The 42,942-nt window shown below is 59.7% G+C and carries 48 protein-coding genes and 4 pseudogenes (1 of these 52 running past the window's edge); 31 read left to right on the top strand and 21 right to left on the bottom strand.

Annotated features, from left to right (window positions below):
* The 7 genes from SJY36_RS17825 to SJY36_RS17855 form a co-directional block, all read right to left on the bottom strand.
* Positions 1-70 carry the 5' end (the start) of a multicopper oxidase family protein gene (locus SJY36_RS17825; RefSeq protein ID WP_235183690.1) on the bottom strand. Its footprint begins 1,277 nt before the window's first position, so only the first 70 of its 1,347 coding nucleotides appear in the window; it begins with the start codon at positions 68-70; its stop codon lies beyond the left edge, outside the window.
* Between the two features lie 183 nt (positions 71-253).
* Positions 254-607 (bottom strand): hypothetical protein, encoded by a 354-nt coding sequence (locus SJY36_RS17830; protein ID WP_037941746.1) that lies wholly within the window; start codon positions 605-607, stop codon positions 254-256.
* Between the two features lie 221 nt (positions 608-828).
* The gene (locus SJY36_RS17835) at positions 829-1,191 is read right to left on the bottom strand and encodes an STAS/SEC14 domain-containing protein (protein WP_037941747.1); all 363 of its coding nucleotides are present in this window, start codon (positions 1,189-1,191) and stop codon (positions 829-831) included.
* The gene (locus SJY36_RS17840; RefSeq protein ID WP_037941750.1) at positions 1,163-2,128 is read right to left on the bottom strand and encodes a cation diffusion facilitator family transporter; all 966 of its coding nucleotides are present in this window, start codon (positions 2,126-2,128) and stop codon (positions 1,163-1,165) included. Before SJY36_RS17840 ends, SJY36_RS17835 begins: the two co-directional genes overlap by 29 nt.
* Positions 2,118-2,873, bottom strand: a complete 756-nt coding sequence (locus SJY36_RS17845) for a transglutaminase family protein (protein ID WP_037941861.1) — start codon at positions 2,871-2,873, stop codon at positions 2,118-2,120. Before SJY36_RS17845 ends, SJY36_RS17840 begins: the two co-directional genes overlap by 11 nt.
* A 95-nt stretch (positions 2,874-2,968) precedes the next feature.
* Positions 2,969-3,547, bottom strand: a complete 579-nt coding sequence (locus SJY36_RS17850; RefSeq protein ID WP_386176764.1) for a cation transporter — start codon at positions 3,545-3,547, stop codon at positions 2,969-2,971.
* Between the two features lie 103 nt (positions 3,548-3,650).
* Positions 3,651-4,079, bottom strand: a complete 429-nt coding sequence (locus SJY36_RS17855) for a helix-turn-helix domain-containing protein (RefSeq protein ID WP_037941862.1) — start codon at positions 4,077-4,079, stop codon at positions 3,651-3,653.
* A gap of 207 nt (positions 4,080-4,286) precedes the next feature.
* Here SJY36_RS17855 and SJY36_RS17860 point away from each other — a divergent pair, with 207 nt between their 5' ends.
* From SJY36_RS17860 to SJY36_RS17915, 12 genes are read left to right on the top strand one after another with little or no spacing between them, the layout of a single operon-like run.
* Positions 4,287-4,853, top strand: a complete 567-nt coding sequence (locus tag SJY36_RS17860) for an SCO family protein (RefSeq protein ID WP_386176774.1) — start codon at positions 4,287-4,289, stop codon at positions 4,851-4,853.
* Positions 4,854-4,858: 5 nt separating this feature from the next.
* Entirely contained in the window at positions 4,859-5,281 is a 423-nt protein-coding gene (locus tag SJY36_RS17865; protein ID WP_037941754.1) for a disulfide bond formation protein B, read from the top strand.
* A complete protein-coding gene (locus tag SJY36_RS17870; RefSeq protein WP_037941756.1) occupies positions 5,278-5,937 on the top strand; it encodes a thioredoxin domain-containing protein in 660 nt (219 codons plus the stop codon). The genes SJY36_RS17865 and SJY36_RS17870 overlap by 4 nt, the downstream gene beginning before the upstream one ends.
* Positions 5,938-5,960: 23 nt before the next feature.
* A complete protein-coding gene (locus tag SJY36_RS17875) occupies positions 5,961-6,428 on the top strand; it encodes a copper chaperone PCu(A)C (RefSeq protein WP_037941757.1) in 468 nt (155 codons plus the stop codon).
* Positions 6,428-7,045 carry an SCO family protein gene (locus SJY36_RS17880; RefSeq protein ID WP_037941758.1) on the top strand — a complete coding sequence of 206 codons (618 nt, stop codon included), beginning with the start codon at positions 6,428-6,430 and terminating at the stop codon, positions 7,043-7,045. Before SJY36_RS17875 ends, SJY36_RS17880 begins: the two co-directional genes overlap by 1 nt.
* Positions 7,042-8,415, top strand: a complete 1,374-nt coding sequence (locus tag SJY36_RS17885) for a M23 family metallopeptidase (protein WP_037941759.1) — start codon at positions 7,042-7,044, stop codon at positions 8,413-8,415. Before SJY36_RS17880 ends, SJY36_RS17885 begins: the two co-directional genes overlap by 4 nt.
* Positions 8,416-8,418: 3 nt before the next feature.
* Positions 8,419-8,874: a DUF411 domain-containing protein gene (locus SJY36_RS17890; RefSeq protein WP_037941765.1), complete on the top strand. Its 456-nt coding sequence runs from the start codon at positions 8,419-8,421 to the stop codon at positions 8,872-8,874.
* Positions 8,875-8,886: 12 nt separating this feature from the next.
* Positions 8,887-9,669 carry a ZIP family metal transporter gene (locus SJY36_RS17895; RefSeq protein ID WP_037941766.1) on the top strand — a complete coding sequence of 261 codons (783 nt, stop codon included), beginning with the start codon at positions 8,887-8,889 and terminating at the stop codon, positions 9,667-9,669.
* A 28-nt stretch (positions 9,670-9,697) separates the two neighbouring features.
* On the top strand, positions 9,698-10,156 hold the full coding sequence (lspA, locus tag SJY36_RS17900) for a signal peptidase II (RefSeq protein WP_037941767.1): 459 nt from the start codon (positions 9,698-9,700) through the stop codon (positions 10,154-10,156).
* Positions 10,123-11,736, top strand: a complete 1,614-nt coding sequence (lnt, locus tag SJY36_RS17905; protein ID WP_340246776.1) for an apolipoprotein N-acyltransferase — start codon at positions 10,123-10,125, stop codon at positions 11,734-11,736. Before lspA ends, lnt begins: the two co-directional genes overlap by 34 nt.
* Positions 11,727-11,894, top strand: coding sequence for a hypothetical protein (locus SJY36_RS17910; RefSeq protein WP_037941770.1), 168 nt, complete (start codon positions 11,727-11,729; stop codon positions 11,892-11,894). The genes lnt and SJY36_RS17910 overlap by 10 nt, the downstream gene beginning before the upstream one ends.
* Before the next feature lie 24 nt (positions 11,895-11,918).
* On the top strand, positions 11,919-13,817 hold the full coding sequence (locus tag SJY36_RS17915; RefSeq protein ID WP_386176765.1) for a penicillin acylase family protein: 1,899 nt from the start codon (positions 11,919-11,921) through the stop codon (positions 13,815-13,817).
* Here the strand turns inward: SJY36_RS17915 and SJY36_RS17920 are convergent.
* From SJY36_RS17920 to SJY36_RS17935, 4 genes and pseudogenes are all read right to left on the bottom strand, one after another.
* A pseudogene (locus SJY36_RS17920) lies at positions 13,778-14,338 on the bottom strand (plasmid pRiA4b ORF-3 family protein); the annotation flags it as partial. The gene SJY36_RS17915 and the pseudogene SJY36_RS17920 sit on opposite strands and share 40 nt — an antisense overlap.
* Complete coding sequence (locus tag SJY36_RS17925; RefSeq protein ID WP_386173297.1) at positions 14,227-15,867, bottom strand: IS66 family transposase; 1,641 nt, start codon at positions 15,865-15,867, stop codon at positions 14,227-14,229. The gene SJY36_RS17925 and the pseudogene SJY36_RS17920, both read right to left, overlap by 112 nt.
* 59 nt (positions 15,868-15,926) lie before the next feature.
* On the bottom strand, positions 15,927-16,277 hold the full coding sequence (gene tnpB / locus SJY36_RS17930) for an IS66 family insertion sequence element accessory protein TnpB (RefSeq protein WP_009827084.1): 351 nt from the start codon (positions 16,275-16,277) through the stop codon (positions 15,927-15,929).
* Positions 16,274-16,669: an IS66-like element accessory protein TnpA gene (locus SJY36_RS17935; protein ID WP_009827085.1), complete on the bottom strand. Its 396-nt coding sequence runs from the start codon at positions 16,667-16,669 to the stop codon at positions 16,274-16,276. Before SJY36_RS17935 ends, tnpB begins: the two co-directional genes overlap by 4 nt.
* An 18-nt stretch (positions 16,670-16,687) precedes the next feature.
* Here SJY36_RS17935 and SJY36_RS17940 point away from each other — a divergent pair, with 18 nt between their 5' ends.
* Positions 16,688-17,005 (top strand): penicillin acylase family protein, encoded by a 318-nt coding sequence (locus SJY36_RS17940; RefSeq protein ID WP_386176775.1) that lies wholly within the window; start codon positions 16,688-16,690, stop codon positions 17,003-17,005.
* Positions 17,002-18,003: a cytochrome c oxidase assembly protein gene (locus SJY36_RS17945; RefSeq protein ID WP_386176766.1), complete on the top strand. Its 1,002-nt coding sequence runs from the start codon at positions 17,002-17,004 to the stop codon at positions 18,001-18,003. Before SJY36_RS17940 ends, SJY36_RS17945 begins: the two co-directional genes overlap by 4 nt.
* Before the next feature lie 219 nt (positions 18,004-18,222).
* Here the strand turns inward: SJY36_RS17945 and SJY36_RS17950 are convergent, their stop codons facing one another.
* The 3 genes from SJY36_RS17950 to SJY36_RS17960 all read right to left on the bottom strand — a co-directional run bounded on the left by SJY36_RS17950 (position 18,223) and on the right by SJY36_RS17960 (position 21,593).
* Positions 18,223-18,735 (bottom strand): murein L,D-transpeptidase family protein, encoded by a 513-nt coding sequence (locus SJY36_RS17950; protein WP_035367119.1) that lies wholly within the window; start codon positions 18,733-18,735, stop codon positions 18,223-18,225.
* Positions 18,736-18,916: 181 nt separating this feature from the next.
* Complete coding sequence (locus tag SJY36_RS17955; RefSeq protein ID WP_037941812.1) at positions 18,917-19,204, bottom strand: zf-TFIIB domain-containing protein; 288 nt, start codon at positions 19,202-19,204, stop codon at positions 18,917-18,919.
* Positions 19,205-19,238: 34 nt separating this feature from the next.
* Positions 19,239-21,593 (bottom strand): heavy metal translocating P-type ATPase, encoded by a 2,355-nt coding sequence (locus SJY36_RS17960; RefSeq protein ID WP_340246773.1) that lies wholly within the window; start codon positions 21,591-21,593, stop codon positions 19,239-19,241.
* 182 nt (positions 21,594-21,775) lie between these two features.
* Here SJY36_RS17960 and SJY36_RS17965 point away from each other — a divergent pair, with 182 nt between their 5' ends.
* Positions 21,776-22,060 (top strand): hypothetical protein, encoded by a 285-nt coding sequence (locus SJY36_RS17965; RefSeq protein ID WP_037941814.1) that lies wholly within the window; start codon positions 21,776-21,778, stop codon positions 22,058-22,060.
* 25 nt (positions 22,061-22,085) lie between these two features.
* Here SJY36_RS17965 and SJY36_RS17970 read toward each other — a convergent pair whose 3' ends face one another.
* A complete protein-coding gene (locus SJY36_RS17970; RefSeq protein ID WP_037941815.1) occupies positions 22,086-22,751 on the bottom strand; it encodes a L,D-transpeptidase in 666 nt (221 codons plus the stop codon).
* 248 nt (positions 22,752-22,999) lie between these two features.
* Between SJY36_RS17970 and SJY36_RS17975 the strand changes: the two are divergent.
* Positions 23,000-23,370: pseudogene (locus tag SJY36_RS17975) on the top strand (IS5/IS1182 family transposase); the annotation flags it as partial.
* Between the two features lie 122 nt (positions 23,371-23,492).
* Here SJY36_RS17975 and mntR read toward each other — a convergent pair.
* Positions 23,493-23,945: a manganese-binding transcriptional regulator MntR gene (mntR, locus tag SJY36_RS17980; protein ID WP_037941817.1), complete on the bottom strand. Its 453-nt coding sequence runs from the start codon at positions 23,943-23,945 to the stop codon at positions 23,493-23,495.
* Between the two features lie 116 nt (positions 23,946-24,061).
* Between mntR and SJY36_RS17985 the strand changes: the two genes are divergently transcribed.
* On the top strand, positions 24,062-25,270 hold the full coding sequence (locus SJY36_RS17985) for a multicopper oxidase domain-containing protein (protein ID WP_235183691.1): 1,209 nt from the start codon (positions 24,062-24,064) through the stop codon (positions 25,268-25,270).
* Entirely contained in the window at positions 25,267-26,448 is a 1,182-nt protein-coding gene (locus SJY36_RS17990; RefSeq protein ID WP_037941822.1) for a metal transporter, read from the top strand. Before SJY36_RS17985 ends, SJY36_RS17990 begins: the two co-directional genes overlap by 4 nt.
* Before the next feature lie 337 nt (positions 26,449-26,785).
* Here the strand turns inward: SJY36_RS17990 and SJY36_RS17995 are convergent.
* From SJY36_RS17995 to SJY36_RS18015, 5 genes and pseudogenes are all read right to left on the bottom strand, one after another.
* Positions 26,786-27,064 (bottom strand): annotated as a pseudogene (locus SJY36_RS17995) (hypothetical protein); the annotation flags it as partial.
* A 442-nt stretch (positions 27,065-27,506) separates the two neighbouring features.
* The gene (locus tag SJY36_RS18000; protein ID WP_348110599.1) at positions 27,507-28,169 is read right to left on the bottom strand and encodes a DsbA family protein; all 663 of its coding nucleotides are present in this window, start codon (positions 28,167-28,169) and stop codon (positions 27,507-27,509) included.
* An 84-nt stretch (positions 28,170-28,253) separates the two neighbouring features.
* Positions 28,254-28,787: a L,D-transpeptidase gene (locus SJY36_RS18005; RefSeq protein WP_386176767.1), complete on the bottom strand. Its 534-nt coding sequence runs from the start codon at positions 28,785-28,787 to the stop codon at positions 28,254-28,256.
* A 128-nt stretch (positions 28,788-28,915) separates the two neighbouring features.
* Positions 28,916-29,524 carry a L,D-transpeptidase gene (locus SJY36_RS18010; protein ID WP_386176768.1) on the bottom strand — a complete coding sequence of 203 codons (609 nt, stop codon included), beginning with the start codon at positions 29,522-29,524 and terminating at the stop codon, positions 28,916-28,918.
* Positions 29,525-29,721: 197 nt separating this feature from the next.
* Positions 29,722-30,721, bottom strand: a pseudogene (locus SJY36_RS18015) (hypothetical protein).
* A 227-nt stretch (positions 30,722-30,948) separates the two neighbouring features.
* On the opposite strand from SJY36_RS18015, the gene SJY36_RS18020 reads away from it, so the two are divergent.
* The 13 genes from SJY36_RS18020 (at position 30,949) to SJY36_RS18080 (ending at position 42,882) form a co-directional block, all read left to right on the top strand.
* On the top strand, positions 30,949-31,833 hold the full coding sequence (locus SJY36_RS18020; RefSeq protein WP_188479600.1) for a recombinase family protein: 885 nt from the start codon (positions 30,949-30,951) through the stop codon (positions 31,831-31,833).
* A 143-nt stretch (positions 31,834-31,976) separates the two neighbouring features.
* Positions 31,977-33,170 carry a plasmid partitioning protein RepA gene (repA, locus tag SJY36_RS18025; protein ID WP_132998387.1) on the top strand — a complete coding sequence of 398 codons (1,194 nt, stop codon included), beginning with the start codon at positions 31,977-31,979 and terminating at the stop codon, positions 33,168-33,170.
* The gene (gene repB, locus SJY36_RS18030) at positions 33,154-34,086 is read left to right on the top strand and encodes a plasmid partitioning protein RepB (protein ID WP_188479601.1); all 933 of its coding nucleotides are present in this window, start codon (positions 33,154-33,156) and stop codon (positions 34,084-34,086) included. Before repA ends, repB begins: the two co-directional genes overlap by 17 nt.
* Positions 34,087-34,300: 214 nt before the next feature.
* Positions 34,301-35,512, top strand: a complete 1,212-nt coding sequence (repC, locus tag SJY36_RS18035) for a plasmid replication protein RepC (protein ID WP_220800826.1) — start codon at positions 34,301-34,303, stop codon at positions 35,510-35,512.
* 1,077 nt (positions 35,513-36,589) lie between these two features.
* On the top strand, positions 36,590-37,060 hold the full coding sequence (locus SJY36_RS18040) for a hypothetical protein (RefSeq protein ID WP_386176769.1): 471 nt from the start codon (positions 36,590-36,592) through the stop codon (positions 37,058-37,060).
* A 41-nt stretch (positions 37,061-37,101) separates the two neighbouring features.
* Positions 37,102-38,043 carry an ArdC family protein gene (locus tag SJY36_RS18045; RefSeq protein WP_386176770.1) on the top strand — a complete coding sequence of 314 codons (942 nt, stop codon included), beginning with the start codon at positions 37,102-37,104 and terminating at the stop codon, positions 38,041-38,043.
* 23 nt (positions 38,044-38,066) lie between these two features.
* Positions 38,067-38,276, top strand: coding sequence for a DUF6330 family protein (locus SJY36_RS18050; RefSeq protein WP_188479537.1), 210 nt, complete (start codon positions 38,067-38,069; stop codon positions 38,274-38,276).
* An 87-nt stretch (positions 38,277-38,363) separates the two neighbouring features.
* Entirely contained in the window at positions 38,364-38,753 is a 390-nt protein-coding gene (locus tag SJY36_RS18055; RefSeq protein ID WP_386176771.1) for a DUF3768 domain-containing protein, read from the top strand.
* 158 nt (positions 38,754-38,911) lie between these two features.
* Positions 38,912-40,894, top strand: coding sequence for a ParB/RepB/Spo0J family partition protein (locus tag SJY36_RS18060; protein WP_386176772.1), 1,983 nt, complete (start codon positions 38,912-38,914; stop codon positions 40,892-40,894).
* Positions 40,895-40,966: 72 nt separating this feature from the next.
* On the top strand, positions 40,967-41,560 hold the full coding sequence (locus SJY36_RS18065; protein ID WP_090525080.1) for a regulator: 594 nt from the start codon (positions 40,967-40,969) through the stop codon (positions 41,558-41,560).
* The gene (locus tag SJY36_RS18070) at positions 41,560-42,216 is read left to right on the top strand and encodes a DUF6927 domain-containing protein (RefSeq protein WP_348110686.1); all 657 of its coding nucleotides are present in this window, start codon (positions 41,560-41,562) and stop codon (positions 42,214-42,216) included. Before SJY36_RS18065 ends, SJY36_RS18070 begins: the two co-directional genes overlap by 1 nt.
* Before the next feature lie 104 nt (positions 42,217-42,320).
* A complete protein-coding gene (locus tag SJY36_RS18075; RefSeq protein WP_044353023.1) occupies positions 42,321-42,620 on the top strand; it encodes a type II toxin-antitoxin system RelB/DinJ family antitoxin in 300 nt (99 codons plus the stop codon).
* Positions 42,607-42,882 carry a type II toxin-antitoxin system RelE/ParE family toxin gene (locus SJY36_RS18080; RefSeq protein WP_348110689.1) on the top strand — a complete coding sequence of 92 codons (276 nt, stop codon included), beginning with the start codon at positions 42,607-42,609 and terminating at the stop codon, positions 42,880-42,882. The genes SJY36_RS18075 and SJY36_RS18080 overlap by 14 nt, the downstream gene beginning before the upstream one ends.
* Positions 42,883-42,942 lie beyond the last annotated feature (60 nt).

Genomic DNA, 42,942 nt, shown 5'->3' on the forward strand with positions numbered 1-42,942 from the left:
GCAACGGTCGCAGGGCGGCCTGTCCGGATGCCGCGCGTAGGACGAATGGGTCCCCAGTTGGATCGGCCATCGCCATTCGTGCAGGTGACAGAGCGGATAGGGCTGTTAATGCGGCACCTGTGCGAAGCACGTGCCTTCGTGAAATCGGTCTGTGGAGGATCATCGCATTTGCCTTGATCTGAAAGGGCCGCACTCAGCCAGCTTCGGCCAAGGCAACAATCAGGCCTCGCAGCAGGCGAGGCCGGTATCAGGTTCAAACAGGCAGTTTGGGAGGGAACGGATCAAGCGACGGATTTGCGCCGACTGGGATCAAAGGTTCGGCACCCCGGATGGCAGTACCAAAGGGCATCGCGAGCCGCTCTGACGGCATCTTGGCAAGGAGGTCAGAAGTACCGCTGGAGCCGCAAGGAACAGGACACCCACCTTCACAGGCAGTACCGTCAGCAAATCCAGCGGGATCGCAACCATTGCAGAGGCCATCGGCGCTTTCGGCAGTTTCCATCTGCGCCATCGCCGTGTCCGACATACTTGCCGACGACGCATCCGGCGCAGTCACGGCGCCGAAAGTCAGCATGAGAATCAAAACAAGGCGAAAAACGCGGATCATGTGGCGCTTATGCCACCTTCCAGTAAGGGGAGGTCAAGCGATATTCTGTAACTTAGACGTGATGCCCCTGTAGCCTCACGATCTTGAGGCGGATCTCATTTCACTCGAATCGCACATTGGCACACAGTACCCGGTTAAAGTCGCTACGTAGTAGGTCCGGATCCGCCAGAAGCATTATTCCATATCCAATTCAGTTAGTCCTTTTCTTGCAGAATTGTTGGCTACCCGTCACGCGCCCACGCAAGTGCGGACTCGGTATCGCTGGATTCGAACCACTGCATCTCGGAGCCCGTCAGTAGGTTGACCACCCGTGCGCCCCATTCCATCCATCTACGTTCTCCGAAAACCGCTATGCGACGGAAATCGTTCACGTGGGCGGTGTCGATCTTCAGATCTTCCAAGATCGCCGAAGGCTCTTCGTAGCCCTCGAAACTTGTAAGGTCGAGAACCAGACCCGGATTATCGGTTGTTCCAAGACGTTCATGAAGCAGCGCGTGCATTTTCTTGAAGTCTGCCTCTGTCAACTTGCCTTCGCAGACGAGCCCGATGACATCATCATGCTCGGTCAGCGTTTCCTTGAACATTGGTCTTCTCCTTTTCACTTGCGTTGCCGTGACCGTAGAGATCGGCGTTCTGATGAGCGCGATCCTCGTGCTCAAATTCGAGACTGGAATGGCTGATGCCGAACTCTTCCTTCAGCCGCTTCTTGATCGCGCTCTTGATCTCTTCGATCTTCGACCACCCCTCGGCTGCCACGACGACATGACAATCGAGCGCAGCCTCGTGCTCTTGCATTTGCCAGAGATGGACGTGGTGGACGTCGGCGACGCCTTCGACTTTTCGCACCGCTTCGACGACGGCCTCGTTGTCGATGTCCGGCGGGCTCCCGAGCATCAGGGTTCGGATTGGGCCGCCTATTTCAGTGAAAGACAGATACAGGATGTAGAGCGCGATGCCGATGGTGATGGCAGGATCAACCCAACGCATGTCGTAAAGGATGATCAGTGATCCACCGACGATAACCGCGACCGAAGCAAGCGCGTCCGACAGGTTATGCAGAAAAAGCGCGCGGATGTTCACGCTGCCCTTCTGCATCGAATAGGTCAGCATTGCGGTCAGCGTGTCGACCACAAGCGCAATTCCACCGAGAATGACGACGGTCCAACCCATGACTTCGGGTGGATCAATCATGCGCATGCCGCCTTCGTAGATCAGATAGAAGCCGATCACGATGAGGGTGGTGTAGTTGATTAGGGCCGCGACGATTTCGACCCGGCCATAGCCGAAGGTCATGCGCTCATCGGCTGGGCGGCGCGCGATCTTGCGTGCGGCGAAGGCAATGACAAGCGAGGCCATATCGGAAAAGTTGTGCAGCGCATCGGCGATCAGTGCCAGACTGCCCGAGAATATGCCCCCAACGACTTGCGCAATGGTAAGTAGCCCGTTTGCCCAGATGGCGATGGCAACCCGCCGATCGCCAGAATCCGGATCGATATGCGCGTGCCCATGGTCATGCGGCATTGGCAGGCTCCTCATGCGCGTGTGTCGCGCGTCGGTCAGTCTTGAGGCGGCCGCTGCGGAAACCACGTACGCGCGCATTCATCCAGTGGCGTATGATATGACGGTAAAGGGCACCACGCAGCCATCCAAAGGATTGCTCATGGGACAAATAGAAGGCGTCCGGCGTATCAAACACGCCGAAATCTTGCAGGATGCCGGTTTTCTGAATGTAGGTATCTTCTCCGTTCCAGGCAACGGGAGGCGCGCCAAGGCAATCCGTGCCCGCGCCATAACCGCAGAGACTTTCTGTGTCCGAGAATGACGTTTGCAGGACATTGAGGAAAGCGTCATCCAAGATGAAGCCTTCAAGGTTGATCCAGGCACCTTGATATTCGATCTCTACCCATGAGTGGAGAATTTCCTGCGGAGCAAGCGGATACACCAGCTCAGGGACAACACCGCGCTGCAAGCCTTTGTGGATCTTAAACCCATGCAACCGGCAACGAATGCCGACACCACGCAGCAGCGCCATCAAGAGCGTGCCTTTGGTATTGCACTGCCCGTAGCCGTCGGAAAGCACTTCGGATGCGGGGATGTCGTCAGCTCGATTGTATCCGAACGCGATTTCATTCCGAACGAAATCATAGGCAGCTCCGATCTGATCGTATTCGGATAAGCCGCGCCAGCTGCGGTTCTCAATTAGATGCGCAAGAGGCGCGGCATCAAAATTCAGTAGTTTGGTGGGTACAAGTAGGGGGTCGGTCATCTGCAACGGGTCGCTCCTCGAATCGTCTTGGAATAAGACTAATTGCTATAGTCACTGTAGCTTCAATCCTTTCTTTCAGAAAGAATCTCCCGCATTTACTTTCCCGTATGAACTGCTTTGTGGTGTTCGCCGTGTGCGTCGCGCAGAATGTCGATACCTCCCCAGGCCGCGATCCCGGCGACAATCACGCCGACGACGAGGTCCGGCCAGTTGGTTCCTAGCCAGGCGACGAGGCCGCCAGCCACGACGATTCCGAGGTTCGCGGCGAAATCGTTGTAACTGAAGGTGTTGGCCGCGCGGATGTTGACGTCCGGATCCTTGAGCTTAGCGAGCAGCCAGACGCAGACTGCGTTGATGGCCGCAGCAATCAGGGCCATGGCGATCATGATCGTCCCGAGCGGATCTGACCCGCCGATGTAGCGGCGCCACGCATCGTAGAGGATGCCTGCAGCGAACAGGATCAGCAGCCCACCGGAAACATTCGCCGCCCCGCGTTTCCATTTGTCGGATCGGGACAAAGCGAAAAGGCTGATCGCGTAGACGAAGCTGTCGGAGAGGTTATCGAGCCCGTTGGCGATCAGGGCACTTGAGTTGCCGAAGGCGCCTGTTGCGAAAAAGGCCACGGCCAAACCGATATTGAGCGCCAGAACGATCCAAAGCGTCCGTCTCTCCATTGAATCTTGTCTAGCGGCCATTTTGTGGTTCCAGCTTGTGTTGTACGACACATTAACTTCTGCGGCTGATCTGCGTTCCAGCCGGAATGTTGGCTGAATTCCTTCAGGCCCCGATTTCCTCGTGCTCGGTCAGGCATTCCGAATGGTCCCGCAACACCTCAAGCACCTTGCAATCTCCCATCCGCCCGCCGCTGCATTCGTGAACCATGCGTTTCAGTTCCGTGCGCAGCGCCTTCAGGCGGGCCATGCGCTGCTCCACCTGTTTGAGCTGCCGGCGCGCGATCGCATCGGCTTCGTCACAGGGTCGGTTGGGATGGTCGCTGAGGTCGAGCAGCTCGCGGATCGCATCGAGCGAGAAACCGAGTTGTCGCGAATGGCGGATGAAGGATAGTCGGTCGAGCTGTGCATTGTCGTAGCGCCTCTGTCCGCCTTCGGTCCTGCCAGGTTCGGGCATGAGCCCAATCTGTTCGTAGTACCGGATGGTCTGCACCTTTGTGCCGGTCTTCTTTGACAGCGTACCGATCGTGAGCATTTTCGCCTCCATGAAAAAGATATAGTTTGTGTAGGTTTTGCCGTCGGAATAAACAAGTGCCGGATTCACAGACGCGTGAGTTCAAGCTATACCATGATTTCGTGCTTGAACCTCTAGCGGCTAGAGGATGTATCCGCACATGCAATAAGAATCACAAACAGGCGCACAGGATTGTCCCTTACATCGGCACAGAAATTTCTTTGGGTTTTGGCAGGCGTGGCAGCGCTTGCCTTCGTATGGCTTTTGCTCTGGTCTGACTATCGTGTCGACAGCGCCCGAACTGACGCCGAGCCGCTTTTTTTCGCTGAATTCGAACTGACAGATCACCGGGGTATGGTTCAAACCGAGGAGGACTTTGCGGGGCGCTGGATGCTGGTGTTTTTCGGCTTTACCAACTGCCCCGATGTCTGCCCGACGACCCTATCTGAGGTCGCGGCGGTGATGGACGGTCTGGGCGACGATGCCGCCGAGGTCCAGCCGATTTTCATAACAATCGACCCTGAACGAGACACGCCCCCAGCACTCGCCAAATACGTCCCGCTGTTCGATGCGGGCATCATTGGGCTGACGGGCACGCCGGAACAGATCGCCGCCACGTCCGAGACGTTTCCAATCTTCTTTGAGCGCGTCGAAGAGGCCGCAGCGCCGGATGGGTACACCATGGGCCACACGTCGCATCTGTTCCTCTTCGACCCCGAGGCAGGCTTCGCCAACTCGTGGCCCTACGGCACCTCCGCCAAAGAGATCCTCGCCGATCTGGAAGAGAGGATTTGACCGAAATGAACCGCATATCCGGAGAAACAGCCCTCGGGCTGGCGTGGATCATCGCGCTCGTCGCCTCGCTTGCCGTGCTTTTTATCGGCGAGGTGCTGGGGCAGACGCCCTGTGTGCTGTGCTGGTTCCAGCGCGCCTTCATGTTCCCCTTGGCCATTATCCTCGGGCTGGGCCTGTGGTGGCGGGACGGCCGTGTGGGGCGCTACGGCATCGCATTGGCGCTTGGCGGCGGCGCAGTCGCCCTGTGGCACATGGGGCTGTACGTCGGTCTTGTTCCCGAACGCATCCAGCCCTGCACGGCCACCGGCCCCTCTTGCACCGATGACAACCAACTGGTCTTCGGCGTCCCTATCCCGCTGATGGCGCTCGTCGCCTTCGCGCTGATCGGGGCGCTGTCGGCCCTTTCATTGAAGGACACACGAACATGAACCGACGCGGCCTGATCCTGTCCGTTCTCGCCCTCGGCGTCGCCGGTTTCGGCGGAGCCACCTGGTTTGCAACCCGCCCCGGCCCGGTGGCCGAAGCGGAGCCTGTTGCTCCGGAACTTGCTGAGGCGATGATCCGCCCCTACTCGCCCATCCTCGGACCTGCGGAGGCGCCCGTCACGATCGTCGAATTCTTCGATCCGGCCTGCGAGGCCTGTCGCGCCTTTCATCCCATCGTGAAGGACATCATGGCCGAGCATGGGGATGCTGTCCGCGTCGTGATCCGCTACACGCCCTTCCACGGCGCGGCATCCGAGGAAGCGATCCGCGTGCTCGAGGCGGCGCGCATGCAGGACGTTTACGTGCCGGTGCTTGAGGCCGTTCTGCGGGAACAGCCGAGATGGGCGTCGCACGGTGCCCCGGCGCCTGGCTTGATCCTTCAGATCGCCGCCACGGCCGGACTCGATGCCGAGGCCGCGCGCACGCAAATGCTGGCACCCGATGTCGTGGCGATCCTGAACCAGGATCGTGCTGACGTCGAGACCGTGGGAATTCGCCAGACGCCCACATTCTTCGTGAACGGCAAGCCGCTCGATCCATTCGGGGAGGCAGAATTGCGTCGTCTGGTGGCCGCCGAAGTCGCTGCCGCGCAAAGCTGAATACAACGGGCAGGATCAGAACGATGAAAAAGTATATTTTGACCAGCACACTGGCGGCGCTTTTGACCCTTGGAGGGCTCTCGGTGCCCGCGCTGGCCGGACCCGAGGATGTGGTCGTCGAGAACGCGTGGTCCCGCGCCTCCATCGGGATGAACCGTCCCGGGGCCGCTTACATGACGATCCGCAACACTGGCGACGAGCCAGTGACGCTGACCGGCCTTGCCACACCGCTCGCGATGATGCCCGAAATCCACGAGACGAAGACAAATGCCGAAGGTGTAAGTTCCATGAGCCCGGCGGGGGAGATCGCGATCGCCCCGGGCGAGAGCGTCGCGCTCGAACCGGGGGGCCTGCACGCAATGCTGATGCGGCTACAAGAACCGATGACGGAAGGGGACACCTTTCCGCTGACCCTGCTTTTCGACGACGGAGGCGAAGTGACGGTCGAGGTGCCGATCCTCGGAATAGCCGCGCGGGGGCCAGAGGACTGATGCGGCGACGGGCGATCTTGGGGTACGGCGCGGCTGGTGTCGGGGCGGTCGCCCTGATGCTCTTCGTCGGTTGGTGGCAGGTCGATGGACCGGAACCTGTCGGGCAGCGGCCTGTCGCCCTGACCGAGATGGATTTCCGTCTGACGGATCATGAGGGCAACGCGGTCGGGCCAGAAACCCTGATCGGTCGCCCGACGATGGCGTTCTTCGGCTTCACCTACTGTCCCGATGTCTGCCCGACCACGCTCTCGGACATTTCGGGATGGCTCGACGATCTGGGAGGCGAGGCCGACGAGATGAACGTGGTTTTCATCACGGTCGATCCCGAGCGCGACACTGTCGAAACGATGGCCGAATATGTCGGCTACTTCCATCCTGGGATACGTGGCTGGACGGGACCGGAAGAGCAGATCGCGCGCGTCGCGGACGGCTTCCGCGCCACCTACGTGCGGGTGCCGATGGAAAGCGGCGATTACACGATGAACCACACCGCGAGCGTCTTCCTATTCGCAGCCTCTGGGCGGTTCGTCACCATGATCGACTATCACGAACCCAGAGAATTCGCGGTGCCGAAAATTCGCCGCGCGCTGGCAGAAGAAATGGAGGGGGCGACATGAGGCTCAGAACTTTGGCGGCTTGTGTCGCAATTGCGGGGACGGTTTCGGGAGCGGCTATCGCCATCTCTGATTTCATGTCGAAAGAACCCGCGCCACCGGAACTTGCTCAGGCAGGTGGCTGGATGCCCCAAGGTCCTGAAGCCTTTAGAAACGTTGACATCCTCGTGACGCCGCCCGCGACGGCATGGGCAGAGGATGCACCCGACCTCGGCCCCCTACCCCTTCTGCAGGTCGCGTTTGCCGACAGGCCGGTAAGGGCGATCGAGCCACCGTTGTCGACGTGGTCGCGCGACATTGCACCTGGCGAGACGCTCGATTTCTTGCTGTCCGAAGCTGGACTTGCGGCACCTGACAGAGCCGAAGTTGCCCTCGCGCTTGGCGCGGAATACGATCTGCGACGGCTGCGGCCTGGGCACTCGGTCACTGTCGCTTCGACCGTGGACGGCAGCCCCCGCATCGTCTCACTCGCCGTCGAGGACGGAGTGCGGATCGAGGTGGTTTTCGGCGAGCAGTTGTCCACGCAGGTCGTGGCTCCGGATCCGGAGATCTTAACCCTTGCCGGCGAAGCCGTGATCGACAGCTCGATCTTCGCGGCACTCGACGAAGCCGGCATACCCGCCCGTTTTTCGGTGGACCTTGCGCAGATGCTGGGTGGGACCGTGGATTTCCGCCGCGAGATGGCCGGTGGCGAGACACTAAGGCTTCTCTGGCGCGAGGCGCGGGTCGGCGAGGACAGGATCGGACAACCCGATCTTGCCTTCGCGGCATTGGAGATCGGCGGTTCGCTCTATGAGATCGTATGGCCTGACGACGGAAGCGGTCAGGCGACGATCTACGTCGATGGCGAGGTGCTGCGCGTCTTCGCACAGCCGGTCGAGGGTGCGCGCCTCAGCTCGGTGTTCGGGCGCCGAACGCATCCGGTCTTTGGCAACGTCCGGATGCACACCGGCGTCGATTTCGCAGCGGCACGTGGGACACCGGTTCAAGCGACGGCACCGGGGCGGGTCAATTTCATCGGCTGGCGCGGCGGATATGGTCGCGTGGTTGAAATCTTGCACGGCTCCGACACCATGACGCGCTACGCGCATCTGAGCGCCGTGCCGGAAGACCTGGCACAAGGCCAACGCGTTGCGGCGGGAGATGTGATCGGCCGCGTCGGCGCGACTGGCACGGCGACAGGTCCGAACCTGCACTACGAAGTTCTCGTGGATGGGCGCCCGACTGACCCCCTCTCTGACAACCGGCTCGCCGAAGCAGCAGAGAGCGAAGCGGATGATACCGCCGCGCTCTACCGCCTGGCCGAGGCGCGCGCGCTTCTGAATGAAAACCTCGGCAGCGAGATTGCCAAAACGACAACCGAAAGGCTCTGACCCATGAAACGTATGACCCAAGCTCTTGCCATCACGCTCGCCCTGTTCCCGGCGGCACAGGCCCTCGCAGAGGCAACGGCGATCGACGTCCGCAAGACGAACGGTTGCGGCTGCTGCCTCTCGTGGATGAACCATCTCGAAGAAAACGGGTTTGCGCCGAAGGGCGAGAACATGTTCGGTGGGGCGCTGGTTCGCTTCAAGCTCGACAACGGCGTGCCGCAGCGCATGGTCTCCTGCCACACCGCGCTCATTGATGGCTACGTGATCGAAGGCCATGTCCCAGCCGCTGACATCCGCCGCCTTCGCGAGGAGCGCCCGGACGCCGTCGGCCTCGCCGTTCCGGGGATGCCCTACGGCTCGCCCGGCATGGGGCCAGAAGACGACCGCGAGGCCTATGATGTCTTCCTCATCCGCAAGGACGGGTCGACGGAAGTCTTTTCGAGCTACGCCGAAGGATAATCTGGCCCGCCCATGGAAAATCTGTCTCCGATAACGCTCGGCTTTCTCGGAAGTCTCGCCGCCGGTTCGCTCACAGCAGTCGGAGCAGCTCCCGTGCTGTTCGGGCGCATCCCGTCTCGGGCCACGCGCGATCTGTCGCTCGGCTTCGCCGCCGGTGTCATGCTGTCAGCCTCGTTCTTTTCGCTGATCATCCCGGCATTGGATGCGGCAGAGCCAATATTCGAAAACGGCGCGATGCCTGCGGCCATCGTATGCGTCTCGATCCTTCTGGGCATGGGGGCTGTCGCGCTGATGAACGAAAAGCTGCCGCACGAGCACTTCAAGACAGGACGCGAAGGACCCGAAGCGGCGTCTCTGCGGCGGGTCTGGCTGTTCATCATCGCGATCACGATCCACAACTTCCCCGAAGGCCTCGCGGTCGGGGTCGGCTTCGGATCCGGAGGTATAGAGGGCGGTCTGCCGCTTGCTGTCGGCATCGGGCTTCAGAATGCGCCCGAAGGATTGGCCGTTGCTGTATCTCTGCTGGGCGAGGGATATCCGAAGCTGCGCGCCTGGAGCATCGCGGCGCTAACGGGCATGGTCGAGCCGATTGGCGGCCTGTTCGGGGCCGGGATCATCACACTGTCGGAACCGCTGCTTCCATGGGGACTGGCCTTTGCCGCGGGAGCGATGCTCTACGTCATCAGCCACGAAATCATCCCCGAAACCCATCGCAGCGGCCATCAGAACAGGGCGACGCTCGGTCTCGCAGTCGGGCTCGTTCTGATGCTGTTCCTTGATGTCTGGTTGGGATGAGGCAATGTCACTAAACAAGGTATCTCCGATGATCGGCGTCTTCGCAGCACTTGCTGCGTTCGCGATTGATCAGATCACCAAAGCCATTGTTGTTGCGAATGCCGCCACTTTAAGCGCCGGGATTTCCGTGTTTCCGGGATTCAACCTCGTCTTTTATCGTAATGACGGCGTGACTTTCGGGATGCTGGGCGGCGCTCCGTGGTGGAGCCTCATCGCTCTCGCTCTTGCCATCTGTGTTTGGCTAGGGGTTATGCTGTTTCGCGCCGAAAATGCGGTCGAAACACTTGCCTATGGCGCGATCATTGGCGGAGCCCTGGGCAATGTCATCGATCGTGTGCGGTATCGGGCTGTAACAGACTTTCTCGATTTCTACATTGGCACAACACATTGGCCTGCCTTCAACTTGGCCGATGTATTTGTCGTCAGTGGCGTGGGGCTCTTGCTCGCCGCGGCATGGATCAGCGCGCGGCGTTCGATCAAGTCGTGAAGCCGGAAATTCTGAACCGCATCGCTCTGCGCCACCGTTTTCTTTCGCGGATGACGCTTGGTTTCGTCGCCGGGGCGCTGACCGTTCTGACTTTCCCGCCTTTCTCGCTTCTCTTGCTTGTTCCCATTGCCTATTCCGCGTTGTTTGTCGGTCTTCGCGATCTCTCCTTCGGGCGCGCTTTCCTCGTCGGCTGGGCGTTTGGTCTTGGCCAGTTCGGTTTCGGGATTTCGTGGATCGCGGAAAGTTTCTACGTCGAGGCCGAGCGGTTTGGGACGATGGCGATCCCGGCGGTCGCGGGATTGTCCGCAGGTCTCGCGATTTTCCCAGCCATTGCCGCCGCGCTTTTTGCCGAAATCGCGCGGCGCGGAGCCATGGGCAGTCTCTTGGCCTGCCTCCTGTTCGCGACCTCCTGGACCGCTGCCGAGTGGTTGCGAGGTCACGTTTTGACAGGACTTCCGTGGAACCTCGCCAGCTACGCTCTGGTCGATTACGCCGCTTTTCGCCAGCCCACCGCCTGGGTCGGAAGCTATGGGTTAAGCTTTCTCACCGTGTTCGTTGCGGTACTCCCCGGCGCGGCTGCCATGGCGTCCGGGCGGCAACGATTGACCATTTCGCTCATGGCGCTGGCCGGCATAGCGACGATGTGGGCTGTCGGCACGCTTCGCCTCCAGTCGGATGCACAACAGCCACCCGGTGTCGATTTGCGCATCGTCCAGGGCAACATTCCACAAGAGGAGAAATGGGCGCCCGAGAACCGCGAGGCGACCTTCGCGCGCTATCTTGAGCTTTCAACCCGGCGCGGCGATTTCGACGTTCTTCTCTGGCCGGAAACCGCCTTTCCGGGTTTCCTCGATGAGGATACGGAGGCGCAGGCCCGCATTGCCGCTGCGCTACCGGAAGGCAGCGTGCTGCTCACCGGGGTGCCGGACCGTGTACGGAGTGAGGATGGGATCCAATATTTCAACACGGTTCAGGCATTTGACGAGACCGGCGAGATCCTGACCGGATACGCGAAACACCATCTCGTACCCTTCGGCGAATATGTGCCATTCCGCAGCTGGTTGCCCACCGAGCGGCTCACGGCGGGTCTGGGCGATTTTACGCCCGGACCGGGCCCGAGAACGCTTGCGCTTCCGGGTGTGCCGCTGGTCGCCGTGGCGATCTGCTATGAGATCATCTTCCCAGGCCATGTGGTCGACGACCTGTTCCGGCCGGACTGGATTTTCAATGCGACCAATGATGCTTGGTTCGGAACCAGCATTGGACCGGAGCAGCACCTCGCCTCAGCACGCATGCGCGCTGTCGAGGAAGGGCTTCCCATCGTCCGGGCCGCAAACACAGGGATCTCCGCGATCATCGACGCAAACGGTGACCTCGTCGCGCGGCTCGGCAATGGAGAAACCGGTGTCATAGATGCGGCTCTGCCCTCTGCTCATCCGCCAACGCTCTATGCGCGCTTCGGCGACTGGGCGCTGCTGGCTCTCATCTTCACTACTTGGACCGTGGGACTGGCTGCAGGTCTGATTGGCACACACCGGTGCAACAAGAGAACAAGAACGGAGAAAAAGTCATGCTGTTAATCGCGGGCATTGTCGCGGGTGCGATCTGGGGTGGATATCTGGCGCGACGCCGAAAAGGAAACCGGCTGGATATCCTCCAGTATGCGGCGAGTTCGGCGATCGCCTTCGGTCTTCTCACCTATTTCATATCGGTGGTCCTCTTGCGCATCTTTTTTTAAGAAGGGTTTCGAAACAGCACCGACATGAGACGGCTTTTCAACATATTGCTGTACGGGTTTCTGGCAATCTGCATCACGGTATCGGTTGGTTCCGGGTTGGTCTATTTTCTGCTGAGCGCATCCGTTCCCGACTACGACGAGGACTTCACGGTCGCAGGCTTAGGCGGACCGGTCGACATTCTGCGAGATTCTTCGGCAGTCCCGCACATCTCCGCAACTTCCGCTGCAGATGTCTACTTCGCGATCGGCTTCGTTCACGCCCAAGACAGGCTCGGTCAACTGTTAAGGGCAAGGCGAAAAGCGGAAGCTTCGTGGCCATCCGATGAGACATTGTCCGTTGCGCCAGCGGTCTCAGACGCGCTCGCGTCCTATGCCGCGGGCGTCAATGCGTGGCTCGAGCTTGTGTCGGAAGGCGGGCGTGGCAGAGGCTCTCCGGAGCTGCTGATCGCAGACGAACGGTCGATCGCGGCCTGGACACCCGGCGATAGCCTGAGGATTGCCCGGTCTTTCCTGAATGGCCTGCGACCGGGAAGCGCACGGGAAGGAATGCCGAGTATATCAGGTGCCATTATACCGACGGATCGCCCGAGAGTGCCCGAACTACTTGCGACTGATCCGCAGCAGCAACTCAATGCGTGGGCGATGGACGGTGACCGAACCGCTACCGGGACGCCAATTCTCGCCGCCGAAATCAGCGGTTCCCTGTCGCTTCCCTCGAAATGGTATCTCGCCGATCTTCAATTTTCGACGGGGCCGGCCATAGGGGCCACAATGCCGGGCGTACCTTTCGCTATTGTTGGCCGCAACGCGCGCGTCGCCTGGGCCTTCCGGTCACTTCCCGTGCCAGACGAGGAGGCGCCAGGGGGGCCATCATCCATGCAGACGGCAGGTTTCCTGACGATGCTGGAGCTGTTTGCGCGTTCAGCCGACGCGAACGATGCCACTAGAGTTGCCGCAGACATGTTGCCGAAGGGCATGGAGGCATTGGTAATTGATCGAGAGACCGTTGACCGTTGGCCAAAAGAGGAAGCCGTACGGGCGTCGTCATTTCGCGACATTCGACTGGCGGAGCTTGAAACGCGGCAATCGATCTTCTCGACAGAAGGCGTCATGGGTGTTCAAAGGGACACCGTAAGTTCCGTGGCGCGAACCCTCCTGCCCCTGATGGCGAAAGAGCTTTGGTTCGTGCAGTCCAGAGACAGCATCGAAGGCACCGATACAGACGACCTTCGTCGTGAGCTACTGGACAGGCTTGCGTCGTGGAATGGCGAAATGGATCGATATTCGCCGGAACCTCTGCTGTTTTGGACCTGGGTCTGGGCTCTGCAGCAGCGCATTTTGAAAGACGAGTTTCCGATAGCGAAGCAACTCTGGACCCGTCCGAACCCGGACTTTCTTTATGCGGTACTCAGCGATCGTCGCGGCAGCGCGATCTGGTGCGACATCCGTCCATCGTCACCTCGAGAGACATGTGAGAAGCAGGTTCGAGTGGCCTTGGATGATGCCCTTGGCTGGCTGGTCGATCGATATGGGCGCGATCTTTCGACCTGGACCTGGGGGGAGGAGCATACATTGGACATGCAGTGGTCGCCGATCAGTTCACGTGGGTTGCTGACCGACCTGCTGTCCCTTCAAGCGCCGATCTCAGGCGATCCCTTTACGCAATTCTTGACGTCATTTGGTGTTGAAGAAGACGTAAGCATTCGGCGAAGGCCGTGGGCGCGCCGTATTGATCAGAGGCGTTTGGGTGCGGCTTTTGGTTTGCGCGGTTTCGGGGCCCATTTCTTTGCAAGACGCTCGAAGTTATCGAGGATGCGGCCGATCTCTGCCTCATCCGGGTCGAACTGCCCCCCATACCATTCCAGCATCTGGCTGTGTTCTTCGTGCTTGGGGTCGGCTATGGCATCGAGGAAGTCAGCGTAGCCGGAGAAGCCACCCACATCCTCCGGAGGGCAAGCACCGATAGCCCTGACAAGGCGTGGATATGCGGCGCCCGCGATAGAGCCATCGATTTTCTCGATCTTGATCACGTGGTGCCAGTTGTCGCCAAAGTCATAGATGTAATGGATGGTCTTGGTTCCCACATCTTCGATCACGTCAAGCAGGCTGGTTTTGCTGGCGGGCATCGGGCCATCGTAAAAACCATCTGGGTCTGGCACGCCCCAGCCGCTGCCACCGGCTCTGAACTCATACAAGTGACTGTCAGTCCATCCCATGGCAGCCTGGATCACATCATGCAGGCGGTTCAGCTTGATCTTGAGGGGCACATCAAAGCGTCGAAGCACCTGAGGCTCGACATCGGACAATGTGACCTTGATGCGCGCGACCAGCGTCATGCAGCAATCCTCTTCAATCCTATGGCGGCCTTCCAATTCCAGGGTAACAGCTCTGGCAAGCGTGACACAGGCATCTCGGGCAGTCGCGCCAAGACGTCTGCCATCCATGCCTGCGGGTCGATGTCGTTCATCTTTGCTGTGACAATGAGGGTATACATGAAGGCTGCCCTGTCGCCACCGCGTTCAGACCCTGCAAAAAGCCATGACTTTCTGCCCAATGCGATCCCTCTGAGCGCCCGTTCGGCGGCATTGTTCGTGAGGCAGAGACGCCCGTCATCAAGGAATGCGGTGAAGGCCTCCCAGCGACCTGTGCCCTCGAGCATGTAGTTGATCGCCTTGGCAACTGGGTTGTGCTTTGACATCCGAGCCCGCTCGGCCTGCATCCAATCATGCAGATCATTGACCATCGGCGCTACCCACTGCTGGCGAGCTTCACGACGCGCTGCATCTGACAGGCCGGTGATGTTACGCTCGGCCGCAAAGATCGCATCGATCCGCGTCACAGCGTCCAGCGCGATGGGCGAGATTTCTTTTGCTACCTTTTTACCTTTGCGGGCTATGGCCTTGATGTCGGCCAGTTCAAAGAACTTGCGTCTTGCGTGGCTCCAACACAGCGCACTACGGACCGGGCCCGGGCTACGATCTGCGAGATACAAATCATTGTAGCCGCCATAGACGTCCGACTGAAGAACACCGTGCCATTCGGCCAGATGCCGTGTCGGGTGTTCTTTCCGGCGATCTGTTGAGAAGTGGAAGAGTGCGGCAGGTGGCGCACCCCCACCCCACGGTCGATCGTCGCGCACATAGGTCCACAGTCGCGCCGTTTTTGCGCCACCACGCGCCAGTAGCGGCACGGTGGTATCGTCACCATGCAAACGGCCAGCATCCAGCACGTGGCGCGCGATTAACGCATGAATGGGGGCCAGCGCCACACAGGTATGGCCGATCAGATCAGCCAAGGTGGACAGGCTCAGATCAATCCCCTCCCGTGCAATGCGCTCGGATTGCCGGTTCAAAGGTTGATGTTGTCCATACTTGTCGAAGGCGATCATCGCGATCAGTTGCGGCCCTGCCCAACCGCGCGGAATGGCGTGGAACGGGGCCGGCGGTTGGCTGATCTTCTCGCAAGCTCGGCAAGTGAACTTCTCGCGGACCGTTTGGATCACCTTCCACTGGCGGGGGATCACCTCCAGCGTCTCGGTGACATCTTCACCCATCTTTACGATCCGGTCCGAGCCACAGCAGGTGCAGGCGGCAGGTGCTTCGACGACGACCCGCTCGCGAGGCAAATGATCGGGGAACGGTTTGCGCACGGGCTTGCGTCGCGTGAAGACACGCACGGCGTTCGCCTTGTCCGCAGCATGCTCAGCTGCCAGCGCATCCTCGGTTGCGGCCGCTTCCAATTCCTCAAGCTGCAATTCCAGCTGATCAATCAGCCGCGTGCGACGCTCGGAGGTGATGCCATATTTGTCACGCCGAAGCTTGGCGATCTCCAGCTTCAATTCTTGGATCATTGCGTCTGTGCAGGAGGCCAGAGCGCGAGCCTGCGCCAATTCGGTTTCCGCAGCCTGCGCACGGGCGGTCTGCGCGGCAAGTGCAGCGCTTAATCTGGCAATTTCGGAAGCGGCGTCGGACATGGCAAATATTTACCACAGAAGCCGCTAAATACCAATAAAAACAGGCGCTTCAGCATAAATTATCCAGCCGCGTTGGGCCTTTGCGTCCAGCGTGGATTGCGCCAATCTATCCCCTCAAGAAGATAGCCCAACTGCGCCGCAGATATCGCAACAGCCGTCCCGTCTTGGCTCACCGGCCAGATGAACTTCCCCGCCTCAAGACGCTTCAAATATAACGACATGCCCACCCCGTCATGCCAGAGCAGCTTCACCAGGTCACCCTTTCGACCTCTGAAGCAAAAGATCTCGCCCGCATGCGGATCACGCCCAAGCCCCTGTTGCACTGTCAGCGCCAAAGTATTCATGCCTCGGCGCATATCCGTCACACCACCTGCAATCCACACCTTCGTTCCAGCCGGAAACGCGATCATGACCGCACCATCAAGCCGTTAAGCAGCTGCGCAGCAGCTTCCATGTCAAAACCTGACGGGATCGCCACACGACACCGCTTTCCGAGATCAATAGTCATGACAGGAGCTTGCGGCGCTGGCGCAGTGTCAGTGCCATCAGAAGCATCTTCGATCTTCATAACGCGCAAAAATTGCGGGCCAGAACCAAGCAATCCATTCTTATGGCGATAACGCCAATCATAAAGCTGAGACCGCGATACCTCATGGCGTCGTGCTACCTCCGCCACTGTCACGCCGTCGCCAAAGCTTTCCTCAACGATACGGATTTTTTCGTCATCAGACCAACGCCGGCGGCGGCCGGTATCAGAGACTGACAAAACTTGAATGCGGGGGGTGTCTTCGTGTGCGTCCATAAGGACACTCGATAAACGATCTCACAGCTCAGCAGCCAGACGGCCCTCGGCGGAGGTTTACAAGAAGACCGTCCATTCCTTGTGAGTGCCGGAAGCAATTTTCAGACGGTCATGTCGATATCGGAAGCAGCGGGATCATACTACATCTCGCCCGCCGGACAGTCGGGACATCCGCTATCTCAATTCTACGACAATCTCTTTCCCTCGTGGATACAAGGCGAATACCTCACCATGTCGACCGATCTGTCACTGGCCCGTGGCGGCGCTTCCGGGATATCGCGGCTCACACCGGCTACCTCCGACAACCCTCGGATGAGCGAGGGCCAGAGCGAATGATCACGAACTTCTTCTTCCTTTACGACCCTTTCGGCTATGTGCTGTCACCGGTGTCGCTCATTGTTGTCGGTCTTACAGCATGGCTGTTTTTGCGTGGGCTCAAAATACACGCTCGCTGTCTCGGAAGGGTTTCTGGTTGGCGTCGAACCGCCTTCTTTGTCGGCCTCGCGGCCGTCCTCGTCGCGACGAATGGGCCGCTCGCGCCATTGGGGCACAGTCTATTTTCCGTACATCAGGTCGAGCATCTTCTTCTGCGACTGGTAGGACCGCTTCTTATCGCGGTTTCTCAGCCCTGGCTTGGCCTTCAAGCCGGGTTGAAAAGGGAATGGCGCCGACGCCTTGCCGCGATTGGGCGTGCGCGCATCCCGCAATTCTTGGCGCTTCCTGCATCTGCCACCTCCTTGTTGATTGGTGCGCTTTTCGTCTGGCAAATCCCGATGATTTACGCCCTTACACAACGTATTGCAGCGATGGAAGCGCTGGCACATCTGTCTATGGTGCTGGCTGGGCTTTGGTACTTTGCTTTGCTGTTCGATCTGCGCGATCCACCTGAAGGAGCGCGGCGCGGTGCTCGGCTGATGTCAGGGTTCGTGGTGATCGTTTCCAACATCTTTCTAGGCTCCCTGACAACGCTCAAGGATGTGCCCCTCTATGGATCAGAAATCATCGCAGCGAGCGATGGTCGACTTCGCGCCCTGGCTGACGAGACAATCGGTGGCTACGTAATCTGGGTCCCGTCATCGATGGTTCTCATCGTGGCAATCATTCTGGTGCTGAACGGCTGGAACGCGGCGGAGGAACGGCGCTGGACGTCCCGCTACGACCTGATGCGCCAATCGAATGCGGCGGCGCTCGAGTTTCCGGAAACCGCGGAGGAACTGCGTCTGAAAGTAGAGAAGCCGAACCGGGACATGGGCCGTACGCTCGCACTTGGCGCATTCTCCATGTTCATGGTTGGCATGATTACCGTCGTGACCATCGTCTATGCCCTCGGATAGATTGAATTCGACATGAGACCAGACGTATTCTTCTCCGCTAGGGCCCGCCTGTTGCGCCACTGCCATGGCTGGACACATATTGTAGTGTCCTTACGCGTACCGGGTGCTTGCGCTGCCCCACGGCGGCGAGCGTCACTTTGGCCGTGATCGCCATCGAAGCGATCAACGTGGCCCTGTGCCGACGATTTGCCTGATCTGACGGAAGATCATCTCCTCCCATCAGGCGTAGATGTCGATCGGTGTTCCGTCTTTCACCATTGCATAGATGTCCTCGATCTGCCGATCTGTGACCGCGATGCAGCCAGCTGTCCAGTCGCGGACGTCCGTTGGGTCGATGCCGGGGCGTGGACCACCATGGATGAAGATGTCGCCGCCGGGGGAAAGGCCCTGCGCTTCAGCAAAGGCGATGTCGGCCTCATTCGGATAGGAGATGCCAACCGAAAGATGATACGTACTGTCGGGGTTGCGCTTATCGACTACGTAAGCGCCCTCAGGGGTCCGGCCGTCTCCCTCGAATTGCTTGTGACCCTCAGGAGCGAAACCCAGCCCGACCGGATAGGTTTGCAATACGCGATCGGCTCCGTCCAGAACAAGCAAACGCTGCCCCTTGTAAAGCCGAACACGGGTCACCTCGGGTCCGCCATAGCTGCGGAACTTGCTGGCACAGCCAGACAAAAACGCTGCCAACCCGCCCAGCAGGACGGCGCGGCGGGGAAATCGGATGGTTTTCACTGCTCGATGCCTCTTTCGTGAGGGCTGATATGGACACTACATTACCTTGCAAATGCTGCGTGATCAATGTCCGTGGGCAAGCGCGGCCTTTGCCATCGCTGGACCAACCTGCTCACCGCTGAATGCCTTGCGGGCCTACCGCAGCGCCTTGAGGGCGACCGGCAGGGAGCCACGGCAGGCCTTAATCGAACAACTCGTGAAGCCAGGATTTGCGGCGATAGCCGTGCTTGCCGTCGCCGCCGCCGTGTTTTCCGCGCCGGTAGCCGCGATCATCGTTGTAGCCGCGCGGCTCAGGCACCCGCTGAGGCGCCACATCAGGTGCCGAACGCTCGATGATCTTGTCCAGTTCGCCTCGGTCGAGCCAGACACCCCGGCAATCGGGACAAAAGTCGATCTCGATCCCCTGGCGTTCTGTCATACTCAAGGGCACCTCGCAAACCGGACACATCATCCTGCCCTTCACGCTCATGTCCCGTCTCGGCTCCTTTCCGCGTTCTCCCAGTTCAATGACCATGTGCCAGCGCCCCTTTGGCCAAGCCTTCGCCAACCTGTTCACCGCCGGACGGCGGCGCCTTGGCCTCTTGGCTGTTAAGCAGGCGCAGGGCGTTGGCCACCACCAGCAATGACACTCCTACGTCGGCTGCAATAGCGCCCCACATCGATGCCAGTCCGAACGCGGTAGCGACAACGAAAACGCCCTTGGTCGCCAAGGAAATGCCGATGTTCTGATGGATAATCGACATTGTCCGGCGCGAATGACCGATCAGCCAAGGCACCTTCCCGAGGTCGTCTGTCATCAGGGCAATATCCGCCGTCTCGATTGCCGCGTCCGAACCAACGGCACCCATTGCGATGGCGTAATGCGCGCGCGCCATGGCCGGGGCGTCGTTGACCCCGTCGCCGATCATGGCCACCATGTCATGCGTTTCGACCAGTTCTTCGATAGCTGTCACCTTGTCTTCGGGCAGAAGCTCGGCACGGACCTCATCGATGCCGACCTCGGCTGCAACAGCGCGCGCTGTCCGCTCGTTGTCGCCCGTCAGCATGACGATGGTCTTCACGCCCTGCGCGTGGAGCTGTGCCACGATGCCCTTGGCATCGGGGCGGATACGGTCGCGCAATTCCAGGATGCCGGTGACGCCGGTGTCGTCGCCCACGGCAACAAGGGTGCTGCCAGCCCCTTCGATGCGGTCGCGCAAATCCTTCGGAATGGCGTCGCCGAAACCCTTCTCCTCGGCAAACCGGTCCGACCCCAGCCAGATCGACCGGCCGTCTGTGCGTCCTTCAAGTCCCCTGCCCGGAACGGTTCGGGTATCTTCCGCGGCGAATACCTTGATGCCGTCGGCTTCTGCCCGCGCGAGAATGGCGCGCGCCAAGGGATGCGAGGAACGTGCCTCCAGCCCAGCGGCGAGGGCCATCAGATCTTGCGCCGATGCTTTGCCCAGCGGATGCACCGCCGCCACCTCGGGCTCGCCCATGGTGATCGTGCCGGTCTTGTCCATGGCCAGTGCAGTGGTCTTACCCGGTGCCTCGATATATGCACCGCCCTTGATCAGCACTCCGGCCCGCGCTGAGGCGGTGAGTGCGGCGACGATGGAGACCGGTGTCGAGATGACCAGAGCACACGGGCAGGCGATCACCAGCAGCACGAGTGCATTGTAGAACCAATAATCCCAGGCCCCACCGAAAATGAGCGGCGGCAGCAGGGCAATTGCAATGGCGAGAGCCATGACGATAGGCGTATAGATGCGGGCGAATTTCGCCACCCACTGCTCCACCGGCGCGCGGCGGGCATGGGCGTCGCCGACCATGCGGATAATCTTGGCCAACACGGTGTCCGAGGCGGCCTTCGTGGCGCGCACCGTAAGTGTGCCTTCGCCGTTGATCGTACCGGCATAGACTTCGTCGCCCCGTTCCTTTGGGACCAGCGCACTCTCTCCGGTGATTGGCGCCTGATCGACGGCCCCTGCCCCATCGACAACCTCACCATCCAATGGGATGCGGTCTCCGCCGCGCACGACGAAACGTGCGTTGATAGCAACCGCGGAAGCCGGTACGTCCGCTTCCGAACCGTCATCATAAAGAATTCTTGCCGTCGGCGGCGCCAGGTCCAGCAGAGCTGAAACCGCATTCCTCGCACGCCCGACGCTCCAGCTTTCGAGGAAAAGCGAGAGCGAGAAGAAGAACGCGACCGTCGCCGCCTCGAAAAATTCGCCGAGGCCAATTGCACCCGCGACTGCGACGACCATGAGCAGGTTCATGTCGGGCGACAGCCGCCGTGCGGACGACCATGCCTTGGGCGCCACGAGCCAAACACCGAACAGGATCGCAACCGCGAATAACCCTGCCTCGACCAGTGGCATCGGCGCTTCGCCGTGCCCTGCGAAGAGGCCGAGTGCCCCCCCCATGCCGGTCTCGATGATGTGCCACAGAAATCCCGCGGCCCAGAAGCCGCCACTGAGCGACGTAAACAGCCGTTGGCGTGCAAGATGGGCCGCCTGGTCGACCGACGCGTTTTCGGCATCCCAAGGCTTGGCGGTCATGCCGGTGCTTGCGACCAGTTCTGCAATTTCGCCGTCCGATACACTCTTGGCGCTGTCGAGAATAGTCATCCGTCCATTGATCACGTCGAACGCAAGATGTTCGGCCCCGCCGATCTTCGGGCCGACCACCTTGTTCAGGATTGCTACCTCCTCGGCGCAATCGAGGCCGGACACCTGAAAACTGCGCCCGTCCGCTGGCGCGGGGGTCGCCGGAACGGTGTCGCCGCACGTTCTGGCGCTCCCGCAGCAGCTGCCGCCGCTTGTCTGGGCATCTTCGGCGTGATCGTGGTCGTGACGATGGGTGTCGGACGGCATGAATGGACCTCTGGATTCGGGTGCTTTACCATGAAATAGCCCCTACAGTAGCTAGAGCTTCAAGAGCAAAATACGGTGGTATTTCAGTTTGATTTATTGCTAGAGGATGCGGTGACCGGCTCCATCACGCCTTGAGGCATGAAGAGCCGCTGGAGAGAAAAACAGACATGAAAGGAAGCTTGATGCGGGTTTTGATTCTGAAGCAAAAAATGATGGTCGCAGTGGCGCTGTCGCTCACGGCCGGGTGCGCAGTCCAGCCGACTGGACCGGGCGACGCGGCAAAACGGGGGGGCAACGTTCCCGAAGCCGTGATTGCAATGGCTGCTCCGGATCAGGATGTTGCAACTGCGCGCTTGGTACCGGAAGACGGGTGCTACTGGTACGAACACAGCGGCCCCGTAGAAACAACCTTGCTGCCGCTGCGCACGGCGAACGGCAATCGTATCTGCACCCCTCGCGAAACTTAATTACGTTTGCCGACCGCTGCTTGGCTTAGCTGCGGGCAGTCACGCTGTCCTCCGCCGAGTAAAGATAGGCCGTAGAGCCGGTCTCGACGTTCGGGTAAAGGTCATTGATATGGGCCATAACCATCCGTACGCAGCCCGAACTTGCGCGGCCACCGATACTCCGTGGGCTCGGAGTGCCATGGATGCGCAGAAGGGTATCGCGATCCCCGACGTAAAGATACAGCGCCCTTGATCCAAGCGCGTTTTCCGGTCCCGGTTCCATGCCATCGGCAATGTCAGCATAAAGTTCGGGGTCGCGATTGATCATGCTCTGTGTCGGTTGCCAGTGCGGCCACCTGACCTTGCGCTTGATTGTATAGACACCCGGCTCGTAGAGGTTCCCCCGCGCGATCGCCACGCCGTAGCGCATCGCGGTTCCACCCTCTTCAATGTGGTAGAGATATCGTGCGACCGCGTCGACATGGATATCTCCCGGCACGAGACCGGCCTTCGCGACCACACGTTGCGGTAGGAACCGCGGGTGCAATCCCCATGGGTTGGAAGTCTCGGCAACATAATCCTGAGGCGTCACCTGTGCGTCCCATTCAGCCTTCTGAGCCTCGGTGGGCCAAGTGTCGGCAAAAGCCATACCGGGACCGGTCACCGAAAAAAGCGCCGTTGTTGTCTGAATGAAGTGTCGTCTTGTCAGCATTTTGTACCCTTTCGGTTCCCGCCGGCGATTGATGGCAAGAACGGTATGTGTTCTCATTGAATAGATAGGACTTCTAGTGGCTAGAGGTTCAAGGGCAAATTTTCGTGAGCAAACATGCGATCCTGGCAGTTTCCAGTTTGCTTGGGAGGAGAAAACTGCTCGCACGATACCTGGTCCGAAGTTGCGCAGCGACACTTCGTGAAATCGCAGATTGTCTGGAAATTTAGGCACAGCGGCTTCGATATCGCGACCATGAGATCGGGAGCGTCACGGCACACGGAACTTACGCCACTCGCAAATACTACGATGCCATCTCCGGCTCTCATTCCGTTATTTCGCCCCGTAAGAACGCAAAGCTTGGATGGAGATCATAGCTGTAGCGGCGGCTCGTAATTAGGCCATACGGGCATCGCAGTCTCTGGGCTGTGCGCTCTGGCGACAATGGAGCGGTTATCCCCGCCGAAGCCGCGCCGAGACGAAGATGCAATGTGTGAAACTGCTTGGTCAGCCGCTCATCGCGTCGGACTTTGGCCGCCATGGTGCGAAGCTTCAGTTCCGCTTAGCAGTCGTCAACAGCTACACCGCCCTTGGCATCCCCGTCACAGAAGCTTTGGAATAAGTCCGTCCGGAGAATGGTTAACACCGCCTATCAGCCTATTTGTAGAACATTGCATCGAGGACCCCTCGATTGGTAAGTTAAAGTCTAAGGTCAACCCGCTTACTTCAACGGCAACCACCCGACTATGACCGCTGGGAAAACGCCGCGAACAGCGCAAGCGTCCGTTCGCTGACATGGTGCTCGATGCCTTCGGCATCGCGTTCAGCCGTCTCGGGGTCGAGCCCGAGGCTCAGGAGAAACCGCAAGACGATCTCGTGGCGGTGCCTGCATTCCTTGGCGAGCGCCCGGCCTTCCTCGGTCAGAAATACCGAGCGATACTTCGCACGGGTGATCAAGCCGTCCCGCGCCAGACGGCCAAGTGTTTTTGCGACCGTCGGCGCAGTCACGCCCATCCGTGTCGCGATATCGACCGGCCGGGCCTCGCCGTTCTCGTGGATGAGTTCGGCGATCAGTTCGACATAATCTTCCGCCACTTCGCTGCGCCGCGCTTCGCGCACACCGATGAAGGCCTCGGCGCGGGATTCGACCGCACGTGCCTCTGCCTCGGTTGGATCAAGGTTCTCATCATCCGTCATGCCGTCACCCTCGCACGATCGGGATTGACCCGTAAAGCCTAAGCGATGATTATTAGCCGAAGCTAACTTTTTGCGCCGGGACTTTGGCCTGCGTGTCATCTGAGGGGACAACGTCCATGCCTGTCGATACCAGCAAGCGAGGGCGCGATGTGTCGTCCGCCGTGGAGACATCTCGGCCCACAGCGCCACCTGCGATGGTCACGGAGCCAGTATCGGCGTCGCGACGCGCGTTGTTGGTCGGCGGTCTGGTGGCTGCCGGCGGAGCGGCCGTGGCCGCGAGCCGCGCGCAATCCCAGGCAACGCCCGACCCGATGGCGGGGCATGCTATGCCCGGCGGGGCGGTCGATCCGTATTCGGCCCATGACAGTGGCATGGCGCATGGCAACATGACGATGGTCGGCCAGGTCGACCACGCCCGGAACGGGTTCGACCCGACGGCCATGCTGACCGACTGGGAGATCGGTCGCACCGAAGTCCTGCCGGATGGGCGCACGTTGCGAACGTTCGAGGTGGACGCCATCGACGTGGAGATCGAGATCGCTCCCGGCGTTTTCTTTCCCGCCTGGACGTTCAACGGCCGCGTGCCAGGCCCCGCCCTGCGAGCGAAGGAGGGCGAACGACTGAGGATCGTCTTTCGCAACCTCGGGTCACACCCGCATTCCATGCATTTTCACGGCATTCACTCGGCGCGAATGGACGGCGTTCAAGGCGCCGGGCTGATCGATCCGGGCGAGGAGTTCGTCTATGAGTTCGATGCCAAGCCCTTCGGCTGTCATCTCTATCATTGCCACGCGCTGCCGCTGAAACGGCACATGCACAAGGGCATGTACGGCCTGTTCGTGGTCGATCCAGATCCGGCGCGCCACCCCGAATTTGCGGCCGTTGCGGCGTCGCGTGTGCTGGGCAGCCCGGAAAACGCCGAATGGCAGGAACTGGCGATGGTGATGAACGGCTTTGACACCAATTTCGATGGTGAGAACGAGGTCTATGCGGTAAACACGGTCGGCCAAGCTTACATGAACGCGCCGATCCGGATCGACAAGTCGCGCCCGGTACGTATCTACCTCATGAATGCGACCGAGTTCGATCCGATCAACTCGTTCCACCTGCATGGGAATTTCTTCGACTATTACGACACCGGCACCCAGCTCACGCCGACCCTGCGCACGGTCGATGTGATTATGCAGTGTCAGGCGCAGCGCGGCATCCTCGAGTTCAGCTTCGCCGATCACGAGGATGGGTTGTACATGTTCCATGCCCACCAGGCCGAGTTCACCGAACTTGGCTGGATGGGCTTTTTCGACGTGCGGGAGGCCGGAGCATGACCGATCAGACCCAACACAGCCGCCCGCCGAAGACCCGCCTGCTTCTGGTGCTAGCGCCACTGGCTGCCATGCTGGGCGCCTTTGTCTGGATTGCGTCGCTCGATCCCCTTCGCGGCTTCAATAACGGCGCGCCCCCGGTCGAGGCGCTGACCGTCGAACGGACGATCCTTGACGGGTCGGGGATTTCGCTCAGGGTGCGCGCCGGCGGATCGGAAGCAATGGTGGTCGCGCAAGTCGCAGTGGACGACGCCTACTGGACCTTCACGCAGGAGCCCGCGGGGCCGATTGCCCGGGGCGAAGCGGTCTGGTTGCGAATTCCCTATCCGTGGGTTCTCGGCGAGGCCCATCACGTCAACCTGCTGACCAACACGGGCGCGACCTTCGGGCATGAGATCGGGGTCGCCGTCTCGACGCCAAGTCCCACCTGGGGGCAACTTCGGCTCCAGGCGGTGATCGGGGCGATCGTCGGCCTTTTGCCGGTAGCGCTTGGCCTGATGTTCTATCCGGCCATGAAGGGCGTCGGGCGAAGGGGAATGAACTTTCTGCTGGCGCTGACGGTCGGGTTGCTGGCCTTCCTGCTGATCGACACCATATCCGAGGCACTGGAGCTATCGGCAGAAGCGGCCGCGATATTCCAAGGTTCTGCCATGGTCTGGCTGTCGGCGCTTGCAAGCTTTCTTCTATTGATGGCTATCGGGCGATGGCGCGGCAATCCGGAAGGCATCGCGCTTGCGTTCTACATCGCCCTTGGGATCGGGCTTCACAACTTCGGCGAAGGGCTGGCAATCGGCGGCGCATTCGCCGCCGGATCGGCGGGGCTTGGAACTTTCCTCGTCCTAGGCTTTGCCTTACACAATGTCACCGAGGGCATCGGCATCGCCGCCCCGATGCTTCGTGCCCGGCCGAACCTTTGGACGTTTGCCGCCCTGACCCTGCTCGCCGGTGGCCCGGCCATCCTCGGAATGTGGGCGGGCAGCCTTGCCTATGCGCCGCAATGGTCGGCACTGGCACTCGCCGTCGGAGCGGGTGCGATCCTGCAAGTCATGGTCGAGGTCAGCGCCTACCTTGTCCGTCAAAACGCCGACAGGCAGGCAGCGCTGATGTCACCAGTCGTACTGGTCGGGTTTCTGGGCGGCATCGCATTCATGTACGCGACGGCAGCATTGATCAAAATCTGAGCGGTGATCGGCTGTTTCGGCCTCATGGGGCGGTCGCCCAGCTCGATAAACTGACCCCGTCTGTCCACGGGGAGATCGCTATTTTCGTGCCTCAGTTTGTGCGCCCAAGAGACTTATTCTTTCGTGATTTCAAAATGAAGAATTTGAGGCTAGAGGGACTAGAGGATCCACCTGGATATCACAGATAGGTGAAAACACTGCAAACCCATCTGACCACTATTGCTGAGCCGCACGTCGAAATGTACTGTCTCATATTTTTGTTCTGTCACAATTCTGGGCCTCCGTTAAACCAGCAACAGATGCTACACACCAAAACGAGTGCTTCTTTAGATGTGTTTCATGGCATGGCCCGCCACATGCGGAAACACTCCGTTCCGGTCACCTCGCAGATTAGACCTTGTGCTTCCATCCAAGCAAGGTTGCGCTGGACGGTGCCGCGGCTGGCACCGGTCAGGGTCTCGGCTATTGGAGCGGAGACGACGGGCCATTCGGTCAGCACCGCGCGCAATGCTGGTGGTGTCTTGCCAGAAAGCGGGGCCATCATGGTTTCCGCCCGCGCTGACCATGCCTGGATGTCGTCGAGTTGCCGCATCGCGGTCAGGCATGCTATTTCCATATCGGCGTTGCGACGTCAATCGCCAGCGCACCTCTTCATCACTATCGGCAACGGAGTCGACGCCATCATTTTCCATCGATATCTGCCGCACAAGTCTGTGAACTCTATCTTTAGATTAAGGGCAAGAATATCGGAGCTAAAAGCAAAATCTCATATTTAGTAGGGGCAAAGGACAGCCGTTGATCTCGTTGAATTTCTCATCTCACAAGTAAGGGCTACGTGACACCAGATTTACGTGCGTCTCAGAGAAACCCAATACCGAGCTCAAAGCCTTTTCCACATGGCCAATACAAGATGAACAATTCATCTTTTGAATGCCGGACGTGAATGACTTTTCGCTTTCGATATTGAGACCTCTTGCTCCGGACAACTACAGAGATAGAGGGTCCAGCAGGTGGAAGGTCAAGGAATTTAAGGTCCGATTTCACAATCGTCGTCCGTTTCACTCGGGGACGAGGGCTGCAATCTTTTCAAGAAGGGTGCCGCGCTCGATCACACCGGGGATTATTTCATCACCCAATACGAACGTCGGCGTTCCAGTTATACGCAAAGCTTCTGCCAGACGCAGAGAGGCAGCAATGTGATCGTTCACTAGGTCTGATTGCATATCTGTTTTCAAAACTTCGAGATCGAGCCCCACATCGCCTGCAACTTCCATAACGCTTGCTTCAAAGGCTTGTCCGTTCAATGCCATCATTGCCTCGTGAAACTGCTGATATTTACCTTGGTTTCTCGCGGCAAGTGACGCGCGCGCTGCAATTTCGGAACCGGGCCCTAGGATCGGGAATTCACGATAAACAATGCGGACATCCCTGCTTGTCTCCAGCACGGCTTTGACTTCAGGTGCTGCGCGGCGGCAATATCCACAGTTATAGTCAAAAAATTCGACTAGCGTGACGCTACCATCCAGATTTCCGAAGATAGGAGCGTTCTGTTCGAAGTCGTCGCGCAATTCAGTTAAAGCTGTAGACTGCGCTTCAACAAGTGCTGCATTTTCACGTTCTTGTAGGATTGAAAGCGCTTCGATCAGAATTTCGGGTTTTTCCAAGATCGCTTCAAGCGCCAGACGCTTAATATCTGCCTCATTGAGTTCTTGCGCGGCCACAGTAGTGAAAGAAAATGCTGCGAAGACTGTTGCAAGTATAATTTTTGACAGGTCGCGTCGCGCTAGTGACATCTTAAATTCTTCCTAGAAAGTTGCGGGGTACAGGATCACACGCGTGTCCAGCGGAACCATATCATAAAACTGGACAATCTGATCGTTCACCAATCTGGCACATCCGTTTGAAACGGCACGGCCAATAGTGCTTGGGTCATTAGTGCCATGCACACGCAAAAAGGTATCCCCGCGTCCCGGTTGAAAGAGGTAGAGGGCCCGCGCGCCTAGAGGGTTGCTCAGACCGCCAGGCATTCCATTCCGAAACGGTCCATATTTCTTCGGTTCACGACGCAACATGCCCGGGGTCGGTGTCCAGCTGGGCCATTCTTTCTTTGCCCCCACATAGAATTCACCTGCCTCATAAAGACCCGGACGACCGATCCCGACGGTGTAGCGAATTGCAGTATTATCGGGTTGGGTCCAGAACAGGGCAAACTGGCTTGGAACAACATGGATTTCGTATGGAGCGGAGCCCTCTGGAATGCTCACTACTTGGGGTAAATACTCCGGCGGTAAATCATACTTTGGCAGCACTACATGGGCTGAAACTGGCTGACTGGTCAAAGCGCCAGCAGCCCCGGCGGCAAGGAGGAATTTTCTTCAATTCATGAAGCTGTGGCTTTCGAAAGGTGAACGTTGAATGAACGCCAGTACACGAGAAAAGACTTTAACAAGTCATGCTAAGTGCGCGATCAAAATAATTTCACTTGTGTTCCTACCTCAGCCAAAGCGAACAGTTCTTTGATATGTTCGTTGTAAAGGCCGATGCATCCGTTCGACGATTGGCGGCCAATTTTCCGCGTGTCCCCCGTTCCGTGGACGCGGTAATATTGCCATGAAAGGTAGAGGGCGTGTGTGCCCAAGGGGTTGTCAGGACCGGGTGGAAAATAGTCTGGCCAATCCGGGTTGCGGATCTTCATCGAAGGAGTTGGGCGCCAGCTTGGTCCTTCCACTTTCTTGATAACGCTAGTGTATCCGCGTTTTGTCAGTTCTTCGGATTCCGGAACGCTCGACGGATACAGCTTATAAACACTTTCATCCTCTGACCAATATTGCACCGCTCGGGAATCAATGTCGCACAGGATTGCACCGTGGTTTAGATTTTCGAAGTGATCCCGCCAGTTTGAGGTGCTGAAGGATGAAATATTGCGGCGCACTGGTGGTGTACCAAGTGGTGCTGTGGTTTGCGCGGTTGCAACGCCTGCTCCTAGGAACACCCCACTTGCGGCCGCACCGAGCAGCGCTCCGCGACGTGAGAAAGATGAGTCTTTAGTTAGCTTCATGATCAACCCTTCGGTCATGCCTCTTTCGTCTGTTTACAACCTTCACCCACTGGAGCTTCAAGCGATCAATTGTCACAAAAACGTGAGACGAACAGCGAACGAACGCTTTGGGCTGGAAAAGCCCTGTAGCATTCGAACGGAAAGTGGCTTAAACGATCATCTGGGGCGGCGCTAAAGCGTGGCAGGTCAAGCCTGTGTCAGCCTCGACAAATGACCTATACTAAGTCAGCTTTCCACATGCGACATCTCCCGTGCCCCGCCACCTCGCGGATCAAACCGCTTGCCTCCATCCAGGCGAGATTGCGCTGAACGGCGGCGCGGCTGGCTCCGGTCATGGCCTCAGCCATCGGGGCGGAGACCAAGGGCCATTCCGTGAAAACCTTTCACAAGGCAACCGGTGTGCGGCCAGATAATTGCGCTGCTCATCCCATCCAACCAGCGGGCCAAACGTTCGGGTGGCAAGCCCGAAACGCGCACCCCCCCGGCCCCAGCCATAGCGAGCGGCGCGAAGATGGCACCGCTTCCATCGCTGGTCGCGACCCTGGACGCGGTGACGGTAGCTTCGATCTGGTCGCCGTGGCGTCCGAGGCCCGCCAAGCTCCACAGGTTATACCCCATGCACGCCCGTGTGATCGGGTGGAGACCCTTTGCGGCTGCCATGAGGTCCAGCCACCCACCCGCGCGATCCTCGAAACGCTCAGCGCTGTCTCCAGTGTTCTCGGGATCGCGACGGTCGAGGAAGGCGGCCAAGTCAGCTTTCGGCCCAGGACCGCCTGTTAGGCGCCGAACAGCCCATGCAACTCTTGCCAGTGCATTTAGGTCATCCTGTGCACCTGACAGCCGCATCGATATCCAGAGCGCCAGACGATCAGAACTCACCCGATCCCCTGCGAACCAGCTGAGGTCCGCTGCCTCAATAAGAGCGAGGCGATGCCGCCAGCCTTCCGGGCCACGCAGCAGCCAGTCATCCAGAGCTCCCAAGCGTCCAGCCACTCTTGCCAGTCGCGCAGCGTGAACGCCTTCTGCTTTTGCCCAGACTTCGACGACAGCAGTGTCGGGCGGTTCCGCCCGTGGCCCTGGAGGCAAATCATCCGGTTCTTCTTCAAGTAACCTACGCAGAAACCAGAGATCGTCTTCGTGAGCCTCTTCATCCTCCTGGATGGTGATAAGGGGTTCGTCGTAATCATCGGTAAAAGTAGAGGCTTGCGTCTTCATGTGCACAAAAAGACTGATTTCTTGCGCATTACCCAAGCGTTTTTTTGGCAGCTGCCTGCGCCCTTTATATAGTACGCGCACTCGACTGCCGGCGGAACCTCTCAGTTCGCGCACAGCGCAAGGAAACCAAGGGATTGTGGCCCAGCCCGACGAGAGAACGCTTGATTGCATTCGTTTACAAATGGTCATTTATTGGCGGTATATGAAACTGCAAACGGCCTGTTTTGATGCCCCTGATAGGTTATGCCCGCGTATCAACCGAGGATCAGACCCCCCTGCCCCAGTCAGAGGCTCTGAAGACTGCAGGTTGCGTCGAGATATTTGAGGAGCAAGCCTCGGGCGGCAATCGTGCGCGGCCGGTGCTTGCGCGGGTGTTGGAACGCATCGGCAAGGGCGACACGCTCGTTGTCGTGCGGATCGACCGCCTGGCGCGGTCGTTGTCGCATCTGCTGGAGGTGATCGAGCGGCTCGAGGCCAAGGGTGCGTTCTTCCGTTCTATTCAGGACCCGATCGACACCGGATCCCCGCAAGGCAAGTTCACGCTGCAGGTTCTGGGCGCTGCGGCCGAGTTCGAGCGCGCCCTGATCCGGGAACGCACGAAGGCCGGCCTCGCCAGTGCCCGAACAAAGGGCCGCGTGGGCGGAAACCCTGGGCTCCGGGCCAAAGACCCAGCCGCTCTTCGCAAGGTCCGGCTGGCCCGACAGGACGGCTACATGGAGCGGTTGAACCAGACGGCACAGGACTGGGTGCCCCACGTGCGCCGCTTGCGCCCCGAAATGGCTTGGGAGGACGTGCTGCGCGTCGTTAACGGCCCCCTGCCCCACGACCGACACTGGACGCAAAGCCGCCTGCTGCGCGCCGTCAACGCCTATGTCCGGGACGGCTTCCTGCCTGCCGAGGTGCTAACCCGCGCCGGGCGCCGCGAAACGGACGACCGCCTACCCGCAATCGTCGCGGCCATCAAGGGCGCGGATCCCGACATCACGCTTCAGGCGATCTGCAGCCGCCTGGAGGCGATGCGCGAACGCACGCCCCGTGGGAGGACAAGCTGGCAGCCGTCTTCGGTGAAGATGCTGCTGGAACGGGCTGAAAGGTTGGGTCTGCTGGATTGAATTCAGCGGCCTCGGCTCTTGTGCCTGCTGCGATCAGCCACACTAAATCTAGAAAGAGCTTGCGCAAATCTCATCGCTCGGGCAATAGTCTCGAAAAATACCGCGCAATCACATAAAAAACGCGCCCACGGATCGAGGCATACATGAGCGAAGCTGAGCAGGACCTAGACATTGCCATCGGGCAGTACGCAGAGCTTCTCGCGTCGAACCTTCATGCGCAACGTGCCGCCCACTTTCCCCCAGACGCCAAAAAGGTCATGCGCACCTTGACCAGCGGTGAAGCCGCAGAGTTGCTTGGCGTTGATCATACCTACCTTCGCAAGCTTCATCGAGAAGGAAAGATCGCTGACGTCGAAACCACCGCTGGCAGCCACAGGCGATATACCCTCGATGATATCTGGGAGATTCGCCATGCCCTTGAGAAAAACGCGAAGAAGCCTGGAACCTACGTTCCGGGTCGCCGTGCCGGTGACGAGCTTCAAATCGTCTCTGTTGTGAACTTCAAGGGCGGAAGCGGAAAAACGACAACATCGGCTCACCTTGCACAGCGCTTGGCTCTCAAGGGATATCGTGTCCTTGCGATCGATCTGGATCCGCAGGCATCTCTCTCTGCGCTGCATGGTATCCAGCCCGAGCTGGACCTGATGGAGGGTGGCACACTGTATGACGCGGTTCGCTACGATGAACCGGTCCCGATCTCAGATGTGATCCGCAAGACCTACATCCGCGGTCTTGATCTTATTCCGGGCAACCTCGAACTCATGGAATTCGAGCACGAAACACCCGCCGCCATCCAGCGCGGTGGCGCCCGCGCCTTCTTCGCCCGTGTACGTGACGCGCTCGACAGTGTCGAAGCGGACTATGATGTCGTTGTCATCGACTGCCCGCCGCAACTTGGCTTCCTTACCATGTCCGCCCTCTCCGCATCCTCTGGGGTGCTTGTAACCGTTCACCCGCAGATGCTCGATCTGATGTCCATGTCGCAGTTCCTGCGCATGACCGCCGATCTGCTTGGCGTCATCCGAGATGCCGGCGCAAACCTCCGCTTCGACTGGCTGCGTTTTTTGCCAACCCGATACAAGGTGGGCGACGCCCCACAGACCGAGGTGATTGCCTTCATCCGGGGTCTGTTCGGCAGGTCAGTCCTGACCAACCACATGGTCGAGTCGACGGCTATCTCTGATGCAGGGCTGACGAAGCAGACGCTCTACGAGGCTGACAAGAAGGACTTCACGCGCCAGACTTTTGATCGCGCGATCGAGTCCATGAACGCCGTAAACGACGAGATCGCTGCGATCATCCAGAACACGTGGGGACGCAATGGCAAGAAAGCCTAAATTGGGTCTGCCCCTGCAGACACTTCGCAATGCTCCCGACGCTCTTGAGGGGCGCCGGCTACGCGGTGGTGTGTTTGAAATTGATCCTGGCCATATCGAGACAGCTGGACGGCTAGACGACCGTCTGCAAATTGAGATCGAGGGTCTCAAGGCGTCGATCTCTAAAAATGGCCAGCGAGTTCCGATTCTTGTCCGTCCGCTTGAAGATGACCGATACAGCCTGATCTATGGCCGTCGTCGGCTGGAAGCTTGCAGAGAACTTGGCATCAAGGTCCGCGCCATCGTCACCGAGATGGAGGGTGACCAGGCCCTTCGCGATCAGCTTTTGGAGAACCAGGAGCGGCGTGATCTAAGCTTCATTGAACGTGCGCTCGTGGCCTCCGCCTTGCTCGAAGGTGATCATCTGAGCCCTTCTGAACGGACCAACAAAGGTGTCGCCGAGGTTCTCAATCTGACCGAGGCCGGGGTGTCTCAGTTGTTGAGCGTGGTCCGTACCGTTGGAGAAGAACTGGTACTGGCCATCGGTGCCGCGCCAGGTATCGGGCGGCCACGATGGGAAGAGCTGAAGAAGCTGATCGGAACTTCAGAGGCTGATCGCGAACTGCTCGCTGCCTTGGCCAGTGAGGCAAAGAGCGCATTCCCTGGCGGCATTGATGAGAAGTCCGATCAGGCATTTTTGGCGGCCCTGTCCGCAGCCGGAAAGCCCGATAACTCCGAATCCGCACCTCGCCCGCGTGGGCGACCCGCCACGGTCATTCCGGGCGTTGGGGCGGCGACAGTTACGACTGGACGTCGTGGCAAACAACTCAAACTCGAGCTGAAGGCCGAGGACAGCGATTTTGTCAGCTGGTTGGAAGGCAATGCCCCACAGCTGCTTACCGAGCTTCACGAGCGCTGGAAGCGTTCGGAAGACTGAGGAAGAGCAACAAACAAAAAGGAGGCACGATACAGGCAAAAAAGAAAAAGGCCCCGAGAAGCTAACTTCACGAGACCTTTCTTAGGTTTCGCACGGGACCAGCCCGCTACAAAACTTCAGTTTTCGCACCTCTGAATGTAGCGTTCTGGCCCCTATCCCGCAAGCGCAAAGCGATTCGCGGGCCCAGTAAAATTTTGCCTTCGTGAATGACATCATGGAGTACACACCGATTTCACCGTTTATGCGGTCGATCTCGCACGCTCATCTGCGTGTGGTCGAGCGGCCCGAGGCGTCTGTTCCGGGCAAGCCCGTCAACAAGTGGGAGCTCCTCCGCGAGCTGTCCAAGGCCCAGGCCGCCTTTGGGATTTCCGAGCGCGATCTGACCGTTCTTCAGGGGCTTCTCAGCTTCTTTCCAGACGACAAGCTTGGCGGGAACGCTGAAATGGTCGTCTTCCCGTCCAACAAGGCCATTTGCGAGCGGCTGAACGGTATGCCCTGCTCGACGATGCGGCGCCACCTCGCGCGTTTGGTAGAAGCTGGCTTGCTTGTGCGGCGCGACAGCCCCAACGGCAAACGTTACGTCCGCAAGCATGGCGAAGAACGCGTGGCCTTCGGCTTCGATCTCTCCCCGCTTTACTGCCGGGCAGAAGAGGTCGCGCGAGCCGCAGAGGCCGTGCGTGAGGCTGAGGAGCGTGTCAGGCGTCTGAGAGAGGTTGTGAGCCTCATGCGGCGCGATCTCGCAGCCTTGGCGGAGTTTGGTGAAGAAGTTCAGCCTGGGCTTGGGCTCTGGGATCAGCTTCGCGATACGGCCGTCCTCACGGCCCGGGCCCTTCGCCGCAAGCTTCCACTCGAGGATCTCGCAGCCCGTCGCGCGAACCTAGAAGCTCTTCTTGACCAGGCACGCGACGCTATTGATGGCCCTGAAACAGAAGAAATGAACACCAGTGATGCCCGTTTCGAGCGTCACCATCATAATTCAAATAAAGAATCTATAGATCTTGAACCTGCCTTAGAAAAAGGCGGGGCGGCGGCCGATGTTCCAGAGAAGGATAACGATGAGCCTTTGGCTGACGTTGAAGGGCCGGACACACAGCGGGTGCCCAGGATCCCACTTCATCTGGTGATTGCGGCCTGTCCTTCGCTCAAAACTTTCTACCAAGGGGATGTTCGGCACTGGCACCAACTTTTCGACGCTGCCTGCCATGTGCGGCCAGCAATGGGCATCAGTGCGTCCGCCTGGGAAGAAGCGCAGCGGTTCATGGGGCCCGAGCAGGCGTCGATCGTTGTCGTTGCCATGCTGGAACGCTTTGCCGACATCAGATCGCCGGGTGGATATCTCCGCGCGCTGACATCGAAGGCAGCGGCGGGCGAGTTCTCCTGCGGGCCGATGGTCATGGCGCTGATCGGCCGACGGAGCGCGGCTTAACAGCTGTTAAGTGTCCGGTGAAAGTGGGCCGCTCTGATGTGACTTAACAGCTGTTAAGTCTGGTCTGACCGCCAAGTACTTTTTAGCAGATCAAGGACTGGAGGTTTTTGGACACCGGTGAGACAGATTGGGAAAATGGGTGTCGGCGGCTGTCGTGGAGAACATCTGATGATCAAGGCGGCTCAGAAAGCCACCCTGTTCTAATCGTGGGACAACCCCTTTGACAAGCGTGTGCAGAGCCAGCCCAACGTCTGGCGCATCAAAGTCGGAACATCGCTGGAAGGATGGTCTGGAGATATCGTACACTGGGGTCCACTGCAGGGCTTGAGCGCGCGGAATACCGCGGCTGCGCCTTCGGTTCACCACAGTAGGTCGAGCATCGCATTAAATAAACCTCTGCAGTCCCTGCCCTACTAGGTCTTGATGCCGAGGATGAGGTGACGCTGGATCAACTCATAGCCTTCACCGCCAATCCGAATATTGGGAGCAAGTTCATTTCTGTGATGCAGTCAGGTTAGACTGTCATAAGGTGCCCTACATAAACCGACCGAACCACGGTACGCGGTTCCAATCTGAACCAGGGCTTAAGCTTGTTGAATACCTCGATCAATTCGCGCGAACGGCGCTGTGTCTTGTCTGAGCTCATACGCGCCGCCCGTTGCAGTGCGTCCTGACAACGCCCAACTGTCATAGCGATCCGCGGACACGTGCGCAGCGGTGTCGTGATTTTGCTTGGTTCGAACTGGCCGGCCTATGCGAAGTTCTTGATGTGCCTGAGGACGCAAGCCTCGCAAAATCCATGATATCATATAAGCCATTGATAATAATACGAAACAAACGAATGTATTGGCTACATTCACCGATATTACTTGCCGATCCGGGGGGGCGATCCGGACATGCTGGATAGGATCGCAGTTATTGGCGGATATGTCGGGGTTTCCGGTCTGTTTCTGCTTACTGCCCGCAGAAAGTGAAAGTGTCCTTCGGGTTTTGTGACTGACGGATGAGGGCCTTTGGGGTCCCTCAGATGGGTCCGGGCCGGGTTCCGGTCTGCCGTTCCTGATGAAGGGCATTCCTATGCAATCAGGTGTCTTGCGCGTGCTCCGCGCAACCGCCGCCTCCTGGTGGCGGCATAGAGGGCTGCGCCGAACTGGCCAGACGGCGCTGGCACAGCGGCTCGAACGCCAGACCGTCCTGCGTGATCTCGGCTATCTGAAGCAGGCGGCGTCATTGCCAAACGCGCATGTGATCTGCGGGGAGGGTAGGACATTCCTCCATCCCGGTTGGACCACCGTGTCGACCTTCGCGCCGATCGAGCGCTTTCCCTTGGCCGCCCTCGCGGTCGCACGAGGAACGCCGTTCATCGATATCCGATCCGTCACCGATGTCACCGCCTTCGCGAACTTGCCGTGCGTGGCGCGGGACGGATCGGTCGACCCTGACTTTTCGGGTCCCGGCAAGTCCGTGTCGCTGACCACCTACATCGACATGGTCGAAGCCCTCGGTGCCAGGATCGCCAACGATCCGCGCCCCTGTCGGTCAACCTAGTCACCACTCCCTCTCACCAAAACTCGAAAAGGAGGCCAGCCATGGCCCGATCCCGCACGCCCAAATTCGATGCCTCCGAGGTCATCACAAACGAAATCATCCGCATCATCGAGCGCGGAGTGCTGCCGTGGCGCAAGCCATGGACCGCAGGTGGCAGCTCTCGTCCCCTGCGCGTGGGCGGAGAACCCTACCAGGGAGTGAACAACTTCCTGCTGACGATGCGGACCGTGATGGCGGGCCACAGCTCTCCCTTCTGGATGACACTGCCGCAGGCCAATGCCTTGGACGCAAAGGTCCGCAAGGGCGAAAAGTCCTCTGTCGTCGTTTACTACGGTCAAAGCCGGAAAGACGCGGGCGGCGATGAGCATGACCGCAGCGACGGGGATGATCGCTCCGAGGAAGCCCCTATCTTCCGCTTCCAGAAATCCTACCGCGTGTTCAATGCCTGCCAGATCGAGGGTTTGCCCGACAGCTTCTACCCTGACCCGGAGCCCGCGCCCGAGCATCCGCAGTCCGAGCCCATCCCGCACATGCAGGCGTTTTTCGATGCCATCGACATCACAACCGTCTTCACGGGCACGGAGGCGTACTATTTGCCGCCCGTGGACAAGGTTTATATGCCGTCCATCACGCGGTTTCAGGACCCGCGCAATTTCTACGGGGTCTGGGCCCATGAGCTGGCCCATGCCACGAAAGCCCCCCATCGACTGAACCGTGATTTCGGGTTCTCGAAGTTTGGCAACACGTCCTATGCGCGCGAGGAGATCGTCGCGGAATTTACCTCGGTGTTCCTGGGTCAGACGCTCGGCTTCACGGCGCATACGCTCGAGATGAATGCCGCCTACCTCCACAACTGGTTACGGGTCCTTCGGTCGGACAAGGGTGCGATCTTCAAGCACGCTGCAGATGCGCAGCGTGCCTGCGACTATCTGATCGCCAGATCGGAGACGGGCAGGGCAGGGCGCAGTGCCGAGGCCGCTTGACCACACGGAGAACGGAGACACCCATGTCACGTAAGGAACCCAAAACGCTGCGGGTGGCCTGCTTCAACGACGGCCGCCGCAAGATCATCACCTTCAAGCGCCGTGCCTATTGGTGGAGCCCGTACGAGGGCGCTTATCCGCTCTCGGCAGCGCTCGAGAGCATCAAGCACCAAGGCGGCTGGATCGAAACCATCCCCAACCCGAATTACAGACCCAAGGGGCTGTTCGGGTAGGGCACCTTCGGCCTCGATTCATCCGCCAAGCGGAAAAGAGAAAGCAGGCTTTGGGAAGGGTGTTCCAACTTCTCAAAGGAGATCCCCATGCCCATGACCGTTCAACCCCTGCCAGACCGTCCCGATCCGACCGTGATCGCGGCGCAGAACGACGCGTTTCGCAAGCTCGCATGCCTTGGAGTGCCGCCCGCGCAGCCCATCCAGGGCCGCATGCATGTCACCCGCTCGCTTATGGAGGCCGGCGATGGCTTCATGGCCGAAGCGGTGAAGGCCACCGGTGCGTTCGATACATTCGAGCCTGAGAATGATCCCGAAGGATGGCACGATTTCGGTGCGGTCGAGATCCGGGGCGAGACCGTGTTCTGGAAAATCGATCTCTATGAAGCAAACTCGGATTTCCGCTACGGGGCCGAGACCCCGGACAACCCCGCCACCACCATGCGCGTGCTGACCATCATGCTGGCGCGCGACTGGTAGAAGGGCAGGGGACTCCTCCCCCCTGACATCTGAGACGATGAAGGCCCGCTGCCCCTCAAAGGGAGAGTGGGCCTTTTGTCGTGGTGATCCCTGAAGCCGGGGATTTGTCACGCGCGCGAGTGCGTCGGCCACACCTCACCCACCTGAAAGGATATCCCATGACTACGAACTTTGCCCCTCTCACCGTCGCCATCGGCGATCTGGTCCCGCATCCCGCCAATGTGCGCAGCAACTCACCGGAAACTTATGACCTCGAGAACATCGCCCATCTGAAGGCCAGCATCGCTGTGCTGGGCCTGCTCCAGCCGCTTATCGTCCAGAAACTCGATGGGAAATACGCCGTCCTCGCCGGCGGCCGCCGCCATGCCGCGCTGAAGGAGCTGGTCGCCGACAAGGCCGCCAAGGGGTTCACTGCGAAGACCAAGATCGACTGCCGCCTTGTGCCTGACGACTGCGACGTCACCACGGCCCTGTCACTTGCCGAGAACATCACCCAGGCGCCGATGAACGCCATTGACGAGTTCGAGGCCTTCGCGCGGATGATGGAAGTCGACGGCCAGACGCCGGAAACGATCGCCAAGACATTTGGCACCACCGTGGCCACCGTCAAAGGCCGGTTGCGCTATGGCCTGATCCACCCCGATATCCGCGCCGCGGCCCGGGGCAAGGTGATCACGCTCGACACGATGAAGGCCTTTGCCGAGCATCCGAGCCAGGAGGCGCAGCGCGAGGTTTTCGAGGCGCTCACGAAAGACGGCGGCTATCTGCAGGCCTATACCGTCCGTCAGGCCCTCAAATCCCGCGGGGTGCAGGTCAGCGATGATATCGGGGCCTTCGTGCGCGCAGACTACGAGGCCCGCGGCGGCGCTGTCGCGGCTGATCTTCTGGAAGAGCATTCCGTGCTGGAGGATGCGGCGCTGGTCGAGACCATCCTGCTCGAGAAGCTCGGTGCCGCCGCCGAAGAGGCCCGTATGAGGCTGGGCTTTGCCTGGGCCGATGCGATGGTGCGGTATGATTACGCGACCATGGCCGACTATGGCCGCGTCTATCCCGGCCCGATCGATCCGGATGAGGCCGCCCAAAAGCGCGTGGAAGAGATCACCGCCGAGCTTGAGAAATTGCAGCTCGAGATGGAGGATGAGGGGCTCGAGGACGGTGCCTACAATGCCCTTTACGACCGCGTCGACGCTCTGGAAGAGGAAGCGCGCGATCTGCAGGAGGCCTACAGCGCCGAAGACCTCGCACGGTCTGGGGTGATCGCCTCGTGGCAGGGTGGGCAGATCACGCTCCATGTTGGTCTCGTCCGCCCGGAAGACACCATCAAAGAGGAGGGCGCGCGCGGCTCCTCGGCTAGCCCGACCGGGGAGGAGGCCCCGGACCCGGGCGAAATCACTTATCCAGCCTCACTGGCTGAGGACCTCAAGACCGAGCGAGCCATGGCGCTTGGGGCCGCGATGGCGCTGCATCCGGAAGCCACGCTCGATCTGACGCTCTTCAAGCTGGTGAGCGACGTTCTGGCCAGCGGCATGAGTGTCACGCAGGCGATCAAGATCGATGCCCGCAAGGAATACCGCAACCACGCCAAGATGGACGAGATCGACGAGACCTCGCTTGAGCAGGTGGCGGCGGCGCATGATGCGCTTGATCTGTCCTGGCTTGATGACAGCCGCGCGCCCGCCGATCAGTTTGCGGCGTTTCGCGCGCTGAAGGCCGGCGAGAAGGCCAAGCTCGTCGCCTATGCCACCGCCAGCACCACGCAGTCCTGCTTCGCGCGGGACCGATCGCGCGACAGCCTGATGCATGCGTTCGAGATTGAGATCATGCCCGATATCCGCGCCCACTGGACGCCGAACGCGACGCTCTTCAATCGCTTTAAAAAGGCGTGGCTCCTGAAGATCCTCGGTGAGGATCTGGGTCTCGCCCAGGAGGCGGTGACGCTCGCCTCATCGAGCAAGAAGGAGATCGTCGCCTTCTGCGACAAGCTCTTCGCTGAACCCTTCGCCACACTGACGGACGCGCAGCGCGCTGCCGTGGCCGCCTGGTGCCCGCCGATGATGCAGACCGCCGGTATCGCCTTTGATGAGGCGGAGCCCGCTGCGGAAACCCCTGAGCCTGACAGCGAGGTCGCGCAAGCGGCCTGAGCCATCATGCGACCCGCGCGAGGCATTCCTCGCGCGGGTCGACCCTCCCACACCCAACGGAAAGACATCCCTATGGCTATTCTCAAGTTCTCTGCCTCCGCTGTTGCGGCGCAAATCGCACATGCGCGCGCCTGCAAAACCTTCCTGCCCAACTGGAACGGGCCCGTGGACAGGCCGGCCCTGATCCTGATCGTCGGCAATGGTGTGCATCTGCGCTCAAACGGCATCGATGGCACGACCACCCGTATCGTCACCACCGAACAGGCCGATCCCTCCTTCGCCTTCGCCGACGGCATGAACCCGTTTCGGGATACCGACTGGATGGCGCAGCGCCGCATGGCGTTTCGCGATCTGACCGGCCAGTTCTATACCGACATCCTGGATGACGTGCAGGTGCTCATCGACCGGGGGCGGGGGGCGATCCGGCTCGCCACCGATGGCCACAGCATCCGCGTGTTCGTGCGCCGGGCCTCGGATTATCTCATCGGCGGGACCTACGAGGTGCCGTCAGGCCTCGGCGGCACCTTCCGGGTCATCCTCAAGGATGCCTGCGACACCTTCGCGATCGTGCAGAACTGCGGCAATTGCGAGGATTTCGACGCCATGCAGCCCTACCGCGTGCCGCTCGATGCGCTGATGGAACTCGATGATCGGAGGGTGGCGTGATGGGTTGGCTCTTCTACACCGACGGCCGCGTCAAAACCTACGCGGATGAGAAAGCGGAAATCGCCCGGCTTTGTACCTTCGAGGGCGAAAAGCGTAAGACGGAACTGGTCAAAGCCTGCAAGGTCGGCTCCACCTGGTATGCGGCGGCAAGGGTCATCAATCTCGACGGCACCCCTGTCGAAGACGCGACCTATGTGACCGATGCGGATGGCTCCATCACTTTTGGGGCTGTCTTCCTCACCCGATATGATGACGGCTGCTGGGGCTACAAGGACATGGAGGAAAGCGCGGGACCAGTCGAATCCCGCGCGCCACTAAGCCTGTTGGCCCTGCTGTCCGAGCTGAAAGACCCGGACAGCTACGCGCAGGACTGGCGTCAGCGCTGCCGGAATTGGGCTGCGATCCCGGACTACGAGGAAGGCGACAAGATCAGGCTCGCCACGCCCGTGACGCTCACCGATGGCAGTACATGCCAGATCGTCACCGCGACCCACTACAGGCGGGGCCGGCAAAAAAGCCGCTGCTACCGCATCGAGGAAACCGGCGGGCTCGTACGCCTGTCGAAGGCCTCGCTTGCGGGCTCGGAGCTGCTCAGCTCCGCGAAAGGTGCGGCTAGCCCGGTGCTGGCGGAGTTCCTGGCGGGGCAGGGTGGCTGAGTTTCCCGCTGAGACAACACCACGGGACCACGTGCACACATACTGCCGACTTGAAACCGTATCTCAAATGAGATACATCACTCCCATCAACTGGAGGACCATCCATGCCTGCCCAAACATCTATGCTTCATGTCCGTGTTGACGATCAGCTGAAAGCACAGGCTTCGGACGCACTTGCGGGCGTCGGTCTGACGCTCTCCGACGCGGTGCGTATTCTTCTGACCCGCGTGGCCGCAGAGGGCGGCTTGCCTGCCGGATTGACCGCTGATCCGGATGCCTATGACGCCTGGTTCCGGGCGAAGGTACAGGAAGCGCTGGACGATCCAAGGCCCACAACGCCCCATGCCAAGGCGATGCAAGACGCCCAGGCATTGATTGACGGGAAGCGCCTTGCCAAATCTTGAATGGAAAGCGACGGCCATCGCCGACTTGCTGGCAATCATTGACTACATCTCTGACGACAACCCGGATGCCGCCCAAATTCTCAAAGACGAGATTGAACACAAGACGTCCCTCCTTCCAGAACGCCCTCAGATGTACCGCGCGGGCCGTGTGGACGGGACTAGGGAGATGGTTGTTCGGCCGAACTACATCGTGGTGTATGCTGAAAGCCCTGAGATGGTGACCATTTTGCGCGTTCTTCATGCTGCGCAGCAGTGGCCATGATCGGGGTGCAGGCCCCCCGCTAAGAAATTGCCCGCTCTACGCCTTCAAAGTGTAGAGCGG

This window comes from Sulfitobacter sp. R86518, from assembly GCF_042466275.1.
GTDB lineage: Bacteria > Pseudomonadota > Alphaproteobacteria > Rhodobacterales > Rhodobacteraceae > Sulfitobacter > Sulfitobacter pontiacus.

Excerpts from the sequence above, each read along its gene's own strand:
- SJY36_RS17830 (WP_037941746.1), bottom strand. The coding sequence starts at position 607 with ATGATCCGCGTTTTTCGCCTTGTTTTGATTCTCATGCTGACTTTCGGC.
- SJY36_RS17835 (WP_037941747.1), bottom strand. The coding sequence starts at position 1,191 with ATGTTCAAGGAAACGCTGACCGAGCATGATGATGTCATCGGGCTCGTC.
- SJY36_RS17840 (WP_037941750.1), bottom strand. The coding sequence starts at position 2,128 with ATGCCGCATGACCATGGGCACGCGCATATCGATCCGGATTCTGGCGAT.
- SJY36_RS17845 (WP_037941861.1), bottom strand. The coding sequence starts at position 2,873 with ATGACCGACCCCCTACTTGTACCCACCAAACTACTGAATTTTGATGCC.
- SJY36_RS17850 (WP_386176764.1), bottom strand. The coding sequence starts at position 3,547 with ATGGAGAGACGGACGCTTTGGATCGTTCTGGCGCTCAATATCGGTTTG.
- SJY36_RS17855 (WP_037941862.1), bottom strand. The coding sequence starts at position 4,079 with ATGCTCACGATCGGTACGCTGTCAAAGAAGACCGGCACAAAGGTGCAG.
- SJY36_RS17865 (WP_037941754.1), top strand. The coding sequence starts at position 4,859 with ATGAACCGCATATCCGGAGAAACAGCCCTCGGGCTGGCGTGGATCATC.
- SJY36_RS17870 (WP_037941756.1), top strand. The coding sequence starts at position 5,278 with ATGAACCGACGCGGCCTGATCCTGTCCGTTCTCGCCCTCGGCGTCGCC.
- SJY36_RS17875 (WP_037941757.1), top strand. The coding sequence starts at position 5,961 with ATGAAAAAGTATATTTTGACCAGCACACTGGCGGCGCTTTTGACCCTT.
- SJY36_RS17880 (WP_037941758.1), top strand. The coding sequence starts at position 6,428 with ATGCGGCGACGGGCGATCTTGGGGTACGGCGCGGCTGGTGTCGGGGCG.
- SJY36_RS17885 (WP_037941759.1), top strand. The coding sequence starts at position 7,042 with ATGAGGCTCAGAACTTTGGCGGCTTGTGTCGCAATTGCGGGGACGGTT.
- SJY36_RS17890 (WP_037941765.1), top strand. The coding sequence starts at position 8,419 with ATGAAACGTATGACCCAAGCTCTTGCCATCACGCTCGCCCTGTTCCCG.
- SJY36_RS17895 (WP_037941766.1), top strand. The coding sequence starts at position 8,887 with ATGGAAAATCTGTCTCCGATAACGCTCGGCTTTCTCGGAAGTCTCGCC.
- lspA (WP_037941767.1), top strand. The coding sequence starts at position 9,698 with ATGATCGGCGTCTTCGCAGCACTTGCTGCGTTCGCGATTGATCAGATC.
- lnt (WP_340246776.1), top strand. The coding sequence starts at position 10,123 with ATGGATCAGCGCGCGGCGTTCGATCAAGTCGTGAAGCCGGAAATTCTG.
- SJY36_RS17910 (WP_037941770.1), top strand. The coding sequence starts at position 11,727 with ATGCTGTTAATCGCGGGCATTGTCGCGGGTGCGATCTGGGGTGGATAT.
- SJY36_RS17915 (WP_386176765.1), top strand. The coding sequence starts at position 11,919 with ATGAGACGGCTTTTCAACATATTGCTGTACGGGTTTCTGGCAATCTGC.
- SJY36_RS17925 (WP_386173297.1), bottom strand. The coding sequence starts at position 15,867 with ATGTCCGACGCCGCTTCCGAAATTGCCAGATTAAGCGCTGCACTTGCC.
- tnpB (WP_009827084.1), bottom strand. The coding sequence starts at position 16,277 with ATGATCGCGTTTCCGGCTGGAACGAAGGTGTGGATTGCAGGTGGTGTG.
- SJY36_RS17935 (WP_009827085.1), bottom strand. The coding sequence starts at position 16,669 with ATGGACGCACACGAAGACACCCCCCGCATTCAAGTTTTGTCAGTCTCT.
- SJY36_RS17945 (WP_386176766.1), top strand. The coding sequence starts at position 17,002 with ATGATCACGAACTTCTTCTTCCTTTACGACCCTTTCGGCTATGTGCTG.
- SJY36_RS17955 (WP_037941812.1), bottom strand. The coding sequence starts at position 19,204 with ATGAGCGTGAAGGGCAGGATGATGTGTCCGGTTTGCGAGGTGCCCTTG.
- SJY36_RS17960 (WP_340246773.1), bottom strand. The coding sequence starts at position 21,593 with ATGCCGTCCGACACCCATCGTCACGACCACGATCACGCCGAAGATGCC.
- SJY36_RS17965 (WP_037941814.1), top strand. The coding sequence starts at position 21,776 with ATGCGGGTTTTGATTCTGAAGCAAAAAATGATGGTCGCAGTGGCGCTG.
- SJY36_RS17970 (WP_037941815.1), bottom strand. The coding sequence starts at position 22,751 with ATGCTGACAAGACGACACTTCATTCAGACAACAACGGCGCTTTTTTCG.
- mntR (WP_037941817.1), bottom strand. The coding sequence starts at position 23,945 with ATGACGGATGATGAGAACCTTGATCCAACCGAGGCAGAGGCACGTGCG.
- SJY36_RS17985 (WP_235183691.1), top strand. The coding sequence starts at position 24,062 with ATGCCTGTCGATACCAGCAAGCGAGGGCGCGATGTGTCGTCCGCCGTG.
- SJY36_RS17990 (WP_037941822.1), top strand. The coding sequence starts at position 25,267 with ATGACCGATCAGACCCAACACAGCCGCCCGCCGAAGACCCGCCTGCTT.
- SJY36_RS18010 (WP_386176768.1), bottom strand. The coding sequence starts at position 29,524 with ATGACCGAAGGGTTGATCATGAAGCTAACTAAAGACTCATCTTTCTCA.
- SJY36_RS18020 (WP_188479600.1), top strand. The coding sequence starts at position 30,949 with ATGCCCCTGATAGGTTATGCCCGCGTATCAACCGAGGATCAGACCCCC.
- repA (WP_132998387.1), top strand. The coding sequence starts at position 31,977 with ATGAGCGAAGCTGAGCAGGACCTAGACATTGCCATCGGGCAGTACGCA.
- repB (WP_188479601.1), top strand. The coding sequence starts at position 33,154 with ATGGCAAGAAAGCCTAAATTGGGTCTGCCCCTGCAGACACTTCGCAAT.
- repC (WP_220800826.1), top strand. The coding sequence starts at position 34,301 with ATGGAGTACACACCGATTTCACCGTTTATGCGGTCGATCTCGCACGCT.
- SJY36_RS18040 (WP_386176769.1), top strand. The coding sequence starts at position 36,590 with ATGCAATCAGGTGTCTTGCGCGTGCTCCGCGCAACCGCCGCCTCCTGG.
- SJY36_RS18045 (WP_386176770.1), top strand. The coding sequence starts at position 37,102 with ATGGCCCGATCCCGCACGCCCAAATTCGATGCCTCCGAGGTCATCACA.
- SJY36_RS18050 (WP_188479537.1), top strand. The coding sequence starts at position 38,067 with ATGTCACGTAAGGAACCCAAAACGCTGCGGGTGGCCTGCTTCAACGAC.
- SJY36_RS18055 (WP_386176771.1), top strand. The coding sequence starts at position 38,364 with ATGCCCATGACCGTTCAACCCCTGCCAGACCGTCCCGATCCGACCGTG.
- SJY36_RS18060 (WP_386176772.1), top strand. The coding sequence starts at position 38,912 with ATGACTACGAACTTTGCCCCTCTCACCGTCGCCATCGGCGATCTGGTC.
- SJY36_RS18065 (WP_090525080.1), top strand. The coding sequence starts at position 40,967 with ATGGCTATTCTCAAGTTCTCTGCCTCCGCTGTTGCGGCGCAAATCGCA.
- SJY36_RS18070 (WP_348110686.1), top strand. The coding sequence starts at position 41,560 with ATGGGTTGGCTCTTCTACACCGACGGCCGCGTCAAAACCTACGCGGAT.
- SJY36_RS18075 (WP_044353023.1), top strand. The coding sequence starts at position 42,321 with ATGCCTGCCCAAACATCTATGCTTCATGTCCGTGTTGACGATCAGCTG.